51 protein-coding genes (1 of these 51 running past the window's edge) are annotated in these 57,671 nt (G+C 56.7%); 42 read left to right on the top strand and 9 right to left on the bottom strand.

The window, feature by feature from the left end:
- The 3 genes in view from glgC to malQ are tightly spaced (at most 20 nt apart) and all read left to right on the top strand, a layout consistent with a single transcriptional unit that may run on beyond the window.
- Window positions 1–473, top strand: the final stretch of a protein-coding gene (glgC, locus tag BJL95_RS20630; RefSeq protein WP_064030704.1) for a glucose-1-phosphate adenylyltransferase. The gene continues 808 nt to the left of window position 1, outside the view; only the last 473 of its 1,281 coding nucleotides appear in the window; its start codon lies beyond the left edge, outside the window; its stop codon occupies window positions 471–473.
- On the top strand, window positions 463–2,154 hold the full coding sequence (locus BJL95_RS20625) for a glycoside hydrolase family 57 protein (RefSeq protein WP_071160552.1): 1,692 nt from the start codon (window positions 463–465) through the stop codon (window positions 2,152–2,154). Before glgC ends, BJL95_RS20625 begins: the two co-directional genes overlap by 11 nt.
- Window positions 2,155–2,174: 20 nt before the next feature.
- The gene (gene malQ, locus BJL95_RS20620; protein WP_071160575.1) at window positions 2,175–3,656 is read left to right on the top strand and encodes a 4-alpha-glucanotransferase; all 1,482 of its coding nucleotides are present in this window, start codon (window positions 2,175–2,177) and stop codon (window positions 3,654–3,656) included.
- On the opposite strand, the gene BJL95_RS20615 is transcribed toward malQ, so the two are convergent.
- From BJL95_RS20615 to msrA, 3 genes are all read right to left on the bottom strand, one after another.
- The gene (locus BJL95_RS20615; RefSeq protein WP_071160551.1) at window positions 3,653–4,501 is read right to left on the bottom strand and encodes a quinoprotein dehydrogenase-associated putative ABC transporter substrate-binding protein; all 849 of its coding nucleotides are present in this window, start codon (window positions 4,499–4,501) and stop codon (window positions 3,653–3,655) included. The two genes, malQ and BJL95_RS20615, sit on opposite strands and share 4 nt — an antisense overlap.
- 90 nt (window positions 4,502–4,591) lie before the next feature.
- On the bottom strand, window positions 4,592–6,445 hold the full coding sequence (locus BJL95_RS20610) for a methanol/ethanol family PQQ-dependent dehydrogenase (RefSeq protein ID WP_064030701.1): 1,854 nt from the start codon (window positions 6,443–6,445) through the stop codon (window positions 4,592–4,594).
- A 233-nt stretch (window positions 6,446–6,678) separates the two neighbouring features.
- Window positions 6,679–7,335 (bottom strand): peptide-methionine (S)-S-oxide reductase MsrA, encoded by a 657-nt coding sequence (gene msrA, locus BJL95_RS20605; protein ID WP_217631717.1) that lies wholly within the window; start codon window positions 7,333–7,335, stop codon window positions 6,679–6,681.
- A gap of 77 nt (window positions 7,336–7,412) precedes the next feature.
- Between msrA and hslO the strand changes: the two genes are divergently transcribed.
- Both hslO and BJL95_RS20595 read left to right on the top strand, forming a co-directional pair.
- Window positions 7,413–8,294 (top strand): Hsp33 family molecular chaperone HslO, encoded by an 882-nt coding sequence (gene hslO, locus BJL95_RS20600; protein ID WP_071160549.1) that lies wholly within the window; start codon window positions 7,413–7,415, stop codon window positions 8,292–8,294.
- A gap of 8 nt (window positions 8,295–8,302) precedes the next feature.
- Window positions 8,303–9,076 (top strand): hypothetical protein, encoded by a 774-nt coding sequence (locus BJL95_RS20595; RefSeq protein ID WP_064030698.1) that lies wholly within the window; start codon window positions 8,303–8,305, stop codon window positions 9,074–9,076.
- 56 nt (window positions 9,077–9,132) lie between these two features.
- Here BJL95_RS20595 and BJL95_RS20590 read toward each other — a convergent pair whose 3' ends face one another.
- Window positions 9,133–10,305 (bottom strand): phosphoglycerate kinase, encoded by a 1,173-nt coding sequence (locus BJL95_RS20590; protein ID WP_071160548.1) that lies wholly within the window; start codon window positions 10,303–10,305, stop codon window positions 9,133–9,135.
- Between the two features lie 129 nt (window positions 10,306–10,434).
- Here BJL95_RS20590 and BJL95_RS20585 point away from each other — a divergent pair, with 129 nt between their 5' ends.
- From BJL95_RS20585 to BJL95_RS20520, 14 genes are all read left to right on the top strand, one after another.
- Entirely contained in the window at window positions 10,435–12,207 is a 1,773-nt protein-coding gene (locus BJL95_RS20585; RefSeq protein WP_071160547.1) for a VWA domain-containing protein, read from the top strand.
- A complete protein-coding gene (locus BJL95_RS20580) occupies window positions 12,204–12,830 on the top strand; it encodes a hypothetical protein (protein ID WP_064030695.1) in 627 nt (208 codons plus the stop codon). Before BJL95_RS20585 ends, BJL95_RS20580 begins: the two co-directional genes overlap by 4 nt.
- Before the next feature lies 1 nt (window position 12,831).
- Window positions 12,832–13,323: a hypothetical protein gene (locus BJL95_RS20575; RefSeq protein WP_071160546.1), complete on the top strand. Its 492-nt coding sequence runs from the start codon at window positions 12,832–12,834 to the stop codon at window positions 13,321–13,323.
- Window positions 13,324–13,341: 18 nt separating this feature from the next.
- Window positions 13,342–14,412 (top strand): N-acetylneuraminate synthase, encoded by a 1,071-nt coding sequence (gene neuB, locus BJL95_RS20570; protein ID WP_071160545.1) that lies wholly within the window; start codon window positions 13,342–13,344, stop codon window positions 14,410–14,412.
- The gene (locus tag BJL95_RS20565) at window positions 14,409–15,053 is read left to right on the top strand and encodes an acetyltransferase (RefSeq protein WP_071160544.1); all 645 of its coding nucleotides are present in this window, start codon (window positions 14,409–14,411) and stop codon (window positions 15,051–15,053) included. The genes neuB and BJL95_RS20565 overlap by 4 nt, the downstream gene beginning before the upstream one ends.
- Window positions 15,050–16,102, top strand: coding sequence for a nucleotidyltransferase family protein (locus tag BJL95_RS20560; RefSeq protein ID WP_071160543.1), 1,053 nt, complete (start codon window positions 15,050–15,052; stop codon window positions 16,100–16,102). The genes BJL95_RS20565 and BJL95_RS20560 overlap by 4 nt, the downstream gene beginning before the upstream one ends.
- Before the next feature lie 133 nt (window positions 16,103–16,235).
- A complete protein-coding gene (locus tag BJL95_RS20555; protein ID WP_064030690.1) occupies window positions 16,236–17,084 on the top strand; it encodes a flagellin in 849 nt (282 codons plus the stop codon).
- Between the two features lie 69 nt (window positions 17,085–17,153).
- Window positions 17,154–17,591, top strand: coding sequence for a flagellar protein FlaG (locus BJL95_RS20550; protein ID WP_064030689.1), 438 nt, complete (start codon window positions 17,154–17,156; stop codon window positions 17,589–17,591).
- Between the two features lie 34 nt (window positions 17,592–17,625).
- The gene (gene fliD / locus BJL95_RS20545; protein ID WP_071160542.1) at window positions 17,626–19,029 is read left to right on the top strand and encodes a flagellar filament capping protein FliD; all 1,404 of its coding nucleotides are present in this window, start codon (window positions 17,626–17,628) and stop codon (window positions 19,027–19,029) included.
- 18 nt (window positions 19,030–19,047) lie between these two features.
- A complete protein-coding gene (gene fliS, locus BJL95_RS20540) occupies window positions 19,048–19,434 on the top strand; it encodes a flagellar export chaperone FliS (RefSeq protein WP_064030687.1) in 387 nt (128 codons plus the stop codon).
- The gene (fliT, locus tag BJL95_RS20535) at window positions 19,434–19,757 is read left to right on the top strand and encodes a flagellar protein FliT (RefSeq protein WP_071160541.1); all 324 of its coding nucleotides are present in this window, start codon (window positions 19,434–19,436) and stop codon (window positions 19,755–19,757) included. Before fliS ends, fliT begins: the two co-directional genes overlap by 1 nt.
- A 595-nt stretch (window positions 19,758–20,352) precedes the next feature.
- On the top strand, window positions 20,353–21,207 hold the full coding sequence (locus BJL95_RS20530) for a flagellin (protein WP_064030685.1): 855 nt from the start codon (window positions 20,353–20,355) through the stop codon (window positions 21,205–21,207).
- A gap of 67 nt (window positions 21,208–21,274) precedes the next feature.
- Entirely contained in the window at window positions 21,275–23,806 is a 2,532-nt protein-coding gene (locus tag BJL95_RS20525) for a 6-hydroxymethylpterin diphosphokinase MptE-like protein (protein WP_071160540.1), read from the top strand.
- A gap of 330 nt (window positions 23,807–24,136) precedes the next feature.
- Window positions 24,137–24,475, top strand: coding sequence for a hypothetical protein (locus BJL95_RS20520; RefSeq protein WP_071160539.1), 339 nt, complete (start codon window positions 24,137–24,139; stop codon window positions 24,473–24,475).
- A 32-nt stretch (window positions 24,476–24,507) separates the two neighbouring features.
- Here the strand turns inward: BJL95_RS20520 and BJL95_RS20515 are convergent, their stop codons facing one another.
- Both BJL95_RS20515 and BJL95_RS20510 read right to left on the bottom strand, forming a co-directional pair.
- Window positions 24,508–25,014 (bottom strand): YqiA/YcfP family alpha/beta fold hydrolase, encoded by a 507-nt coding sequence (locus tag BJL95_RS20515; RefSeq protein ID WP_064030682.1) that lies wholly within the window; start codon window positions 25,012–25,014, stop codon window positions 24,508–24,510.
- Window positions 25,015–25,028: 14 nt separating this feature from the next.
- Entirely contained in the window at window positions 25,029–25,241 is a 213-nt protein-coding gene (locus BJL95_RS20510; protein WP_064030738.1) for a DUF2905 family protein, read from the bottom strand.
- A 62-nt stretch (window positions 25,242–25,303) separates the two neighbouring features.
- Here BJL95_RS20510 and BJL95_RS20505 point away from each other — a divergent pair, with 62 nt between their 5' ends.
- Window positions 25,304–25,813: an O-acetyl-ADP-ribose deacetylase gene (locus tag BJL95_RS20505; RefSeq protein WP_071160538.1), complete on the top strand. Its 510-nt coding sequence runs from the start codon at window positions 25,304–25,306 to the stop codon at window positions 25,811–25,813.
- A gap of 2 nt (window positions 25,814–25,815) precedes the next feature.
- Here the strand turns inward: BJL95_RS20505 and BJL95_RS20500 are convergent, their stop codons facing one another.
- On the bottom strand, window positions 25,816–27,183 hold the full coding sequence (locus BJL95_RS20500) for a hypothetical protein (protein WP_254786859.1): 1,368 nt from the start codon (window positions 27,181–27,183) through the stop codon (window positions 25,816–25,818).
- Between the two features lie 213 nt (window positions 27,184–27,396).
- On the opposite strand from BJL95_RS20500, the gene BJL95_RS20495 reads away from it, so the two are divergent.
- The 22 genes from BJL95_RS20495 (at window position 27,397) to BJL95_RS20390 (ending at window position 54,170) form a co-directional block, all read left to right on the top strand.
- The gene (locus BJL95_RS20495) at window positions 27,397–27,765 is read left to right on the top strand and encodes a hypothetical protein (RefSeq protein WP_082885634.1); all 369 of its coding nucleotides are present in this window, start codon (window positions 27,397–27,399) and stop codon (window positions 27,763–27,765) included.
- 128 nt (window positions 27,766–27,893) lie between these two features.
- Complete coding sequence (locus BJL95_RS20490; RefSeq protein WP_313730741.1) at window positions 27,894–28,337, top strand: SRPBCC family protein; 444 nt, start codon at window positions 27,894–27,896, stop codon at window positions 28,335–28,337.
- Between the two features lie 60 nt (window positions 28,338–28,397).
- The gene (locus BJL95_RS20485) at window positions 28,398–28,928 is read left to right on the top strand and encodes a hypothetical protein (protein WP_071160536.1); all 531 of its coding nucleotides are present in this window, start codon (window positions 28,398–28,400) and stop codon (window positions 28,926–28,928) included.
- A 332-nt stretch (window positions 28,929–29,260) separates the two neighbouring features.
- Window positions 29,261–32,896, top strand: coding sequence for a pyruvate:ferredoxin (flavodoxin) oxidoreductase (gene nifJ, locus BJL95_RS20480; protein ID WP_071160535.1), 3,636 nt, complete (start codon window positions 29,261–29,263; stop codon window positions 32,894–32,896).
- A complete protein-coding gene (locus tag BJL95_RS20475; protein ID WP_064030677.1) occupies window positions 32,889–33,902 on the top strand; it encodes a dihydroorotate dehydrogenase-like protein in 1,014 nt (337 codons plus the stop codon). The genes nifJ and BJL95_RS20475 overlap by 8 nt, the downstream gene beginning before the upstream one ends.
- Before the next feature lie 7 nt (window positions 33,903–33,909).
- On the top strand, window positions 33,910–34,272 hold the full coding sequence (locus BJL95_RS20470; RefSeq protein WP_071160534.1) for a DUF4186 domain-containing protein: 363 nt from the start codon (window positions 33,910–33,912) through the stop codon (window positions 34,270–34,272).
- 111 nt (window positions 34,273–34,383) lie between these two features.
- On the top strand, window positions 34,384–38,475 hold the full coding sequence (locus BJL95_RS20465; RefSeq protein ID WP_071160533.1) for a response regulator: 4,092 nt from the start codon (window positions 34,384–34,386) through the stop codon (window positions 38,473–38,475).
- Between the two features lie 4 nt (window positions 38,476–38,479).
- Window positions 38,480–39,607, top strand: coding sequence for a two-component system response regulator (locus BJL95_RS20460; protein WP_071160532.1), 1,128 nt, complete (start codon window positions 38,480–38,482; stop codon window positions 39,605–39,607).
- A gap of 190 nt (window positions 39,608–39,797) precedes the next feature.
- Window positions 39,798–41,291 (top strand): nitrogenase cofactor biosynthesis protein NifB, encoded by a 1,494-nt coding sequence (gene nifB, locus BJL95_RS20455; protein ID WP_064030673.1) that lies wholly within the window; start codon window positions 39,798–39,800, stop codon window positions 41,289–41,291.
- Between the two features lie 91 nt (window positions 41,292–41,382).
- Window positions 41,383–41,667, top strand: coding sequence for a 4Fe-4S dicluster domain-containing protein (locus BJL95_RS20450; RefSeq protein ID WP_064030672.1), 285 nt, complete (start codon window positions 41,383–41,385; stop codon window positions 41,665–41,667).
- A 5-nt stretch (window positions 41,668–41,672) separates the two neighbouring features.
- A complete protein-coding gene (locus BJL95_RS20445; protein ID WP_071160531.1) occupies window positions 41,673–42,095 on the top strand; it encodes an ArsC/Spx/MgsR family protein in 423 nt (140 codons plus the stop codon).
- Window positions 42,092–43,372 carry an FprA family A-type flavoprotein gene (locus tag BJL95_RS20440; RefSeq protein ID WP_064030735.1) on the top strand — a complete coding sequence of 427 codons (1,281 nt, stop codon included), beginning with the start codon at window positions 42,092–42,094 and terminating at the stop codon, window positions 43,370–43,372. The genes BJL95_RS20445 and BJL95_RS20440 overlap by 4 nt, the downstream gene beginning before the upstream one ends.
- A gap of 259 nt (window positions 43,373–43,631) precedes the next feature.
- Complete coding sequence (locus tag BJL95_RS20435) at window positions 43,632–43,919, top strand: 2Fe-2S iron-sulfur cluster binding domain-containing protein (protein ID WP_064030670.1); 288 nt, start codon at window positions 43,632–43,634, stop codon at window positions 43,917–43,919.
- Between the two features lie 21 nt (window positions 43,920–43,940).
- Window positions 43,941–44,291: a 2Fe-2S iron-sulfur cluster binding domain-containing protein gene (locus BJL95_RS20430; RefSeq protein ID WP_064030669.1), complete on the top strand. Its 351-nt coding sequence runs from the start codon at window positions 43,941–43,943 to the stop codon at window positions 44,289–44,291.
- A gap of 29 nt (window positions 44,292–44,320) precedes the next feature.
- Entirely contained in the window at window positions 44,321–44,926 is a 606-nt protein-coding gene (locus BJL95_RS20425; protein WP_071160530.1) for a nitrogen fixation protein NifQ, read from the top strand.
- Between the two features lie 130 nt (window positions 44,927–45,056).
- Window positions 45,057–46,349 (top strand): hypothetical protein, encoded by a 1,293-nt coding sequence (locus BJL95_RS20420; protein ID WP_071160529.1) that lies wholly within the window; start codon window positions 45,057–45,059, stop codon window positions 46,347–46,349.
- 72 nt (window positions 46,350–46,421) lie between these two features.
- Window positions 46,422–47,543 (top strand): Gfo/Idh/MocA family protein, encoded by a 1,122-nt coding sequence (locus BJL95_RS20415; RefSeq protein ID WP_064030666.1) that lies wholly within the window; start codon window positions 46,422–46,424, stop codon window positions 47,541–47,543.
- 36 nt (window positions 47,544–47,579) lie between these two features.
- Window positions 47,580–49,388 carry an aminotransferase class I/II-fold pyridoxal phosphate-dependent enzyme gene (locus tag BJL95_RS24255; RefSeq protein ID WP_083386182.1) on the top strand — a complete coding sequence of 603 codons (1,809 nt, stop codon included), beginning with the start codon at window positions 47,580–47,582 and terminating at the stop codon, window positions 49,386–49,388.
- A 9-nt stretch (window positions 49,389–49,397) separates the two neighbouring features.
- Window positions 49,398–50,258: a glycosyltransferase family 2 protein gene (locus BJL95_RS20405; RefSeq protein WP_064030665.1), complete on the top strand. Its 861-nt coding sequence runs from the start codon at window positions 49,398–49,400 to the stop codon at window positions 50,256–50,258.
- A 3-nt stretch (window positions 50,259–50,261) separates the two neighbouring features.
- Window positions 50,262–51,455: a glycosyltransferase family 4 protein gene (locus tag BJL95_RS20400; RefSeq protein WP_071160528.1), complete on the top strand. Its 1,194-nt coding sequence runs from the start codon at window positions 50,262–50,264 to the stop codon at window positions 51,453–51,455.
- Complete coding sequence (locus BJL95_RS20395; RefSeq protein ID WP_168032623.1) at window positions 51,442–52,668, top strand: efflux RND transporter periplasmic adaptor subunit; 1,227 nt, start codon at window positions 51,442–51,444, stop codon at window positions 52,666–52,668. Before BJL95_RS20400 ends, BJL95_RS20395 begins: the two co-directional genes overlap by 14 nt.
- The gene (locus BJL95_RS20390) at window positions 52,668–54,170 is read left to right on the top strand and encodes a TolC family protein (protein ID WP_071160527.1); all 1,503 of its coding nucleotides are present in this window, start codon (window positions 52,668–52,670) and stop codon (window positions 54,168–54,170) included. Before BJL95_RS20395 ends, BJL95_RS20390 begins: the two co-directional genes overlap by 1 nt.
- 110 nt (window positions 54,171–54,280) lie before the next feature.
- Here the strand turns inward: BJL95_RS20390 and BJL95_RS20385 are convergent, their stop codons facing one another.
- Both BJL95_RS20385 and BJL95_RS20380 read right to left on the bottom strand, forming a co-directional pair.
- Window positions 54,281–55,675, bottom strand: coding sequence for an efflux transporter outer membrane subunit (locus BJL95_RS20385; protein WP_071160526.1), 1,395 nt, complete (start codon window positions 55,673–55,675; stop codon window positions 54,281–54,283).
- Complete coding sequence (locus tag BJL95_RS20380; protein ID WP_071160525.1) at window positions 55,672–57,609, bottom strand: MacB family efflux pump subunit; 1,938 nt, start codon at window positions 57,607–57,609, stop codon at window positions 55,672–55,674. Before BJL95_RS20380 ends, BJL95_RS20385 begins: the two co-directional genes overlap by 4 nt.
- Window positions 57,610–57,671 lie beyond the last annotated feature (62 nt).

Below are 57,671 nucleotides of genomic sequence, written 5' to 3'. Positions count from 1 at the left end.
GGCGCGACGTCGGAACCATAGACGCCTACTGGGCCGCCAATATGGAATTGATCGGCGTCAAGCCTGACTTGAACCTGTACGACAACACTTGGCCGATCTGGACCTATCAGGCGCAAACGCCGCCGGCCAAGTTCGTGTTCGACGACGACGATAGACGGGGCGCGGCGATCGATTCGATGGTGTCCGGCGGTTGCGTGATTTCCGGGGCAACGGTGCGTCATTCGCTGTTGTTTTCGCAGGTGCGCGTCAACTCGTATACGACCGTCAAGGATTCGGTGGTGCTACCGGAAGTCAACATCGGCCGGCATTGCCGGATCGACAAGGCAATTATCGAGAAGGGCTGCCAAGTGCCGGAAGGCACCGTGATCGGCGAGAACCGCGCCGACGACGAAAAGCGCTTTTATGTCAGCGAAGGCGGCGTGGTATTGGTGACGCCGGAGATGCTCGGTCAAAGACGGCATTATGTCCGGTAAAAAACTCAAGCTGGTGCTGTGCTGGCACATGCACCAGCCGGAGTACCGCGACACGCAGAGCGGCGAATTCAAATTGCCGTGGACTTATCTGCACGTCATCAAGGATTACGTCGATATGGTCGCCCATTTGGAGGCGGCTCCGTCGGCTAAGGCGGTCGTCAATTTCGCGCCGATTTTGTTGGAGCAAATCGAAGATTATTCCAACCAAGTGACCGGCTATCTGCACGATCGGATCGCTATGAAGGATCCGTTGTTGGCCGCGTTGGTCGAGCCGACGGCGTCGGCCGACCCGGACAAACGTCTGAAGCTGTTGCGCGATTGTAAAAAAGCTAACCGCGAACGCCAAATCGACCGCTATCCGGCCTTCCGCAAATTGATCGACATGGCCGATTGGATTCTCGGGCATCAGGACGCCATTAAATATGTCAACGCCCAATTCGTTTCCGATATCCTGGTTTGGTATCACTTGATCTGGATGGGCGAAACCGTCAAGTTGACGGACAACCGTATCAAACGCTTGATCGAAAAAGGCGCGGCGTTCACGTTGCACGACCGGATAGAAATCGTCGAGGTGATCGGCGATTTGTTGTCCAAAGTGATTTATCGCTATAAGGCATTGGCCCGTAAGGGCCGTATCGAATTATCGGTGACGCCATACGCGCATCCCATCATGCCGTTGATGTTGGATATCGCCAGTGCCCGAGAGGCGATGCCGGACGTGGCCTTGCCTAAATTGCCGAATTACCCCGGCGGTGAAGAGCGCGTATGCTGGCACTTGCGGAAGGGGATCAACACCTTTCGACACTTTTTCGGTTTCGAACCGCGCGGTTGTTGGCCATCCGAAGGTGGCGTCAGCGAGCGTACGCTGGCGATACTCGGCGAGTTCGGTTTTCACTGGGCCGCCAGCGGCGGTAATGTCTTGCACAATAGCTTGCGGGCCTCCGACCTGGCCGGTAAAACTAGCGTGCATCAAGCGTTCCGGTTGGCGTCGGCCAGCACGGTGTGCTTTTTTCGGGACGACGGTTTGTCCGATCTGATTGGCTTCGAATATTCCAAATGGCATGCCGACGATGCCGTGGCCGACCTGATTCAGCATCTGGAAAATATTGCGGATTACGAGGCTCGGCCGCCGTTGGTTTCGATTATCATGGATGGTGAAAATGCCTGGGAGTATTTTCCGGATAACGGCTATCATTTTTTGAGCGCTTTGTATCGCCGGCTCGGCGAACATCCACGGATAGAGTTGACGACGTTTTCGGAATACCTGCAAGGTGCCGAAGCTCAAGTACAGCCATTGCCGCGTCTGGTGGCAGGCAGTTGGGTTTACGGCACGTTCTCGACCTGGATCGGCGACGCCGATAAAAACTGCGGCTGGGATATGTTGGGGGACGTCAAGCAGGCGTTCGACAACGCGGTGCAGGATGGCCGCTTGTCCGATCAACAGCAGGAAAAGGCGCGAGTACAGTTGGCGGTGTGCGAAGGGTCCGATTGGTTTTGGTGGTTCGGTGACTACAATCCCGGCGAGGCGGTCAGCGATTTCGAAAAGCAGTACCGATTGAATTTAACCAATTTGTATCGGCTCTTGGGCGAGGAACCGCCCGGCTATTTAGCCTTATCCTTCACTCAAGGCAGCGGTAGTCCGGCGATGGGCGGCGCAATGCGGCGCGGTAATGAACTTTGAACGAATTCGAAAAACGGTTTTTGGGGGTTGGCTTGGATAGACGTCGCGCGGGTGTTTTGCTGCATATCACTTCGTTACCGGGGCATGGCGAGTGCGGCGACTTGGGATCGGAAGCGTTCAACTTCGTCAACTTTCTGCACGATGTCGGCGCCACGATCTGGCAAACCCTGCCGTTAGGCATGCCGCATGGCGACGGTTCTCCTTATCAATGTTTATCCGCTCATGCCGGAAACCCGGCCTTGATCAGTATTGACTGGTTGGTGGATAGAGGTTGGCTGCAACTGGCGGACCGCTGCAACGATTGCTCCGGTCATGGTGAATTGAGCAAAAGCTGTCTGGTGACTAAGGCGTTTTACGGCTTTCAAGTGCTGGCGGATGTATCGGCCCAGCAGGATTTCAAGCAGTTTTGCCAGGACAAGTCGAGTTGGCTGGACGACTTTGCGCTGTTCATAGCGCTACGCAACGTGTTCGGACACAAAAGTTGGAACGAATGGCCGGATGGCCTTAAGCAACGTAAGCCGGATGCCTTGAGCGAGTCCCGGCAGTTGTTGAAGGCGGTCATCGAAGGCATCAAGTTCGAGCAGTATGTGTTTTTCAAGCAATGGGACGAGCTAAAGGCTTATGCTTCCAGCAAAGGCGTGCTGATGTTCGGCGATATTCCGATTTTCGTGTCCTACGACAGTGCCGACGTCTGGGCCAACCGCGAAGCTTTCAAGTTGAACCCGTTGGGCGAAATGGATGTCGTGGCCGGCGTGCCGCCGGATTATTTTTCTGAGTTCGGGCAACGTTGGGGCAATCCGCATTACAACTGGGTCTACCTGAAAAAGACCGGCTTCAAATGGTGGCTGGATCGGATAGAAGCGCAGTATGAAATGTTCGATATTTTGCGGATCGATCATTTTCGGGGCTTGGAAGCGGCTTGGGAAATCCCGGCCAGCGAAGACACCGCGGTCAACGGTCGCTGGGTGACGGCGCCGGGTGGCGAGCTGTTGGCGGCGATTCAACAGCATTTTCCGGCGTTAACCTTGGTCGCCGAGGACTTGGGTATCATCACCCCCGAAGTAGAAGCCTTGCGCGACGATTTTAATTTGCCCGGTATGAAAATTTTGCAGTTCGCATTCGGCGACGACGCTCGCAATCCCTATTTGCCTTGCAATTACCGGCGTAACTGCGTGGTGTACACCGGTACGCACGACAACGACACCACCCAAGGCTGGTTCGACGCGCTTAACGATACCGACAAGCAGCGCATATACGACTATTTGGGCTGGTCCAGTCTGCCGATGCCTAGTGCCTTAATTCATGCCGCGTTGGGCTCGGTAGCCAACTTGGCTATTATCCCGATGCAGGATATCTTGAAACTTGGCTCCGCCGACCGGATGAATACGCCAGGTACCACCGAGGGTAACTGGCGCTGGCGTTTCGATTGGTCGCAATTAACCGGCGACAAAGCCGGTCATTTCGAACACTTGATACGCTTGTTCGGCCGAGGTCCGCATTAGTCGTCGTCTTGCTTAGCGGGAGCGCTGGGAATCGGCGATAACGGAATCCGGTAGCCGGCAATGATTTGCTGAATTTCATCGAAGTTCTTGGCAATCAGGTCGTTCAAAAGTTGTTTGCGCTTGCTGTCGCCTTGTCGCACGCCCATCGCGATTGAGAAATCGAAGCGCATGCCCGGCGTGGACTGCATCGGAATGGCGATATACTGGTTCTTCGGGTTTTTCGATTGAACGTAGCCGGCCATCGGTCCCCACAAAATCACCATATCGATCTTGCCGGTGCTCAGATCGGCTTCAATTTGCATCGCCGTATTGTGTTCGCCGTCGCCGGTCATGCTTTGATAAGGAACGCCGTATTCCAGCAAGCCGTTGCGTTGCAACCATTCGGTGCCGGGCCCACGATCGAACATCGCAATTTTCAGCTTTTCCTGCTTTTCCAACGGCAGTTGCGTTAGTTGCATGGGGTCGTGGATATCGTCCCAGCCTCGGCCTTTCGCGATCAACAACACATAAGTCGAATGAAAATAGGGTTTGGTGGTATCGGTCAAATCGAAACCCGCCGGCACGCCCATGATCACGTCGCATTTAAAACCCTGGCCGTTGTCGTTTTCGGCTTTCAAGGTGTTGCGGACAAAGCCCATCCGTTCCGGAAACCAAGTGAACTCCAATTCCTGACCCAGTTGTTTGGCGAACAGGGCCGCGATTTTATTTTCGTAGCCGCTAAGTTCCTTGGTGGAATAGGGCGGATTCAGCGGGTCGGCACACACCCGAAATTTATTCTCGTCGGCTTGGCCGGTAACGGCCGCGCAGCTCAGCGCTAGCGCGGCTAGGCATCGATTGTAAGTCATAGTCTTCTTCCTTCGTTTTCATGAAGCCACAAAAAAGCCTTGGCCGATTGCTCGGCCAAGGCTTGCTTAACGCGGATCTAAGGTTAGATCTTAGTTAGGCAGGGCGAACACAGTGAGTGTACCACCCAATTTGGTGTAGGAGCCTAAGCTTCTGTACGCACCCACCGCGCCCAAACCTTCCGAGTTGGTTGATGAGGAGCCGTCGTCCAGACCGGCCGCGATACCGATACCTGCCCAGCCGCCGATACCTGAAAGAACGCCAACATATTGTTTGCCTTCGAATTCCCAGGTATTAACGTTACCGATGATGCCGGATGGGGTTTTGAATTTGTACAATTCTTTACCGGTTTTGGCATCAACCGCTTTCAGGTAACCTTCCAGGGTGCCGTAGAATACGACCCCGCCCGCGGTAGCAACAGAGCCTGACCAAACAGAGAATTGCTCTTTGTTGGACCAAGCGATTTTGCCGGTTTTAGCATCCCAGGCAGTGAATTGGCCGAGGTTAGTGGTGCCGTCTTTTTTACCAGTCAGAACATCGGCGCCAGCCGGCATCATGTTCAGAGTTGCGCCGACGTAAGGTTGGCCGGCGGTGTAGCTAACTTCGAACGGTTCGTACTCCATGCACAAGTGGTTGCCTGAGATGTAGAACAGGCCGGTTTGTGGAGAGTAAGAAACCGGTTGTTGGTTTTTCGCACCCAAAGCTGCAGGGCAAGTGCCAACGGTGTTGACGTCTTCGCCGTTATGTTCGGTAGAGAATTCAGGTACCACTTGTGGGCGGCCTGATTTCATGTCGACATGGGTTAGCCAGTTGACGGATTTGTCGAAGGTTTCGGCAACCAACAATTCGCCGGTTTCGCGGTCCAGGGTATATCCCACGCCGTTACGGTCGAAGTGAACGATGGTTTTGTGCATTTTGCCTTTGACTTCTTGATCGACCAGAACGGTTTCGTTGATACCGTCGTAGTCCCATTCGTCGTGCGGGGTCATTTGATAAACCCATTTAACTTCACCGGTGTCGGCGTCACGCGCCCACAAAGACATGGACCATTTGTTGTCGCCCGGACGTTGTACAGGGTTCCAGGTAGATGGGTTGCCTGAACCGTAATAGACCAAGTTCAGTTTAGGATCGTAAGAGTACCAGCCCCAAGTGGTGCCGCCGCCGATTTTCCATTGGTCGCCTTTCCAGGTAGCCAAGCTGGACTCAGGTCCCAGTGGGGTGACTTTGCCGTCTTGCCAGGTGGTGGATTTGCCCGGTTTGATCAGAGTGTCCTTGTCGGGACCCATGCTGTAACCTTTCCACGCCAATTGGCCGGTTTTGATGTCGTAGGCCGCCAGAAAGCCGCGCACACCGAACTCGCCGCCGGAAATACCGGTCAGAACTTTGTCTTTAACAACGATAGGGGCGTTGGTGTTGGTCATGCCCAGTTTGGGATCGCCGTTTTGCACGCTCCAAATACGTTTGCCGGTTTTAGCATCCAGCGCGGTCAGTACGGTGTCCGATTGCTGCAGGAAGATTTTGCCGTCGCCGTAAGCCAAGCCGCGGTTAACGGTATCGCAGCACATCACGGGGATGGTGACGTCGGCATCCATGGTTGGGGTGAATTCCCAGATGACCGCTTTGGTTTTTTGGTCGATCGCGTAAACGGTGTTAGGGAACGGAGTGTGGATGTACAGAACGCCGTTAACAACCAGGGGACCGCCTTCGTGACCGCGCAGAACGCCGGTGGAGAAAGACCAAGCCGGTTGCAGATTTTTAACGTTTTGAGCGTTGATTTGCGACAGTTTGCTATAACGAGTGCCGGCGTAGTCGCCGCCCCAAGAAGCCCAGTTAGCAGGGTTTTGGGTTAATTTTTCTAAGTCGTCGTTAGCGGTAGAGACAGTTGGTGCAGCAAGAATAGTAGCTACAGTCGAAGCAAGCAGCCAGTTTGTTACAGGCTTCTTCATATGTTTCCTCCTGGTAATCTGCGGATGTACACAGAGTACGATTTTGTGTTGTTAAGACTAATATTAGTTTTAAAGCTCTGTTTGGATGACTGCCCGAAACGCCCGCTACCGGCCGCTCACAGCCTAGGCTAAGCCACGCCAAGCGCGTAAATTGAAGGATTTTTTCCTAAAAGTCAACCGGAAAAACTCTGGGAATCCCGGTTGGCGGGAATAATGTCAAGCCTGATAATGCCTTAGCTTTTTCGTACATCGAGCGGTTCCGCGAAGGAAATTCCGCATCCCCCCAAACCGCAATAACCGTCCGGGTTTTTGGCCAAGTACTGCTGGTGCTCTTCCTCGGCATAGTAGAAGGTCGGCGCCGGGGCGATTTCCGTCGTGATCGAGCCGAAGCCGGCCGCGCTAAGGCGTTGTTGGTATTGTTGTTGGCTGGCCAGCGCTTCGGCGAGTTGCTGTTCGGTGTAGCAGTAAATGGTCGAACGATATTGGGTGCCAACGTCGTTGCCCTGGCGCATACCTTGCGTTGGGTCATGCGATTCCCAGAAAACCTGGAGCAAGTGGCGGTAATCGAGTAGGGCCGGATCGAATACCACCAAAACGACTTCGGCGTGACCTGTCATCCCGGTACAGAGTTCCTGGTAGGTGGGGTTGGGGGTGAATCCGCCGGCATAGCCAACCGCCGTCGCATGTACGCCGGCCTGTTGCCAGAATTTTCGCTCGGCGCCCCAAAAACAGCCCAGACCGAAGACGGCTTGTTGCATGGATGCCGGAAACGGTGGGTGGTAGCCGTTGCCGCTGACGTGATGCTTACTGCCGCTGGCAATCGGATTGCGGCGGCCGGGTAAGGCTTGTTCAGGGCTGGGCATTGCGGATTTTTTAAACAGAATAGACATGGTGGACATCCCGTGGTCGAATCGAAGCATGGCGGGGATTATAATCCCGTCTCGATTTGGATAGGTTTCGGAACGATATGACACAACAAGATTGTTTAAGGCGGTTTCTATTTGAAGAAGCCGGTGCGCGCGGCGTATGGGTCAGGTTGCAACACAGCTTGCAAGATGCTAAGCAGCATCAGTCTTTGCCGAACGACGCGGTCGACGCTCAGTTTGGACAGGCACTGGCGGCGGTGGTGCTATTGTCGGCGACCATTAAGTTTAAGGGCGCGATGATTTTGCAGGTTCAGGGTGGCGGCGATCTGCGCGCGCTGGTCGCCCAATCCAGCAACGAGCGGCGGATTCGCGGGCTGGTGCGCAGTCAACCCGAGGTGAACGGTGAAACGTTGCGGGAAATGATCGGCAACGGCGGCCGACTAGTGTTAACCGTGGAGTCCGACAGCGGCGAACCCTACCAAGGCATCGTCGCGGTCACCGAAAACAGTTTGGCCGAGGTACTGACGACTTATTTTCGGCAGTCGGAGCAGCTCGATACCCGCTTGTGGTTGTTTGCGAGTAACACGCATGCCGCCGGCTTGCTTCTGCAAGCCTTGCCTGGGGAATCCGCCGACAAAGCGGATTGGGAACGTTTGGAAATCCTGGCCGGCACCGTCACCGCCGACGAATTGCTGGGCCTGGACTGCGAGGACATCTTGCATCGCTTATTTCACGAGGAACAGGTCAGACTATACGAAGCCGAGCCGGTGGCATTTCAATGCAGTTGCTCGCGGCAAAAAATTGCCGGCACTTTATCGGCGTTGGGACGGTCCGAGTTGGAGGCTATTTTGCGCGAACGCGACGACATCGAAGTCGATTGCCAGTTCTGTGGAGCCCAATACCGCTACGACAAAGTCGATGTCGAGCATTTACTGAACAATTCGGCGGTCGACAGCGGCCTGCCGTCGCCGACCAGACATTGAGGACGCGCATGAAAAAAGTCACCCGCATTTTTCGATTAGTGTTGGCCTTTGGCCTGCTCTCCACGTTGACCGGCTGCCTGCACTGGCTGCACGCCTATCAGACTTATCTGCAAATGGACGAATTCGACCGCTATTTCGCGGTGACGTCTAAAGACGATTTCACCGTGCATTTCAAGGAGCCGAGGTTGCTAAGCCAAGATTTCGTGTCGTTGGCCAAGTTGCACGCCAGCAGCGAGGAAAGAATCGGCGATGGCAAAAAATGGCGCTATTGGTTTCGCAAGATCGACAAGGACGGCAAGCCGATCAATCCGGAAATCAGTTTTTATCTGGATCTGGCCTTTAATAAAGAAGACAAAATCACCGACTGGACCTTTTCCAATCTGTTTTTACAGATTGCGCCGCCGGAGTTTTTGGAAGCTTCGTTCCGTTCGTTGGGCGGTGCCGAGATCAATGAAGAAAAACAGCAGTTGAAAGCCAAAGCGGACCAGATGGAAAAAATCGCCGCAAAACTGCCGAAAAAGGCTGTCGTGGTCAAACAATTGGGTGAACCGCTGGAAGTCGAGAATGAAGACAAACAGGAAATTTATAAATACCACTTCCGCTTGGATGCCCGCGAGATCGAGGAAGGTTACGAAGATCGGGCTTTGAGCGAAGTGCGCCTGACCTTCGATAAGGCCACGTCCGAGTTGGTCAAAATGTCCGGCCGCTTTGCCGGACTAAAAATATCGATCAACTATCGCAATTTCCAGGACGAAGACGAAAAAAAGGTGGCGGGCTTGTAGATAACCGATAAGTGGCGAGGCGGCCGGTTGGCCTCGCCTCGCCTAGCTTGCCGCGGTTACGCGCGGGTTTTCAGAATCGCCACGGCCGGCAATTCCTTGCCTTCCAGGAATTCCAGGAAGGCGCCGCCGCCGGTCGATGTGTAAGACACTTTGTCGGCGATAGCATATTTGTCGATGGCTGCCAGGGTGTCGCCGCCGCCGGCAATCGAAAACGCCGGGCTTTCGGCAATCGCCAGCGACAGCGATTGGGTGCCTTCGCCGAATTGATCGATTTCGAACACGCCGACCGGGCCGTTCCAAACGATGGTGCCGGCGGTTTTCAGAATGTCGGCATATTGCCGGGCGGTTTCCGGCCCGATGTCCAAGATCAGGTCGTCGTCGGCCACGTCGCTAACGGCTTTGACCGTTGCCGCGGCGGATTCCGAAAATTCCTTGGCGCAGACCACGTCAACCGGTACCGGGATGTCGGCGCCGCGTTGCTTGGCGGCCGCGATCAGTTTTTGAGCTTCCGCGATTAAATCGGCTTCGTACAACGATTTGCCGACGTTGTAGCCGGCCGCCGCGATGAAGGTATTGGCGATGCCGCCGCCGACGATCAATTGATCGACCTTGGTGGACAAGGATTCCAGCACGGTCAGCTTGGTGGACACCTTGGAGCCGCCGACGATGGCGACCAGCGGATGAGCCGGGGTTTCCAGCGCCTTGCCCAGCGCGTCCAGCTCCGCCGCCAGCAACGGGCCGGCACACGCGACGGGCGCGTATTCGGCGACGGCGTGGGTGGAGGCTTCGGCGCGATGGGCGGTACCGAAGGCGTCCATCACGAAGATGTCGCACAATTTGGCCATCTTTTGGCCCAGCTCGGCATTGTTTTTCTTCTCGCCTTTGTTAAAGCGGACGTTCTCGCACAGCACGACTTCGCCGGCCGCGACATCCACGCCATCCAGCCAATCTTTCACCAACCGCACCGGTTTGCCGAGCAATTGCGAAAAACGTTCGGCGACCGGTTTCAAGCTGGAAGCTTCGTCGTATTCGCCTTCGGTGGGACGGCCCAGATGCGACATCAAAATGACCGCCGCGCCTCCGGCCAAGGCCTTTTCCACGGTCGGTACGCTGGCTTGGATGCGCAAATCGCTGGTGACTTTGCCGTCCTTCACCGGCACGTTCAAATCCTGGCGGATCAACACGCGCTTGCCTGCCAGATCCAGATCGACCATTCGTTTGATAGACATAAGCTCTCCTTTGTGTGTAATAGTGTCGCCATTATAAAGTGTAACCGGCGCCGGCCGAATAAAAGTCGTCTTCCCGTGAGAGGCTTGAACTATATTTGCAATCTATTGCCCTCTTTCGCGGATAGATTCATGGCCAAAGCGTTAATTTTTGCGGTGATCGGCTGGTTGATCGCCTGGAGCGCATGTCTCCAGGCGCAAGTGCCGGCGACCGACGAGATTCAAGTGCTGATCGACGTGTCCGGCAGTATGAAGCAAAACGATCCGCATAATTTGCGGATTGAAGCCAGCCGTTTGCTGGTCAACTTATTACCGGATAATGCCAAGGCCGGTTTACGTTTGTTCGCTGAAAAAACCGAGGTCCTTTCCGCTAGCGACGCGGTTTCACCCGCTTGGAAACAGCAAGCCGGCAAGGCTACAGCGAATATTCACTCGCACGGACTCTATACCAATATCGAGGACGCGATAAAAAGCGTCTTGGAGGGTGGGTTTGCGGGAACGGGAAATAAACATCTGATTTTACTGACCGACGGTTTCGTCGATATTTCCAAGGACATTATGGAGAGTGCCGATTCGCGCGAGCGTATCCTTAGCGAATGGATACCGCGCTTGCAGCAAATGCGGGTCAAGGTCGAGACCATCGCGTTGTCCGCTCAAGCCGATAAGGAGTTGTTGCAACGCTTGGCGGGCGAGACCGGCGGATGGGCCGAAGTCGCCGAGTCGGCCGACCAGTTACAGCGGGTTTTCGTTAAGATGGCGCAAAAGGCCGCGCCCAAGGACAGTCTGCCGTTGGCGGGAAATCGCTTCGAGGTGGACGCCAGCATCAAGGAGTTTTCGGTGCTGGTGTTCAAGAAGCCCGGCGCGGCGCCGACTTTGTTGTGGACGCCGGACGGCGGAAAGCTTGGCAAGCAAAGCGCCTCCGGCAACGTGTCCTGGCTGGAGAGCGCCAATTACGATCTGATAACCGTCAGAGAGCCGCGCGCCGGCGAATGGCGCCTGGAAGCGGAGGTGGACCCGGATAACCGAGTCATGATCGTGACCGACTTGAAATTGCAACTGGGCGAATTGCCGAATTTCTTAACCGAAAAGCAGGGTTTGACCGTCAAAGCGCATTTTACCGATGGCGGCCAATTGATTGACAGGGCGGATTTTCTGGCGATGCTGAGCTTGCAGGTTACCGTGGACCAGCAGACGCCGACCAATATGGCGGCGACTGGCGAAGCGGGCTACTTTGGTTGGAATGCGCTGAATCCGGGGCTCGGTAAGCATCTGTTACGGGTCGTGGCCGACGGCAAGACTTTCCGGCGTGAAATCGTCCATGAGTTTGAAGTGGTGGCGGCACCGATTGCCATCGAAAAGCAGATCGATATTGCCGCGCGTCGGGTCACGCTGACCTTGGTTCCCGATACCGCTCTCCTGGACACGACCGGGATGTCCGTCAATGTCAGCATCGGCCGAGCGGGTCAAGCCGGCGAATCCAGAGCGTTGGCCGCGCACGACGGGCGCTGGGACTTGGTTTTGGCCGACATTCCGGTCGGCGGGACTACACAAGTCAGCTTTAGTGTTACCGCCCGCGGCAAGGACGGTAACACGTTGGAACCGTTGGTGCCGCCGGTCACGATAGACGATAGTTGGTTTGTCGCCGAGCCGACTGCCTCCGAGACACATCCGGCCGAACCGGATGTCGCGGCCGATGCGGAGCACGGCGCGACGCACGGCGATGCGGCCGCGGGAGAGAGCGAGGACGCTCATGGAGAGCCCGTGAGCGAGACCAATTGGTTGCAGGTTACCGGCATTGTGCTGGGGTTGAACCTGCTGATCGCCGGAACCGGTTATTTCGGTTACCGGGCCTTTAAGCAAGCGCAATTTCGCAAACAGCAAGCGTTATTGGAGAGGTTGGCATGATTCAGCTCGACTCGGTCGTCGTGGTGCTGATGGCGGAAGCCCTAGTCGTATTGGTACTGTTCATGGCAGTGTTGTTTTTCCTGTCTCGGAACCGGCGTGGCCGGGAAATGGCGGAAGTCGACCGCTTTATCGATCAAATGGACGAGCAAAGTTTGGTCAAACAACATCGGTTGGAACAATTTCTAGGCGAAGACTGCGGTTTGCCGGTCGAAACGGTCGAATCGGTGCTGGCGGCGGTACTCAAAGCCGAGAGGGCCCTGTTCCAGCAAATATTTAGGCTGTTTTTACAGCGGGATTTGGCGACACTGGCCGACATCGAGAGAAAAATCGACGAATTGGCCGAGCCGTACCAGAATCTATTGGTCGATCACCCCGAGCCGACAAGCGGCGCCGTTGGGCAGGTCGACAAGCTGGCGGCCATGGAGCGCATCAACCAACAACTGGTTCGACAGCTGGACACCGCGATGAAAACCATAGACGAAATTTCCGCCGAATATACCCGCGTGTTTAGCGGCAATCAGACGGCGCTGGAATTGGAAAACAGCAGTAAGAAAATGTTGCAAGTGTTCGCGGAAGCCGAACACAGCATCCGGATCAATGTCGCTGGCGAGGCAGAGGAGTAGTATGGACGAATCGCTGCTGGTCGTGGTGTTGGTCAATCTGCTGTTGGTGCTGTTGATCGCATTGGTTGCCTTGATGCTGGTCGCTTGGCGCAAGCGCAAACAGAGTCAGGCGGAGCTGGAGCATTTGTTGGACGATATCAAGGACCGGCAGGGCCAGCGCAGCGATCAAATGGCTGAGATGCTCGTCGGCAAATACCGGCTGGACGAGCAAAAGGCGCGGGAGTTATCCGAAAGTCTGATTTTGGCCGAAAAACAGTTTTTGCACGGTTTTTTCGAGCAGCAAATGCAACAGCAGGCGGTTAGCGGCTTTTACGACGGTTTGTGCCGCTTGCTGAACAGTTATCTCAGTTCGATGCCGGGTTCCGAGGCGGCCGAAGTAGCCGGCGAAGAGTCGCCGGACGACAACAGCGTGCAAGAGACCGAGCCTTCCGACGAAAAAGAGAAGTCCGCCGCCGGCAACCCGCCGCCGGATTGGGGCGACGTGTTCGATTGAGTTTTTGAGAACGACAGGATGACGAGTATCTATATCATCGCCGAAGCCGGCGTGAATCATAACGGTGACCTGGACACCGCAATCGCGTTGATAGACGCTGCGGTGGCGGCGGGCGCCGATGCGGTCAAATTTCAAACCTTTAAAGCCGACAAACTGGTGACCGGTAAGGCCGGCAAGGCGGCCTATCAGCGAGAAACCACCGATGCCGGCGAGAGCCAACTGGCGATGCTGCGGAAACTGGAGCTGAAATACGAATTCCACGTGCGATTGCGCGACTACTGCGCCGAGCACGGTATCGAGTTTTTATCGACCGCGTTCGATTTCGACAGCTTGGCATTCTTGACCGGCGAAATCGGCGTTAGGCAACTGAAAGTACCTTCCGGTGAAATTACCAACGGTCCATTTTTGCTGGCTCACGCCGCGACCGGAAAAGAGCTTGTGTTGTCCACCGGCATGGCGACTTTGGGTGAGGTGGAGACCGCGCTGGGGGTGTTGGCCTTCGGCTTCTTAGGTTGGCAGCGGCCGAGTTTGGCGCGGTTTCGGCAAGCTTACGGCTGCGACGCCGGCCAGGCGGCACTGCGAGAAAAAGTCACGTTGCTGCATTGCACCAGCGAGTATCCGACGCCGCTGGAACACGTTCAACTGCGGGCGATGGATACGCTGGCGCAAGCGTTCGGCTTGCGGGTGGGATATTCCGATCATACCGAGGGGTTGGCGGTGCCGATTGCCGCGGCGGCACGCGGCGCGGTGTTGATCGAAAAACATTTTACGTTGGATAGAGGCTTGCAGGGGCCGGATCATCGGGTTTCGCTGGAACCGGCGGAACTGACGCAAATGGTAGCGGCTATTCGCTCAGTCGAGTTGGCTTTGGGAGGTGCAGGCAAAATCCCGCAACCGATCGAGTTGCAAAATCGCGATGTGGTACGCAAAAGTCTGGTGGCAGCCGCGGATATTGCGATTGGCGAGCCGTTCAGCGTCGAAAATTTGGCGGCCAAACGGCCGGGCACAGGCTTGAGCCCGATGGAATATTGGCGGATGTTGGGACAAACCAGCTCGCGCGCCTATCAAGTAGACGACTTGATTTCATGAAGTTGCCGGTGATTATGCTCGGTAGCGGGGGGCACGCCAAGGTGTTGTTGGATATTTTGCGGCGCCTGGAGGTCGATATTCTGGGGGTCGCCGACCCGGTCAAGCGACAAGGTGATAGTTGGCTCGACCTACCTGTATTGGGCGGGGATGAGATCGTTGCCGATTACGGCTCAGAAGACATTGCGCTGATAAACGGGCTTGGCTCGCTGCCCCGTGACGCCGGCACGCGGTCTCGACTTTTCGAGACATTCGCCGAGCGCGGTTACCGCTTCGGTCATGTCGTCGATCCGACGTGTTTTTTGGCGGGGAGCGTGGAATTGGCGGCTGGCGTGCAAATCATGGCGGGCGCCATAATTCAGGCAGGCACGCATATTGCTGAGAACACCATCGTAAACAGCGGTGCCATCGTCGAGCACGACTGCGTAATCGGCCGCCACGTGCATGTCGCACCGGGCGCGGTGTTAAGCGGAGGTGTCGAAATTGGCGATAGGACACATGTCGGTGCCGGCGCGGTCGTAATCCAAGGAATTCGCGTGGGCGCGGGTAGCGTGATAGGTGCCGGCAGTGTCGTGACGCGCGACGTTGCGGTTCGGCAAATTGTCTATCCGGCCCGATCGCAGCTCAAGAATATAGAATCATGAAACAGCATTGGCAGCAGGTAGTGATAAGTCCGGAAGCAACGTTACGGACCACGATAGAGGTGATCGACCGCGGCGCGCTGCAAATCGCGTTGGTAGTGGATGAAGACGGGCGCTTGGTTGGGGTGGTTACCGATGGCGACATTCGCCGAGCCTTGATTCGGGGCCTGGCGCTGGAGCATCCGGTCGGCGAAGTGATGAACAAGCGGCCTAAGGTGGCCAGCGAGACCGACAGTAAGACCCAATTGATCGCGGTGATGGAGGGGCATCATTTGTATCAGTTGCCGGTGGTGGACGAGCGTGGCCGAGTGGTGCGCTTGGAATCGCTGCAGGCTTTATACAAGCAGCCGGCTTTTCCGAATCCGGTGTTTTTGATGGCGGGGGGATTCGGCAAACGGCTGCGGCCTTATACCGACGATAGGCCGAAACCATTACTAGAAATCGGCGGAAAGCCGATTCTGGAAACCATCATCGAAAATTTCGTGAAATCGGGTTTCCGCCAATTCTTTATCGCGGTGCATTACCGGGCCGACCAGATCAAGGATTACTTCGGAGAGGGCGATCGCTGGGGGATAAGCATTCGGTATATCGACGAGGTCGAGCCGATGGGGACGGCCGGTGCGATCGGGTTACTGCCTGATAGCTTGCCGGACGTGCCGTTGATCGTCATGAATGGCGATATCTTGACCCAGATCGACTTTTCGCGACTGTTGGCTTACCACAACGAACAGCAAGCGATCGCGACGATGTGCGTCCGCCAGTACGAGTATCAGATTCCTTACGGCGTCGTGATGTTGGAACAGCAACGGATCGTCGGTATCGAGGAAAAGCCGTTGCAGAGCTGCTTGGCCAACGCCGGAATCTATGTGCTCGATCACAGTTTGATTGCAGGGATCACCGGCCAGAAAAGCCTGGATATGCCGACGCTGTTTAACCAGCAAATCGCGCTAGGCGAGACGGTGTCTATGTTTCCGGTGAACGACTATTGGCTGGATATTGGTCGGGAAGCCGATTTTCTGCGCGCGCAGGGCGAATTCGCCAAATATTTTTGATGACGAGGGTTAAAGGATTTCAAATCGGGGCCGATACATCCAGCGAGTTTGAAAACAAACCTTTTTTTCGTAAATCAACCAAAACAAATAATTCCGGCGGCGGCTCAGTTTTCGGATTTTGGAGGGTAACATCATGGCAATGGTAATCAACACAAACGTAGCTTCGTTGAACAGTCAAAGGTTTTTGAGCAATACCAACATGTCTTTGCAGACTTCGATGGAGCGCTTATCTTCCGGTTTGCGGGTGAATTCCGCGAAAGACGACGCGGCCGGTTTAGCGATTAGCGACAAGATGACATCGCAAATCCGGGGTATGACGGTGGCGGTGCGTAACGCGAACGACGGCATTTCGATGGCGCAAACGGCCGAGTCCGGCATGGGCGCTCTTACCGATACCTTGCAACGGATGCGCGATTTGTCCGTACAGGCGGCCAACAGGGCGGCGGTCGGTTCTTCCGACCGCGAGAAATTACAAACCGAATTCAAGCAATTGGGTTTGGAGATGAAACGTATCATTCAGAATACCGAATTCAACGGTAAGAAAATTTTGAACGGTTCGTTGAAAAACGCTAACTTTCAAGTGGGTGCCAATACCGCCACGGATAACCAGGTTTCCGTGAATATTTCCGATTTAACCGCGGTCAACAGCTTGAGCGCCTTGTTCGGTACCAAATTGTCGATTGGGTCGATGGCGACCTCTGGAAACGTCAGATCGGCAATGACAGCGATTGATACCGCGATCAAAAAGATAGATACTTTTAGATCTACATTGGGTGCGATTCAAAACCGGTTTACAACGACAATTGCCAACTTGAACTCGTCGATCGAGAATCAAAGCGCGGCAAGATCCCGGATCCTGGATGCGGACTTCGCGACAGAGACATCGAACTTGAGTAGACAGCAAATTCTGCAACAAGCGGGTACCGCAATGTTGGCGCAAGCGAATCAGTCTACGCAAAACGTCTTGAGTTTGCTCCGGTAGTTTGGATAGGAAGATTGCGCCGTCATGGCGCAATCTTTCCTTTAACACTGACAACATAGGGTGAGCATCATGAATAGTGAAATTTCAAATGTGCTGAAGCTAGCCCCCTTGACTGTTGTGAAAACCGATAAGCAAACGGATGAAAAGTCGTTTTCCAGCACTAGAACCGAGGCGAATCAAGCCAGTTCGGCGGTGTCTGCGTTGCAAAGCGATTCAACGGCGTCTTCTTTGAATTCGAAACAGGACGAGGACAAGCAGAACGACGCTAAAGTGACATTGGATACGGTAAAGCAAGCGGCCGATCAAGGCAATTCGCTGTTGCAGGCCGTAACCCGCAATCTGCAATTTAAAGTGGACGATTCAACGCAAGAATTGGTCGTCAAGATTGTCGATAGCGAAACCGGCGATGTGGTAAGGCAAATTCCGTCGGAGGAAATGTTGGCGTTTATCAGGCGAATGCAAGAGTTAGACGGGCATCAAGGTTCGGTTATTCAGGATCGGGCTTAGCGTGGGATAGCGGCGGTTCGTTGAGGAGGGTGTCATGAGCATAGTTTCCACGACAGGTATCGGTAGCGGTATCGACATTAATTCGCTGGTCTCTCAATTGGTAACCGCTGAGGGCCAGCCGGCCTTCAACGCGATTCAGCGTCAGGAGGACGCCGCCAACGCCCGGTTGAGCGGCTTGGGTACGTTGAAGAGCGGACTGTCAGACTTTCAGACGGCGCTCGCTTCGTTGAAAGACGGTAGTGTTTTTAAGACCCACACCGCTTCCTCCTCCGACGAATCTATTTTGAAGGCAACCGCCGGAGCCTCGGCGGTTGCCGGTTCATATTCGCTGGAAGTGACCCAGCTGGCCAAGGCTCAAAAGTCGATCGCCAAAGCCGAGTTTTCCGATATTACGACTACGACGGTCGGTACCGGTACTTTATCGTTTACCGCGACTTCGGGTTCGACATTCAGCCTGACCGTGGACAGTAGTAACAATACGCTGGAGAAAATGCGTGATGCGATCAATAGCGCGTCGGGCAATAGTTTCGTCAGCGCCAGCATCGTTAATGTCGACAATGCCGCCGGAACCGGCACGGTATCTAAACTGGTGTTGACAGCCAAAAACAGCGGCACGACGAATGCGTTTACTGTCAGTGGTAGCGATAGCGACGGCAACGATACGGATACTTCCGGGCTGTCTCAGTTGTTTTCGACGAATTTCGATAATCCATCGGTTGCCCAAGACGCGATTATTAAGGTGGACGGACAGACTGCAACGCGTAGCAGCAATACTATCACCGATGTCTTACCGGGAGTGACGCTCAATTTACAGTCCCAAGAGCCTGGTACTTCGGTAAACATAGACATCGGTGTGGATAAGGCCGCGATTACCAAGTCTATCAACAGTTTCGTTACCGCTTACAACAAACTGCACACCACCACCAAAGACCTTGGCAAATACGGCGGCAGTACCGATGGCAGCGGCGACGGTAACGGCGCGTTAATTGGCGATGCCACCTTACGTTATGTCACCAGCCAAGTGCGGACAAATACGACCTCGGTGGTTTCGTCGGCGACAGGCAATTACAACTCCTTAGCGTTAATTGGCGTCAAAATCGATAAAGATGGCGTGATGTCCTTGGACAGTACCCAGCTGGATACCGCCTTGGCGGCCGATTTCGATTCGGTCGGCGATGTGTTTTCTTCAAGCGACGGTGTTGCCACCCGTCTGGACTCGACGTTAACGGGCTTGTTGCAGTCCGGCGGTAACTTGGATACTCAGCAAAGCTCGTTGAAAAAGCAATTAACCACATTGGAAGATAGGCGGACCGACGTGCAGGTTAGGATGGATAACTTTCAGAAATCCTTGCAAAAGCAATTTACCGCGATGGATGTGCTGGTCGGGCAATTTAATTCGACTGGTTCATTTTTGACAAGTTGGATCAATAATTTATAAACCGGAAGGGGGATTCCCATGTATGTAGATGCCCATAAGAGAGGTGCTAGGCAATATGCCGATGTGCACACTTCCAGCGGTCTCGGAGAGGATTCTCCGCATCGTTTGATTCAGATGTTGATGGAGGGTTTCTTGGCTAGAGTCAACTCCGCGAAGGGCGCGATAGCCCATCATGACATGGAGGCCAAAAGCATCTACATCTCCAAGGCGATCGGCATCGTTGGCGGCTTGAACGAAGCAGTGGATTTGGAACGTGGCGGCGAAATCGCGGCCAATCTGCGCCAACTATACGACTATATGAATATCCGGCTATTGGAAGCCAGTCGCGAAAACAGCGAAGACAAGCTTAACGAAGTCGCGACATTGATGCGCGACATTAAGGAAGCTTGGGATGCGATTGCGTGATGGCAACCGGTCCTCGCGTTGATTTCCTGGCCTGGCAAGAGCGTCTGGAGCAATTTAACGCAGCCATAAAAGGCCACATAACCCAGGAGGACTGGGAAAATTTGTCGGTTTTATTGAACGATAGGCAGGCTTGGCTGGAGGCGTTAGCGACGATGCCGCTAGCCGAATCGGAAAAACCTCAGGCGAAGCAGTTCGCGCGGAACGTGGCCGAACTGGATAACGCGTTTCTGGCGCAGATCCAACAACTTCAAGCTCAAGCCAAGACCAATCAATTGGCTTTCGAAAAAGGCAAGCGGGCGTTGCGGGCATATCGCGCTGGTTAAGTTCAATCGCCAGTTTAGAAAACTGCTCAAGATCGGCTTCCGCGAGATTGGTTCAATCTTCTGCTAAGGGGGCTTGAGCTTTTCTTGCATCAACTCCAAGTAGAAGTAAACTCATTCTTTATCCTATCGAAATGCCAAATCAGCTTCCTCGCTGATCCCCTCTTCCGGAATTCTTCGGATCTCGAAAATAGCTATCAATCTGAACGTGTCGTAAAAATGGCAGGGCCGGAAATGTTAGGTCGCCGGTTTTAGTGTTCAACGGTCATTTGCGAGGCCAATCTTTTACGGCAGTAAAGCTTCGGCAAAATCCCGTCGAGACTTGTCTCAGTCTGCTTTTAGCGGCGAGGGAAGACTATTAGGCGCGTCCGATAATTGTACGGCGGCGTGTCGTCAAAAAATTGTCGCCGGCCGGCGTTGGCGGCAAGCGGAGCGGCAAAATCCCGTTGCCGCTACGAATAGATAGGGGATGTTTCACGAAGCAAAATTTTATAATTTATTGAAAATAAAGTAATTTTATTTGTTGGCATGGAAAGTGATTGACTCTGGATGGCGGCAAACATGCCTACTTCATTCAGGATAAACCGGGAGAACGATCATGCCATCATCAATGGTCATTAATACGAACATCGCTTCGTTGAACAGCCAAAAGTTTTTAAGCAGGACGAACGACAGTTTGCAAACGTCGATGGAGCGTCTGTCCTCTGGTTTGCGAGTCAACAGCGCCAAGGACGATGCGGCCGGCTTGGCGATAGCCGATAGAATGACGTCGCAAATTCGCGGCATGACGGTCGCGATGCGCAACGCCAACGACGGCATTTCGATGGCGCAAACCGCTGAGGCGGGGATGGGAACCATCACAGAGACTTTGCAGCGCATGCGCGACCTTGCCGTGCAAGCGGCCAACCGGGCGGCGGTGAGTACCGAAGACCGACAAAAATTGCAGACGGAATTCAAGCAATTGGGTGCCGAGGTCAAGCGTATCATTCAAAATACCGAATTCAACGGCAAGAAAATTTTGAACGGTTCGTTAAAAAATGCCAATTTTCAGATCGGTGCCAACACCGCGACCGACAACCAAATTTCGGTGACAGTCTCGGATTTGGCGACCGTTAATAGCTTAAGCGCCTTGTTTGGCACTAAATTGTCGATCGGTTCCGACGCGACCTCAAACAACGTTCGGTCGGCGATTAACGCAATCGATACCGCGATTCGAAAAGTCGACGTGTTCCGTTCCAATTTGGGTGCGATTCAGAACCGGTTTATGACGACGATCTCCAACTTGCAATCGTCTATTGAAAATCAAAGTTCGGCGCGTTCGCGGATTATGGATGCCGATTTTGCTTCGGAAACTTCGAACTTGAGTCGCGGCCAAATCTTGCAACAGGCTGGAACCGCGATGCTGGCGCAGGCCAACAAAGTAACGCAAGGCGTCTTGCAGTTGTTGCAATAACGCCGGCTTGAGTTTAGCCGTGCAAACGGGATAATGGTCGAGATGCCGACTAACCGGGGTTCCAAACATGACACAGTGCGAACAGGGTTCGGAAGAACAACGCTTGGGGCCATTGTGCGTTAACGATTTCGGGGAACGGTACTATTACAACCTGAATCGGCACGGCTTCGATAAGGTTAGCGCCGAGGTGCTATTCGATACGAAGTTCGGCAAGGCTTTGTTCGAAGAAGACGCGTTAAACGTCATAATCGGCACCGATTCCGGTTTACTGCTTCGTTATTTGCAAGCGAGGCCGCTACCTAACGGAACCCGCTATCTGTTTATCGAACCGGAGTCGGTACTAGCGGCGCTCGACGCTAACGGTTTATTGACGGGTATGGACGAGCGTATGGCCTGTATCGCGATGAGCGATTGGGCGGACGCTATCGGTCGCTTTAAGATTACCGACTATTTCTATATCGATGCGGTCCGGTCATACAATGCAATCTGCGCCCAGGACGACTATATAGAGGAATATGCCGAGCTGAGTTGGCATGTTACCGAACTATTGTCGCAACTGCATTGGCAGACCAGCGTCGAATTAGGCGCGGAGGCATTCATTGCCCGGCAAATCCATAACATTGCCGACAACAAATTGCCCGCCAAATTGTTGGCGGGGGCCTTCGCCGGTAAAACTGTGGTTCTGTTGGCCGGCGGCCCGTCCTTGGATAGCGCGCTGCCTTGGGTCAGGACCCATCGCGACCGTTTGGTCGTTTTTGCCGTTTCCAGGATCGCCCGACAATTGTTGCAAGCCGATCTATATCCCGACTTCATTTTTTCGGTCGATCCGACCGAACTCAGCTTCGATATTAGCAAGGAAATGCTGGAGTTCGACGAGCGCACCGTTTTCGTCTGTTCCCATCACACCGTGCCTACCCTGTTAAATCAATGGCGAGGCCTGGCCTTGTATTTAGGCGATCGCTTGCCCTGGACCAGCGATCTGAATTGCCCCAACCTGGAAAGCGTTGGACCGACCGTGACGAACACAGCACTGCAGGTGGCTTATCGTTTTGGCTTCCGGCGAATCGTACTGGCCGGTGTTGATTTATGTTTTACCCGCGACGGCTTTACCCATGCCAAAGGCAGTAACGAAGCGCTGGCCGGGCCGCGCTTCAATTTGACGTCCCTGCAAGTGCAGACAAACGCTGGCGGCATGGCGCCGACCAGTTGCGACTTTGCCCAAGCGATACACTCGCTAGCGTTGCAAGCCCGTCATCTATCCGCCGCCGGTTGCGACATCGTCAATGTGTCCGAGCATGCCGCCAAAGTCGACGGCATACGCTATCTAGCGCTTGCAGAACTCGATTTGCCGCAAACAGCGGTTGATGTAGCCGACATTGTTCAATCACGCCTGGCGGGTTCCGACGAGGAAGCCGCGTATTACGTCAAGGCCTTGACGGATTTGCGTAGAGCGCGATTTCAGATTCGCTCCATCGCCAAACTGGTGGAAGACGCCCGACGTATCAACGACGCGATGTACAACGAACACGGCGTGATTGGTGAGTACAAGGACAAGCAGAAGCTCGATAAAATCGAGAAAAAGCTCAAGCGCGAACACCGCCACTACAGCCGCTTGGTTAAGAAGTTCGGCATACGCCGTTTTATCAAGCTGGCGAAACCGTTTAACGACCAGGATTGGACCGCCGAAGAGGCAAAACAGCTTGGTAACGTATTTTACGATGCCTATCGCGACGGCGCGGCTAAGCTGCTGCAGTTGATCGAAGCCTCGATCGACAGAGTATTGGCCAGGCAACAGGAGCTGGCCTTGCATCCGGATTTTAGCGTATTGATTGCTCAAGCCCGTAAGGATCGAAGTTTCGGTCGCGTCCGTTTATGGCGCCGGCGTTTCGCGGCGGAATTAATCCCGGCGGCGCTGCAACACGAGCTGGCCGAATTGGATAGCGCCTATCTACGGGTACTGCACGATAGGGAAACCCGGCATTTTGTTCAAGCCAAAGGCCAAAGCAGCTTGCAAAACCTGAGGCAACGGTCGGGGATGCTATTCAAACATCAAAAAGTCGAAGAATTGGCGGACTTGCGAAATAGTCTGCGAAAACACCCTGAACCGGAAAATGTCGCGCCGTATCAAGCACTGATAACCGGTTATTTGGCTGAGTTGGCACGCGATCACGATGCGGCGCTGGATGCGTATCGCCAGATTGTCGACGGTGGGGACTCGTTGTTGGAAGAAGCGCTGGCGCGTATCGTCGTGATCGCGGTCGAGCGCGATGACGTGTATTACGCCAATCTGGCACTGGAATGCCTGTCGCGGTTGAATCCGCTTTACCAGCCTTGGTATGCCGAGATTCAGCGCTTACACGGCGACATTCTGGTGGCGATCGACACTTACAATGCCTACATTCGCAGGTTTCCGGACGATAGCGCCGCTCAGTTGAAATTGGCGCGTTTATATCTGGATCAGGGTATTTACGAAGCGGCTGAATTGATGCTCGATCACTTGTTGACGAACAAGCCGGGATTGGAGGCGGCCTTGGCGATGCGCTTGCAATTAGCCAAAATCAGAGCCGACTCGGCGGTTGGTTCGGCGGATGTCGGTTGAGAAAACTACAGCGTCGCCGATAAGGTCGCCTATTCCGACGGCGAATTGAAGGATCGTTTTAGTCACGGGGAAGCCGCGCACCAACCATCTACTCAAGGAAGTCGGCAATGGACGTTTTGTGGTCCAAACTAACTGTGACGCGCACGATTAACAACGACTGGCGATTACCTTGCTGGCGGAGTAAGGCATTCGACTTGTGCCTGCCCAGCCCGGCAATCGAGATGGCGTAAGTTCTATTATCTGTTTAGTCGCCCGAGGTTCGATTTTAAGTCAACATTAAGTGTCGCGGCGCATGCTCTGGTCCAAGCACCCAGGAAAAGGAGCTATGCGATGAACACTTTGAAATTCATGATTGTTGGCTTGATATTTTCGTCGGCGGTTAGCGCCGACGGTCACGGTTGGCATCACGGCCACCACCATGGGCACGGCCCGATAATTCGGGAGCGGATCATCTACATGCCGCCTAGAGTTGTCGAGTACGTACCGGTACCTCGCTATTATGCACCGCCGCCACCGCCGGTCTATTACCGTTACGAACAGCGTTCACCGACAGGACTATTGGGTGGCGTGGTCGGCGGGGCGATGGGTTATCAGTTCGGTGGCGGCGATCCGTTGGCGGCCGGCGTTGGCGCGGCGGCGGGTGCTTGGTTGGGTAACGGGCGTTACTAGTCGGTCGGTTTCCTATGTGCTTGTGCTATGGATTAGTCGACGCTTAACGCCGCGAGAAAACGGTCGAAAGCTAAGCCCATCGCCGGCAGAATGCTGAGCAAGCGATGATCGGCGTCGTACAGATGCAAACGGGCGCCGTGTTCCCGACAAAATCGCCAGGCATGCTCCGGCGGGACCACGTCGTCCCGCCAGCCGTGAAAGACTTCGATATTCGTAGTCCCCGGTGCGAAACGGTCGCGGGCGTACCCCGGCAGATAGAAGGCGGGCGCGATCAGGAACAAACCGTGCGGATTCAGTGTTTCGGCGGCGACCGTGGCGACGTAGGCACCCATGCTCGAACCGACCAAGACCAGCTTATCGTAGGTAGGCAAATTTTCGGCCAGCAGTCGGGAAACCCGCCAGTCCGGATCGTTGTTGGGCCGATAATCGATGCTTTTGAAATGAAACCCGCGCCGCTCGGCGACGTCGGCCAGTGCCAAGGCCTTCTCGCCCCAGGGAATACTGTCCATGCCGTGGTTGTAGATGACTAAGTGTTTCATAGAGACGGGTAACGTTATTTCCGCAAAATCAGATGGCTTAGCAAGCTCAGCAACAGGCTGACGACCAGCATCGACGTGATCGGAATGAAGACTCGACTGTTTTCGGTTTGAATCGAAATATCGCCGGGTAGTTTGCCGAACCAATTCAACAGCCAAGGCGCATGGCTTATTGCCAAGCCGAGCAATAACAGACCGGCGCCGGCAATCGTCAAAATTTTGCCTACCATTAGATTATCCTCCGCCTTTTCAGGCGGACTGCGTTTCAGGCCCAAATCGGCCGGGAGTTTTAATGCGGACTATGCAGGCCTTGCAAGCGGATATTACCACGTTGGCGGTGGATACCGTCGTCAATGCCGCGAACGCCTCGCTGCAGGGTGGCGGCGGGGTTGACGGTGCGGTACACCGGGCCGCCGGTCCGGCGTTGTTGGCCGCCTGTCGCCGCTTGGACGGCTGTCAGGTTGGGCAGGCGAAACTTACCGAAGGGTTCGGCTTACCGGCCAAATTCGTCATTCATACGGTCGGTCCGGTCTGGCGAGGCGGTTCTCATCGAGAAGCCGAGCTACTGGCCGCGTGTTACCACAATTCGTTGACGTTGGCCGGCGAGCACGCTTTGTCGTCTATCGCCTTTCCCTGCATCAGTACCGGCGCTTACGGTTTTCCGATACTAGCCGCCGCCGAAATAGCGGTAGCGGAGGTTAGCGAGTCTCTTAAGCTAACGCGTTACGAGGTCGACGTGATTTTTTGCTGTTTCGGCGCGGCCGAACTGGCGATATATCGGCATTTGCTGGAGCGGGTTTGATCTCATTCGGCAATCGCCACGACTTGCGCGAAGCCGCCGCCGGGCGTCCGGAAGTTGGTGGTTTGGCCTTGATAGAGCCGGGCACAGACCAATTGAGTTTCGCCCCGATACACGTAGTGGCGCAAATCCAGTTTCAAATCGCCGCTGTCCAGGCGGCGTTCGCTGGGTAGGACGATCGATTGGGCAACGTAATCGTTTTGCAGAATGTCCTCGAACACCCGTTTGGTCAGTTTATCCCCCCGATATGCCGCTTTGCTACCGTAGCCGCGGGCGGGCTTGAAGAATAGCCGTTTGCGTTCCGCCCACAAGGCAGCGGCGTTTTCCGATGCGACGGCTATGGTTTTGGCGACGCCTTCGCGCAATACCGCCCGGGTTTGACTATCCACGCCCAGGGTTCGTAAATAATCGTCGTCGCTCAGCAAGATCAGATTGCGCTTGTCGGCGTATAAGGCGTGGTTTCTCGGGTGAGGTGTGACCACGGCGGCGCCGGCCAGGTATGTCGCGCGTAATGCCGCATGTTGGGGTTCGTCCAGGCCGAAATCGGTCAAGCGGTTGTAGATCAGGTCGATTCGTGTTTGCTGGTGCCAGACGCCGCCGTCCCGATATTCCAGAGCACTGGGGTCGAGAATCCAGGCTTGCAAACCGTGCGCTTCGAACAGTTGTTTGAACAGCAAAAACTCCGGATACAAGTATTGTTGTTCGGGTTGCTCGTCGACGATGGCGATGGTCCGCAGCGCTTGAATCCCGCGTTCCGCGCGCCACTCGCTGAGAAACATCTCGACGAAGGCCGCTTCCGGCGCGGGCGGAGTTATGGGCGGGTGGCCCGGTTGCCGATGGTCGGCGACTTCGCAGCAAGTGTCCTGGGCGCGGATCAGCTGGGCATTGATCAGCGCACCGCCGGCGTTGCTATTGATCTCGATCAAACGTGGGCCATCGGTGCCTAGATGGAAGTCGTAACCCAGAAATACACCGGTAGCTTGGGTTTGGTGAGCGGCACTAAGCGGCGCGCGGCTCAATACCTGTTCCCGAAACGCCGGTAATGCGATTACCCGTTCCAGTGCGGCAATGATTTCAGCTTGCCGATCCAGATCCGATTGACTGACGAATACCGGTACGTCGGCGCACAAATGCGGCCGCTCCTCGGTCAGCATGCGGTACAGTGCATCGCCGTTCATCGAGTCCGCTAGCGATTTGCGCAAGGCCTTACGGTTTAACGAAGCGCAGCGGCAGGAGCCGTTCAATTGTTCGGCGCGAAAGGGAATAGTGGCGATAGGCGAAAGCGGCATGGGCATCGGTATTCCGTGGTGGAAGGCGGTTTCGGATTCTGGAAGTTCGGCGTTTTCCGCCGGCATTTCGCTTGGACTGTTCATTGACGGATTATTTCCGCGGGCGCAAAGTTCGAGCCGCGATGATAGCGCGGGTCGAGCCGAACCGAACGCCGGTTAAGGAAATTTGACCGGCCGCCAAAAGTCGCGGAAGATTAGAGAATAGCGATATGTCGGTCAAGCAGCATTTGCGTTTTCAGGCATGCCTTCTGTTGGGGCGTTAGGACGGTTTCGATCAATTTGTACTGGAGTCGCGGGATGAAACAGAAAAAACCACTGGAAGCAGGCGCGGAAATGCCGCAAAAGAAAATCCGTAAACCTAAGTCGGCGAGGATGGCGCCGCCGACCAACGGCGAAATACTGGTTAAAGGTGTGGTGATGGGCATTGTGATTTCCGGCATCAGCCATGCCAGTCGGAGTATCGCCAAAGCTTTTGTCAGGCGCCCGCTGGGCTTGTTCGTGGCAGGCATTGCCAGCGGCTATTTCGCGCACAAATACCGCAAGGAATTACTGACCGTCAGTGGCCGCACCGCCGTGGAGAGTAGAAATTTCATTTTGCGACAAAAAGAGAATTTGGGCGATCTGATTGCTGAAATTCGCGATCCGGACCGCGACGGCGACCGTTAAAGCGATACTTGCGCCGGTTTATACTGGCGTTTGACCTTTTTCGCGGTAGATTGGCGTTTAGTCCAACCGGATATAGAACTCACTACGTCATGGTTATTCATCGCCTTCACCGATCTCAGCATCTGAATGTGGCTCCCGAACAGGCTTGGCGTTTTTTCTCGTCGCCTCAGCATCTCAACGCGATTACCCCGGATTTTTTTCACGTCGATATTGCCTCGCCGGTGCCCGAGGAAATTTATCCTGGTTTACTGATTGCATACCGAATGCGCGCGGTTTTCGGATGGCCGATGGCTTGGTTGTCCGAAGTGTGCTATTGCGAACCGCCGCGACGTTTTGTCTATCAGCAGCGCGTCGGTCCTTTCGCTTTCTTTAGCCACGAAGTAGTCGTGACGCCTTGCCGAAGCGGAGTAGAAGTGGCGGACATCGTGTTTTACTCGATGCGCTGGGGCTGGATGGGTGAATTGTTGCATTACTGCCTGATCGGAATGCGATTACAGCGGATTTTCCAGTGGCGGGCCGAGGTGTTGCAAGCGCGTTGGCCGTTGCCGGCCGTTACTCTTTCAGAAGATTGACTTTTTCCCGCGACAAGCATTAAATCGAACCCTCTCGAATTCATTGCGGAGGCGAGCGACATGGTTGAATCAGACAGTTATCCGTTACAGGCCGGCAATCGAGTCGCCGGTATAGTCGAGCATCTGGACCGCGACGTCGAACGCGGCGAGGATCTGGTGATGTTGGGATATGGTCTCGTGCTGCTGGCGCCGATATTCGCGCCGTTGCTACCGCCGAAAATTCTGTTACCGTTGATGGCCCTGGTGTTTGCGGTGTCGGCAACGGTTGCGCGATGGCATTTTGCCAAAATGGCTAAAAAACTGGCGGTTTCCTCGGCCGGACTGGAGCAACGCGAACTGTGTCAATTGCAGCCGATTGCCGAGGTGTTTGCCGAGCACCCCAGGCAAACCTTGGCGGTGGCGTTCAATCCGTTACGGAATCTGTCGAGGACCGCTAAAAGCGTGCTCGGCGGCATGCTGATCAACCCGTTCTGGGGACCGATTTTCTACATGTTGGGCTTGCAGTTTGTCGAGGACCGGCATTTTTATCTACTTAACCGTGCCGTTCTCGGCATAGAGCAGAAATTGGGGCGGATACCGATTCGCGATTGAATTCCTTATGGCCGCCACTTTCAGGCTATTGTCCTAAAGTACGGTTATGCACAAAAGCTGTGGATAAGTTTGTGATTAAGCGGTTGCCAATCGCCGCCATTCGCCGTTGCCATTAGGCTGTCATCAAATTGACCAAATTTTGCGCAAGCATTTTTTGACTATGCTTAGTAGGGTTAATCACGGCGTCGAAAACTTTACCGGTCGGAGAGCCTCGCGCAGCCGCTAAAGTTTGCTACGCCCGACCCAGTCCGCCGGCGAATCGGAGAGGGACGCCAGCGAATTCAGAGGCTGCCGCCGGGCGGCGCCATTCACCTTAGCATCAAGGTTGTGTCATGGAAAATCCTCGAACGCTTACGATAGACGGAAATCAGGCCGCGGCGACTATCGCCCACAAACTCAACGAAGTCATCGCCATATATCCGATTACGCCGTCCTCGGCGATGGGCGAATGGGCCGACGAGTGGTCGGCGCGCGGTCAGGTCAATTTATGGGGTACCGTGCCGCGCGTCATCGAGATGCAGAGCGAGGCCGGCGCCGCCGGCGCGATACACGGCGCTTTGCAGGCCGGCACGCTGGCGACGACGTTTACCGCGTCGCAAGGCCTGTTGCTGATGCTGCCGAACATGTACAAGATCGCCGGCGAACTGAGTCCGGCGGTGTTTCACATCGCCGCCCGCTCGTTGGCTTGCCAGGGCTTGTCGATCTTCGGCGATCACAGCGACGTGATGTCGGCGCGGATGACCGGTTTCGCGATGCTGTGCTCCAATTCGCCCCAGGAAGTCCAGGATTTGGCGCTGATCGCTCACGCGGTCTCGTTGGAAAGCCGAATTCCGTTCATGCATTTCTTCGACGGTTTCCGCACGTCGCACGAGGTGGCGAAGATCGTCGAAGTCGGCGACGACGTGATTCGGGCGATGATAGACGACGCCTGGGTTGCCGCGCATCGTAACCGGGCGCTGACGCCGGATCGGCCGGTACTGCGCGGCACCGCGCAAAATCCCGACGTGTATTTTCAAGGCCGCGAATCGGTCAATCCGTTTTACGCGGCGCTACCGGACATCGCCCAGCGGGCGATGGATCGGTTCGCCGGTTTGACTGGCCGCCAATACCGCTTGTTCGATTACGTCGGCTCGGCGGAAGCCGAGCGGGTGATCGTGCTGCTGGGTTCCGGGGCCGAGGCGGCCGAGGAAACCCTGGATTTTCTGAACCGGCAAGGCGAACAGGTCGGCTTGCTGAAAGTGCGCCTGTACCGGCCGTTTGCCGCCGATAGGCTGATCGCAGCCTTACCGGCCAGTTGCCGCAGAATCGCGGTGCTGGATCGGACCAAGGAGCCGGGCAGCGACGGCGAGCCCTTGTACAAAGACGTGCTGGCGGCGCTGGTTCAGGATTTTGCCGCCGGCGGCAAATTCGCCGCTTTGCCGCGAGTGGTCGGCGGCCGTTACGGCTTGTCCTCCAAGGAATTCACGCCGGGCATGGTCAAGGCGGTCTACGACGAACTCAAGCGCGAAAGGCCCAAGCATCAATTTACCATCGGCATACTCGACGACGTCGGCCATACCAGTTTGGACTGGGACGCCGATTTTCGTACCGACGCCCATGCCGATACCTTTCAGGCGATGTTTTACGGCCTGGGTAGCGACGGCACGGTCAGCGCCAACAAAAATACGATCAAGATCATCGGCGAGGAAACCGATTGGCACGCCCAGGGTTATTTCGTGTACGACTCGAAAAAATCCGGCGCGATCACCGTGTCGCATTTGCGCTTCGGGCCCAAGCAAATTCGCTCGACGTATCTGATCGGCCGGGGCGACGCTCGCTTCATCGGTTGCCATCAAACCATCTTCCTGGAACGTTACGATATGTTGGCTAACGCCGCCGACAACGCGGTGTTTCTGTTGAATAGCGCCGAGCCAGCCGATCGCATCTGGCACAGCCTGCCGGCGACGATGCAGCGCCAGATGTTGGAAAAACGCATCCGCTTTTATGTGATCGACGCCTATGCGGTCGCCGAACAATGCGGCATGGGCAAGCGCATCAATACCATCATGCAAACCTGCTTTTTTGCGATTTCCGGGGTCTTGCCGCAACAGCAGGCGATCGCGGCGGTCAAGCATGCGGTCGAAAAAACCTACGGTAAAAAGGGCCAACGCATCGTCGAACTGAATTTCAAGGCCATCGACGAAACCCTGTCCGGGCTGCATCAGGTCATGTTACCAGGCCGGGCCGATAGCACATTCGATCTACAGGCGCCGGTCGCCGCCAACGCGCCGGACTTCGTGCGCCGAGTCACCGGCGAAATCATCGCCGGCCGCGGCGATGCGTTGCCGGTCAGTGCGATGCCGGCCGACGGTACCTTCCCGACCGGTACCGCCGCCTACGAAAAACGCAATCTGGCGCTGGCGATCCCGGTCTGGGAAACCGATTTATGTACCCAGTGCGGCAAGTGCCCGATGGTTTGCCCGCACGCGGCAATCCGCAGCAAAATCTTTCCGACCCCTGCGGTGGCCGACGCGCCGGCCACCTTCAAGCATGCGGCGATGCTGGGCAAGGACTTTCCGGCCGGCTTGTCGATCAGCTACCAAGTGGCGCCCGAGGATTGCACCGGTTGCGGCTTGTGCGTGGATATTTGCCCGATACGCGACAAATCCAACGCCAGCCGCAAGGCGCTGAACATGGCGCCGCAGGCCCCGCTGCGCGAGCCGGAAAGCCAAAACTGGGATTATTTTTTGGGTCTGCCGGAATACGACCGGCGCTTGATCAAGACCAGCACGATCAAGGGAGCGATGGTGCTGCAACCCTTGTTCGAATTTTCCGGTGCTTGCGTCGGTTGCGGCGAAACCCCTTATGTCAAATTGGCCTCGCAACTGTTCGGCGATCGGATGATCGTCGCCAATGCCACCGGTTGTTCGTCGATTTACGGCGGCAATCTGCCGACCACGCCTTGGACCAAAAACGCAGACGGCCGCGGTCCGGCCTGGAGCAACTCGCTGTTCGAGGATAACGCCGAGTTCGGCCTGGGAATGCGGGTGGCGATCGACAAGCAGGCCGAACAGGCCGCCGAGTTGTTGCTGAGTCTGCGCGAAGTGCTGGGCGGCGAATTGGTGGACGGACTGCTGCACGCCGACCAGTCCGACGAAGTCGGTGTCTACGAGCAGCGCCAGCGCATCGGCGAATTGAAGCAGCATTTGCCGTCCTTGAACCAACCGGCCGCCCGAGCCTTGCTGCCGCTGGCCGACTATTTATGCAAAAAAAGCGTGTGGATCATCGGCGGCGACGGCTGGGCCTACGACATCGGTTACGGCGGCTTGGATCACGTGCTGGCCAGCGGGCGCGACGTCAATATTTTGGTGCTGGATACCGAAGTCTATTCCAACACTGGCGGCCAGACGTCCAAGGCCACGCCGCTCGGCGCGGTCGCCAAGTTTTCGGCCGGCGGCAAGGCTACCGCGAAGAAAGACCTGGCGCTGTTGGCGATGGATTACGGCAACGTCTACGTCGCCCATGTGGCCTACGCCGGCAAGGATACCCAGACCATCAGCGCGTTTCTGGAGGCCGAGGCCCACGACGGGCCGTCCATCATCATCGCCTATGCGCCGTGTATCGCCCACGGTGTGGATATGTCCAACAACCACCGCCAGCAAAATCTGGCGGTCAAGAGCGGGCATTGGCCGCTGTTCCGCTTCGACCCGGCCAAGATCAAGCAAGGCAAGAATCCGATGCATCTGGATTCGGCCGAGCCTTCGATTCCGTATCGCGACTTCGTGATGAGCGAAACCCGCTTCAGCATGCTTTGGCAAACCCATCCCGACGATGCGGAAGCCTTCTTGCAACAGGCACAACAGGACGTGAAAAACCGCTACCGCTATTACCAACAACTGGCGGCGCTGGATTGGAGTCAGGCCGCCAGCGTGGCCGCCGCCAAGGCCCAGATCAAAGCCGACATTGCCCCGGAGAGCCAACATGGTTGATTTGACGACTGAATACCTGGGCCTGAAGCTGGCTCACCCGCTGGTGCCGTCGGCATCGCCGCTGGCCAAGGATCTGGACGGCGCCCGCCGCTTGCAGGATGCCGGCGCGTCGGCCATCGTGATGCCGTCGTTGTTCGAGGAAAAAATCGAAGCCGAGCAATTGCAGATGGAACGGTTTTACTACGGCCAAGCCCTAGGATATGGCGAAGCCGACAGCTTTCATCCGGTGCCGGATCAGATCAAAACCTATCAAGAGCGCTATCTAGAGCACTTGCATAAGTTGAAAGGCGAGTTAAGCATCCCGGTCATTGCCAGCCTGAACGGTACTTCGCTGGGCGGTTGGCTGGAATACGGGGTGGCGTTGCAACAGGCCGGGGCCGACGCGCTGGAACTGAATATCTACCATCTGGCGGCCAATGCCGAGGATGACAGCGAAGCCGTCGAGGAGCGTTATCTGCATATACTGCGGGAGCTGAAAAGCCAGATCGACATTCCGTTGACGCTGAAGCTATCGCCGCAATTCAGTTCGCCGCTGCATTTCGTGCGGCGGTTGGCGACGGCGGGCGCGGACGGCGTTGCGCTGTTCAACCGGTTTTACCAGTCGGATATCGATCTGGATACGCTGCAAGTCGTGCCGAAACTGGAATTGTCCACGCCGGCCGAAGCCTTGCTGCGGATACGCTGGACCGCGTTGATGTACGGGCGAGTCAATTTGTCGCTGGCGGTAACGGGCGGCTTTCATCGCGGCGAGGATGTCGTCAAGGCCTTGCTGGCCGGCGCCGACGTCGTGCATTTGTGCAGCGTGTTGCTGGAGCACGGTGCCGACCGGCTGACCGATTTGCTTGACGAATTGCTGATTTGGCTGCGCGAGCACGAATATACCTCGGTCGCGCAAATGAAGGGTAGCGTCAGTCAACAACATGCCATCGACCCAAGTGCCTACGAGCGCGCCAACTATGTGCAGGTGCTGGACAGTTATACGCCGGCCGTCGGCGTGCTGCGCTAGTTTTTGCGTGAGGGACCTGGACGAGTTGTTCGCGGCCTTGTCGAGGGCCGGATTCCGCGCCCAATTTCGCTTGCCGGACAAGGATTTGAAATACCTGCGCGACAAGGGCCTGGACACGGTGTTACGGCATGCCGACGATTTCGTCGCCAAGCGTCTGGCCGCCGCCGAACCGGTCAACGACGGCAAGCAAACCCCTTATCGGGGCCACCCGGTTTTCGTCGCTCAGCACGCCACCGCCTGTTGTTGCCGAACATGCCTGGAAAAATGGTATCGCATTCCGCGCGGCAGAGTTTTGACCGAGCTTGAACGCGCCTATATTCGTGAGGTGCTGGGCCGCTGGTTGTCGGGATATCTGTCCGGTCCGTTTTAAGCGGGGGCGAACCGCTAGCCATCCGCTGAAACCGCGCGTTATCGACTAAACTGACGGGGTGTGGCCGGCCGGCCTACTTTGAACGGCGGAGGGCATTGGCCCGGAGACGCGATGCTCGAACATTTCTTCCTGGAACCCAGCGACTTATCTTACGGCTTGATGCATGGGCACTTAGATCTTGCGATGGTCGCGTGTTCGGTGCTGATCGCGGTGTTCGCGTCGTTTTGCGCATTGGAAACCATGGCGCGCCAGTCTCACGGTCGGCGTCGAATTTGGTTATTGGCCGGAGCGTTGATGTTGGGTGGTGGCGTCTGGGCCATGCACTTTATCGGGATGTTGGCGTTTCGTTTGGAAGTGCCTGTCGGCTACGATCCCTGGTTGACCTTGCTTTCGTTAGTGCCTGGGATCGTCGCGGCGGGGGCGGCGTTGCGCACGTTGGCGGGCAGTGGTGATTCGGCGACCGGAAAAATCTTTGGCGGCGCGATCTTGGCGGCCGGGATCGGCGTGATGCACTTCACCGGCATGGCGGCCGTCCGATTGGATGGCGCCTTGCGCTACGACCGTAGCTTGTTCGTGGCCTCGTTGCTGGTCGCCGTGTTGCTGGCGATTACCGCGATGTTGTTAAAGCCCTGGCTGAGCCGGCAGCGCCGGGCGGGGTCGCGCGCGAATTGGCTGCCGTCCCTGCTAGGCGGAGTCTGCCTGGGCGGCGCGATTTCCGGTATGCATTACGTGGCGATGGCCGCGGCCAATTTCGTCCGGCGGCCGGCGCAAACCTTGGCGGAATCGGCTGTGACGGTGGACTCGGCCGGCATGGCGATTGGGGTTGCGGTCGTTGTCACGCTCTTGATCGTCGGCGGCGCGACCGTGACTTTTCTGATCGGGCGAATTACCTCGGAACGCTGTCGAATTCAGGCAATTTTGGCATCGACCAGCCAGGGCTTGTTGATGCTGGATCGGGCTGGGGTCGTCACCGGCACCAATCCGGCTATGTTGAGCATGCTTGGTCTCACCGACCCCGAGGTCGTGGGTCGTTCGTTTCGGGATTGGATTGCTTCAGGCGACGCCGACGTGCTACGCGGCGGTTACCGGGGCGAGGTCGGCTTGCGGCGCGCCGATGGTTCAATATTGCCTTGTCTGGCATACGGCAACGATGTCATCGATGAACGCGGCGGCTTGTGGTACCGGTTTGTGTTATTCAGCGATATTTCCGAGCGTAAGCGGCACGAAGCCGATATTCGCGCCAATCAGCAGCGCTTGCTGGACATTCTGGATTTCAGCCCGATCGCAGTGCGGATCGCGACTCGACAGGGTCGGGAAGTGGTGTTTTACAACCAGCGCTACGGGGAGGTTATCGACAATGTCGACGCGACCGGCGACGATCCCGGTCGCTACTACACCCGCCCGGAGGAGTACCGGGAAATCTTGGCGGAATTGGCCGAAGGCCGGTGCGTGATGGACAGGCAGGTCGAAATCCGTACCCGCAATGGCCGCACCTTGTGGATGTTGGCGTCTTATATGCCGATCGTGTATCGGGACGAAGAGGCCGTGCTGGGCTGGTTCTACGACATTACCGAGCGCATCGAAGCACAGTGCCAGTTGACCCGGCAGTTGCAAGTGCAACGCGAAATCGAAGAGTCGTTGCGAATTGCCAACGCCGAACAGCGGGCGATTTTCGACTCGGCGTCGTCCGGCATTGCGCTGCTGCGCGTCGAGATCGTTTTGCGCTGCAATCGGCAACTGGAAAGCATCTTCGGCTACTCGCCGGGCGAATTGGACGGCCGCTCGACCCATTTGTGGTATGCCGACGACGAGTCTGACCGGATCGGCGGCGAGGCGGCCGACCGAGACATGCTGAACGGCGGCAGCTATAGGCGCGAGCAACAACTGCTGCGCCGCGACGGCAGTCTGTTCTGGGCGCGGGTGACGGCGCGGGCGCTGGACGGCGTCGATCCCGCCAACGGCGTTGTCGCTTTGGTGGATGACATCGGCATCGAACGCGAAGCGGCGGAGGCCTTGCGCAAGGCCAAGGAGCTGGCTGAAGACGGGGCCAAAATGAAGGCGGATTTCTTGGCGAATATGAGCCACGAAATTCGCACGCCGATGAATGCGATCATCGGTTTGAGTCATTTGGCCTTGAAAACCGAACTTAGCAGCCAACAACGCGACTACTTACAGCGCATCCAGGCATCCAGCCACCATTTGCTCGGCATCATCAACGACATCCTGGATTTCTCTAAGATCGAGGCCGGCAAATTAGCGGTCGAAAATATCGAGTTCGATCTGGAGAGGATGCTGGACACCGTGACCGGCCTGGTGCGGGGTAAGGCCGACGAGAAAGGCTTGGAGCTGATCTGCGACGTGGCGGAAGATGTGCCGATGGTGTTGATCGGCGATCCGCTACGCTTGGGGCAGGTGTTGATCAATTTCGGTTCCAATGCGGTGAAATTTACCGAACACGGCGAAGTATCCGTCGTGATACGCAAGGACCGGGATAGCGGGCGGGAAGTCAAGTTGCGCTTCGCGGTGCGGGATACCGGTATTGGTTTATCAGGTGAGCAAATTCACGCGCTGTTTCAACCGTTTCGGCAAGGCGATAGTTCGACGACGCGCAAATACGGCGGTACCGGCCTAGGATTGGCGATCTGTAAAAAACTGATCGAATTGATGGGCGGCGAAGTCGGCGTGGACTCGGAGCCGGGCCGAGGCGCGGAATTCTGGTTTACGGTGTGGTTGGGCAAGGGCAAGGAGCGATCCAAGCCGCTGGCCAGGCCGGATTTGCGCGGGAAGCGTTTGCTGGTCGTGGACGACAACGAAAACGCCCGCTCGGTGCTGGTGTCGTTGCTGACCGGCATGTTATTTTCGGCGGATCAGGCCGATTCGGCGGAAACCGCTGTCGCCGCGATCCGCGAGGCGATCAAGGTCGACCGACCGTATGAACTGATTTTCGTGGATTGGCAGATGCCGAAGACCGACGGCATCGCGTTAGCCGGTAACATTCTCGGCATGGGCCTGACTCCGCGCCCCAAGTTGATCCTGGTGACGGCCTACGATCGTCAGGAAGTGTTGGCGGGGGCGAGCGTGGCCGGCATCGACGAAGTACTGATCAAGCCGGTCAACGCTTCATCCCTGTTCGACAGCGTGATTCGAGCGCTGGCTGGCGGTCCCGCGCCGCAATTGGTTTCCGAGTCGATGCCGTTGCCGACTGCGGATTGCGCGGGGCGACTGTTGCTGGTCGAAGACAACGAAATGAATCAGCAGATTGCCCGCGAGTTGTTGCAGAGCTGGGGCTACCGGGTGGATGTGGCCGGCGACGGAGCGGAAGCGCTGACCAAATTGCGCGGCGACAGTTACGACGCGGTGCTGATGGACATGCAAATGCCGATCATGAACGGCGTCGAGGCCACTCGCGAGATTCGCAAAATCCCGGAATTGGTGGATTTGCCGGTGTTGGCGATGACCGCCAACGCGATGTCGCAAGACCGCGAGGAGTGCCTGGCGGCGGGGATGAACGACCACATTGCCAAACCGATCGAGCCGGACGATTTACTGGCCTTGTTAAAACGTTGGCTGGTGCGGCCGCCGAGACGGCCGCCCGAGCCGACGGCGCGCTCGCCGGTGCCGGAAAACGTGCCTGGCTTGGACAGCGCGGCCGGCTTGCGGCGCATGTTGGGCGAAACCGACTTCTATTTGGCCATGCTGAAAAAATTCGTCGAAGGTCAGGCCGACGCCGCGGAGGCGATCGGCGCGGCCTTGACCGGCGGCGATCGCGAGACCGCGCGGCGCCGGGCGCATACGTTAAAAGGCTTGGCCGGCAACATCGGCGCATTGCCGGTCGCGGAACTGGCGGAGCAATTGGAATCCCGTTTGCGCGGCGGCGAGGCGCTGGACGCATTCGCTCCGCTGTTGGCCGCTATCGGCGATCAACTCCAGGTGCTGTCGGCGGGTTTGCAACCCTGGTTGCCGGAAGAGGCGGCGGTGGAGGCGCCGCCGCCCGCCGCGGGCGAATTTCAGACTGCGTTAAACCGGCTGAAGGCGCTGCTCGGCGACGACGATGCCGAGTCCGGCGACTATCTGGCGGCAAATGCCCAGCTGTTTGCCGGCGCGTTTCCGCATCGGTTTGCCGAACTGCGCAAAGCTGTCGACAACTTCGAGTTTGCCAAAGCCTTGGCACTATTGAACGAAACCGACGCGGAAACGGAGTAGCGCCATGCGATCCAACGAACGATTGATACGCCCAACCGTGCTGGTAGTCGACGATACGCCGGACAATCTGGTGTTGATCAGTGGCTTGTTAAAGCCTTATTACCGGGTCAAGGTGGCGGGTAGCGGTCCGCACGGTTTAAGGATCGCCGCCGGCGACGGGCCGCCCGACCTGATCTTGCTGGACGTAATGATGCCGGAAATGGACGGATATGAAGTGTGCCGGCTGTTGAAGGCCGACGTTCGCACCGCCCAAATTCCGGTGATCTTTCTTACCGCAAAGACCGAGCAAGAAGCCGAACGATACGGCTTGGAACTGGGCGCGGTCGATTACATCGCCAAGCCGGTCAGCCCGCCTATCGTGTTGGCCAGGGTCAAGAACCATTTGGCTCTGAAGGCGGCCGCCGATTTTCTGCGCGATCAAAACGCCTTTCTGGAGAACGAAATACGGCGGCGTATCGCTGAAGTACTGGCCATTCAGGATGCCACGATACACGTCGTTACCGCGTTGGCGGAAACCCGCGATCCGGAAACCGGCAATCATATTCGGCGCACCCAGTTTTATGTGAAGGCGCTGGCCGAGGCACTGCTCAGCCAGCCGCGTTTTGCCGGGCGCTTGAACGAAGCCGATGTGGCGATTTTTTGCAAATCGGCGCCGCTGCACGACATCGGCAAGGTCGGCATTCCGGATCGGATTTTGCTGAAGCGCGGCCGGCTAACCCCGGATGAGTTCGAGATCATGAAAACCCATCCGGCGCTGGGTCGCGAGGCCATCGAACGCGCCGAACGACAATTGGGTATGCGGGTCGGCTTTTTGGACGCGGCCAAACAGATCGCCTACGGTCATCACGAAAAATGGGACGGTTCCGGTTATCCCCACGGCTTGTCCGGCGACGCCATTCCGATACCGGCTCGGATGATGGCCATCGCCGATGTTTACGACGCGTTAATCAGCCGGCGCGTCTACAAACCGCCGATGTCCCACGAATCGGCGTTGGCGACGATGCGCGAGCAGCATGTCGGTCATTTCGATCCGGACATGCTGGCCGAGTTTTTTCGGATAGAAGCCCAAATTCGGGAGATCGCCGAATGCTATGCGGACACCGATCGAGGTCCAGCCACAAATCCCCTTTGAAAATCAATGTAAAAATTCTTACAAATGGATTCCGGGGTTTGTGTCGTTGCAAACATTGCGCCGACCCTTTCCAACGGTAAATCGGGATTGTCGAAAAAAAGTTATTTAAAGTCATATGCTTATGGATATTTTAGAACTGGCATAGCCTGTGCTACCTCACTTCGTAACCCATCCAAGCGAGGTACTCATCATGGAATTGCCAGTATTAAACGAAACTCCCGCAGCCAGCGCAGGCGGCTGTTCTTCCCACTCTTGCGGTACGTCCGATGACCAATTAGGGCATTTGTCGGACGAGATTCGCTCCAAGGTGGAAAACCATCCGTGTTACTCGGAAGACGCTCACCACTACTTTGCCCGCATGCACGTGGCGGTGGCGCCGGCCTGTAACATCCAGTGCCATTACTGCAACCGCAAATACGATTGCTCTAACGAATCCCGTCCCGGCGTGGTTTCGGAATTGCTGACCCCGGAACAGGCGGTGAAGAAAACCATGGCGGTCGCGGCCAATATTCCGCAAATGACCGTGCTGGGCATCGCCGGCCCCGGCGACCCGCTGGCCAATCCGGAACGGACTTTCGAAACCTTCCGCCGCCTCAGCGCCGAAGCGCCGGATATCAAACTGTGCGTTTCGACCAACGGTTTGGCCTTGCCGGAATCGGTCGAGGAATTGTCCAAACACAATATCGACCACGTCACGATCACGATCAACTGCGTGGATCCGGAAATCGGCGCGCAAATCTATCCGTGGATTTTCTGGGAAAACAAACGGATCAAAGGCGTGAAAGGCGCGAAGATTTTGATCGAGCAGCAACAAAAAGGCCTGGAAATGCTGACCGCTAGAGGCATTCTGGTCAAGGTCAACTCGGTAATGATTCCAGGCGTCAACGACAAGCATTTGGCTGAAGTCAGCAAAATCGTCAAAGCCAAGGGCGCTTTCCTGCACAACGTGATGCCGCTGATCGCCGAAGCCGAGCACGGCACCTTCTACGGCGTGATGGGCCAACGCGGTCCGACCCAAGACGAACTGATGGATCTGCAGGATTCTTGCTCCGGCGACATGAATATGATGCGCCACTGCCGGCAATGCCGCGCCGATGCGGTCGGTCTGTTGGGCGAAGACCGCGGCGACGAGTTCACGATGGACAAAATCGAGGCGATGGAAATCGATTACCAGTCCGCGATGGAAAAACGCAAGGTCATCCACGAAGCGATTGCCGAGGAAATGCACAGCAAGCGTGCCGCCAAAGCTGAAAAAGCCGCCAGCCATGCCGACGAGCCCAAGCTGAACACCCGCCCGGTACTGATGGCCATCGCCACCAGCGGCCAAGGCGTGATCAACCAGCATTTCGGCCATGCTAAAGAGTTCTTGATCTACGAAGCTTCTCCTGACGGCGTGCGTTTCATGAGCCACCGCAAAACCGATCTGTATTGCAGCGGTGACGAGACTTGCGGCGACGGCGAAAGCGTATTGCAGCGCACGATCCGGGCGCTGGAAGGTTGCGAAGTGGTGCTGTGTTCGAAAATCGGCTACGAGCCTTGGGACATGCTGGAGCAAGCCGGCATCGTACCTAACGGCGAGCACGCGATGGAGCCGATCGAAGACGCGGTAATGGCGGTGTACAAGGAATTGGCCGCCGCCGGCAAGTTGGACGAGGTGAAAGACGACCAACGCGCAACCGCGTAACTACGGACCGGATTTACGCCGCGTACGCAAGCAAGGCTTGCGTACGCGGGTAACCCGCCCATTCAGCACACATTCGCCAAGAGGTGACGTCATGGCATTGAAAATTATTGAAACCTGCGTGAACTGCTACGCCTGCGAGCCTTTGTGCCCCAGCAAGGCAATTTATATGTCGGAATCGGCCGGGCATTTTAAAATCAACCCGCGCAAATGCACCGAGTGCGAGGGCGATTACAAAGATACCCAGTGCGCCAGCATTTGCCCGATCGAAGGCGCGATACTCGACGCGCAAGGCATCGCAATCAACCCACCCGGTTCGCTGACCGGTATCCCGCCGGAGCGCATGGCGGAAGCGATGGCGGAACTGCAAGCCCATTGACGGCGATGGCCATCGTCCATTTCTACGAGAAACCGGGTTGTTTGAACAACACCCGGCAGAAGCAGTTGCTTAACGCGGCCGGCCACGTGTTGGTCGTGCATGATTTGTTGCAGCATCCATGGGCCAAACAACCCGACCTGTTGAGGGCGTTTTTTGGCGAAATGCCGGTTGCCGAATGGTTTAACCGTAGTGCGCCGGCCGTCAAGCAAGGCTTGATCGATCCGGATAGTTTGGATGAAGGACAGGCGATCGCGTTGATGGTTGGGCAGCCTTTGCTGATCCGCCGGCCGCTGATGGAAGTCGACGGCACTCGGGTATGCGGCTTCGACGAAGCCCAGGTCGATCGCTGGCTAGGTTTGAAAATACCGTCCGGCAAGGATTTGGAGACGTGTCCTAGGCAGGCCCACGCCGAGGCGTGCAAGCCATGAACACCCTAAAGTTGGAAAACGATGACGGCGTTCCGGTAGCGGTGTCGTTATCGGAGCGGGTGCATTGGATAGGCGCTTTCGATCCCAATCTGCGTACCTTCGACATCATTCTGAAGACGGCCAACGGCACCAGTTACAACGCCTACATCATTCGCGGCAGCGAAGGTGTCGCGGTCATCGATACCGTGAAGGAAGGTTTTGCCGGCGATTTTTTCGCTCGACTGGAAAGCGTGGCCGATTATTCGGAAATCAAGGTCATCGTTCTGAATCATCTGGAACCGGATCACACCGGCGCTCTGCCGGAATTGATGCGGCGGGCGCCGCAAGCGCAGTTGTTCATCTCGCAAAAAGCGCAATCGATGTTGAAGGGGTTGCTGAAACAGAACGAGTTGAGCTTTACGCCGGTGTTGACCGGCGATTCGGTCTCGCTCGGCGACCGTAGTCTGGAGTTTTTGCACACACCTTACCTGCACTGGCCGGATACTCAGTGCACCTACGCCCCCGAGGAAGCTATCTTGTTTTCCGGCGACGTATTCGGTTGCCATTTTTGCGACAAGCGTTTGTACAACGATTGCGTCGGCGATTTTCGGTTCTCGTTCGAGTATTACTACGCGCACATCATGCGGCCGTTCAAGGAATACGTGGTACGCGCGCTGGAGCTGATCGAGCCGTTGCCGCTGACGCTGATCGCTCCCACGCACGGCCCGATTTTGCGCGACCGGCCGCAGCATTACATCCAGCGCTACCGGCAGTTGTCCAGCCCGGCCCTACATAACGAGCTCAGCCCCAATCAGAAGACTCTGCTGATTTTCTACATCAGTTCCTATGGGAATACCCGGCGCATGGCGGAAGCGATTTACCAAGGCGCGATGCAGGTCGAGGACGTGCGGGTATCGCTGTACGACCTGGAGGGCGGAGAAGTGGCGCCTTTCGTCGATTTGATCGAAGAAGCCGACGGCTTGGTGCTGGGTACGCCGACGATCAACGGCGACGCGGTCAAGCCGATTTGGGATTTGTTGTCCTCGCTGACCGTGGTCAATCTAAAAAACAAGTTGGGCGGGGTGTTTGGCTCCTACGGCTGGACCGGCGAAGGCGTGCGTCTGGTCGAGGACCGTCTGCGCGGCTTGAAATTGCGGGTGCCGATTCCCGGTTTGCGGGTGAAACTGATCCCGACCGACGACGAAATTTTGGAATGCAAAGCCTTTGGCTTGGAACTGGCGCAGGAATTGACCGGCGCCCGAGCCAACCGCACCGTGAATTTCGCCGATTTGGCCTGAAACAACATCGACGCGCGCCGCGTGGACAGGACCGTGTGAGTCTTGCCACCGATTGTCCCGCTTGTTGAGCAGCACAAGCGGTTTACCGAGTATTCGGCCGGAGCCCCTGGGTTTCGGCCGGGCCGATGCAAGGACGCATCGGTGGATCCACCGTCGAAAGGCGGTGGAAATCGGGGGGCCTTATCGGGCCTCCACAACGAAGATTCGTCAGATTAGGCGGTTTTCGGGATTATTTTCAATACCTTAAGGAGTTTTAGCAATGGCCAAAGCGACCATTACGTTCGAAGATATCAATGTCACTGTCACGGTTCCGGCCGGCACTCGAGTCATCGAAGTGTCTGAAAAAGTCGGGTCTGGGATTACCTACGGCTGCCGAGAAGGTGATTGCGGCACCTGCATCATGAAGGTGACTTCGGGCTGGAATCATTTGACCGAGCCATCGGTGCTGGAAGATAAGGTGCTGCGGGAAAACATGGCCGGCAAACACAATCGTCTGGCTTGTCAGGCGCAAGTGTTGGGCGGTCAAATCTCCGTCAAACCGGTGTAACCCACTTCACAGGAGGCAGACATGGCTTTAGTGACCTTTACCAGTCCCGAATATCGGGATAAAACCGTTTACGCGGTAGCCGGCAGTCACACTCAGACGGTGCTGAAACTGGCTTTGGAAAACAAGATTCCGATTAACTTCGAATGCGAAGACGGAGAGTGCGGTACTTGTTTAGTGCGGGTAACCAGTATCGACAAAAAAAATCAACGCATGGGCGGTCCGCTGACCGAGAAGGAAAAAACCGTGTTGAAAGAAGTCGGTAAGGTAACCGCCGAGGAGTTGGAAAAAATGATCGTCGACGATTTGCCATGCGAGTGGCGTCTGGCCTGCCAGATGATAGTCAGAGACGAAGACATCCGGGTCGAATACTAACTCGGTTAACCCCGGCCGGAGGAAAGTCGATGAGTTGCATACCCGTCCTAGCGTCGCCGGCGGAAGCCGATTTGGCGGCAAAAAACCAGTCCAGGCAGGCGATCCGCGACGATCTTTTGGCCCGTGCCAGCCCGACGCCCAATCGCGTCTGGCTGGCGCAAATTATCGCCAGTTGGGCGGTCGGAGACGGCGTGTTGCCGGACCGAATGGGCTTGGAGCCCGACGATTTCAAGCAGTTGCTGGCGCGGCATTTTTCCGGATATTCGTTAGCGGAAACGGCAGTGTCCGGTAGCGTGCTGGATTACGGTAGGATGCTGGAAAAACAGGATTTGGAAGTGTTGTTGCGGCAATTTGCCGTCGAAGCCGACGATCGGGAAATTTTGATCTCGTTGATCGTTTCGGCTTGCTTGGGCAGCGATCATCTTTGGCAAGATCTCGGCTTATGGTCGCGCAAGGACTTGTCCGATATGTTACGGCGGAATTTTCCGGAATTGGTGGCGCGCAACAGCAAGGATATGAAGTGGAAAAAGTTTTTATATAAGCAGCTTTGCGAGGCCGAAGGATTGTATGTCTGTCGGGCGCCCTCCTGCGAGGTTTGTCACGACTACCCACAGTGCTTTGGGCCGGAAGATTAACCGCTCTCGACGAGAAGAGTCGCTCTATTAAGATTTCGTTAAAATACTGGTTTTACCGGAATTATCACATTTTTAACTTATACTTGTGCTTTTTGCTTGGACGCCGGAGTTTTTCCGGAGGAATGGACAAATGCATTGGTATCGTTGGGCGCTTGTGGCGTTGCTTGGCATTGCGACGCTCGGGCATGCCGAAGAGTTGGACAAGCGGGCTTTGCGCGACCGCTATGACGAACTCAAGCAGCATTACGAAGGGTTAAAACGGCGCGGGTTCGATTTGCGAGTCACCGACGCTCAGGTGCAAGCCATCGAGCAAGCTCGCCAACACAACGATTTGCGCGGATTAGCCGCTGCTCTCTCCGAGCTGGACTCGACGTTTCAAACCCTCGAACAGCCCAAGCCCACCCAAAGCGACGCAGGCGCGCCAAGCGCTGCAATCCAGTCGCCGGTAGCGACCTCTCCGTTATCCACCAGTCCCGTCAAGGCGCAACGTGCCGTCATCAGAACGCTGGCGTCGAACGCCACGTTTCGCCAACTTCTAGCCTATAAGGGCAATCCCCGCCGTATCGATGCCAGCGGGGCGGCCGGGCGGAATATCGACGAGTTTTCCGATGTCGCGGCTCAGCGCGATGCCGGCTGGGTATTGGCGCTGGCTTTGGTGGAAGCAAATCCCGAATTGTTTGAAAAAGCGGCGCGGGCCGCGGAATTTGCGTTCGGCAAGCAAGATCCGAGCGGATATTTTCATAATGGCCAGGGTGCATCGCCGCGCACGGCGATCAATGCCGACACTTTTTTTCTGCAAGCTTACGGGCAAATGCTGTGGATACTGAAAGAGGATAACAGCCAGCCGGCCTATACAGCGCGCTTGGAAGCTTTGTTGCCTAAGGTCCGCCAGGCGATGGCTTGGCTTAGACAAAATACCGATGAAATGCTGCGCCAAGATGGTCACACCGCCAACCGGCTGGTGTTTGATGCGCTGGCATTTCAGTTGAACGGCAAATTGTTGGACGATCCTAGTTTGGTTGCGATCGGTAACGGATTTTTGCGCGACGTGGTGGCGGCTCAACGCGGCGATGGCGTATTCGTCGAAAAGGGCGGTCACGATAGTAGCTACCAGGCTGTCACATTGATGAATCTGCAAATTGCCTGGTCCTATTCCGACGATGCTCGTTTGCGCCAGCAGTTGTTCGACGCGGTGCGCTTGGGTATGGCTTGGTTGAAACCGCGTATTCTGACTAGCGGCGAAGTGTCGGCCGAAGGCAATACGCGTACCGGGCTGGGCCAGGAAAGTTTCTTCGGCAAGGTCAAGGAAATCAATTATGGCGAAGTTGCCTATTGCCTTTACTACTGGTCGGTGATCGCGGACGATGCCGAGGCGGGCCGTCTGGCCGACAGCGTGATGGCATTTGCGCTTAAGCACGGTTGATCTAAAGTTTTAGGGTGCGGAATCGGCAATTCCGCGTTTATGTTCTGTGGGGATGAGTTATTCGGGAAGAAAATGGAAAATACACTGAATTTTGCGTTATTGGGTTGCGGTCGGATTGCCTCTCGGCATGCGGAGGTACTGTCGGGACCCGTGGAAGGCGCTAGATTGGTGGCGGTTTGCGACGTCACCGAGGAACGGGCGGAATTGTTCGGCAGCAAATACGGCGTGCCGCACTTCACCGACCTGCACGAAATGATGGCGGCGATGGGCGACAAGATTGATGTGATCAACGTGCTGACGCCGACCGGTTGCCATGCTCAGCACGTGTTGGAAGTTGTTGAATACAAAAAACACGTAGTCGTCGAAAAACCGATGGCGTTAACGTTGGACGATGCCGAGGCAATGATCGAGGCTTGCGATCGTGCCCAAGTCAAACTGTTCGTCGTCAAGCAAAATCGATACAACGTGCCGGTGCAGAAGCTGCATCAAGCGATGAAGGCCGGGCGTTTCGGCAAGATTGCGATGGCCACCGCGCGAGTGCGCTGGATGCGCAATCAGGCCTATTACGATCAGGACGGCTGGCGCGGCACTTGGTTGTGGGACGGCGGCGTGTTTTCCAATCAAGCCAGTCACCACGTGGATTTACTGACCTGGCTGTGCGGCGACGTCGATTCGGTGTTCGCATACACCGCGCGTAGTCTGGTGGATATCGAAGTCGAGGATACCGGCGTCGCGGTGCTACGCTTCCGTAACGGCGCGCTGGGCGTCATCGAAGCCACCACGGCGGCCCGGCCGAAAGATTTGGAGGCGTCGATCAACATCCTTGGCGAACACGGTACTGTCGAGATCGGCGGTTTCGCCGTTAACCAGATGAAGACGTGGTTGTTCGAAGAGCCGACGCCCGACGACGAGCTGGTGTTGCAAGAGTTCAACCAGAATCCGCCCAACGTCTATGGCTTCGGCCATTTGGAATATTTGCGCAACGTGGTGCACGTGATCAATCACGGCGGCGGTGCGATGGTGGATGGTCTCGAAGGCTTGAAGTCGTTGCGCTTGATCAGCGCGATTTACGAGTCCGCCGCGACCAGTCGCGAAGTCTGGTTGCGCTTTCAGCCGACGCATAGTCGACTGGGCCGGGCGGAAATGCGCAGACGGAGCGACACGGCCGAGGATCTTCGTAAACCGCGCAAGTAACCCCTTCAGTTTTTCGACCCACGAGATTTTTAATTCATGTCCAATTCAGAAAATTCGCAGTCGTCGGCCAGCGTGGCGCCGACTGCCATCGTCCACCCCAACGTCAAGCTCGGCAAGAACGTCGTCATCGAGGATTTTTGCATCATCGGTTATCCGCCCAAGGGCTATCAGCCCGGCGAACTGGAGACCGTGATCGGCGACGATACCCATATTCGTTCGAACACGATCATTTACGCCGGCGCGGCTCTGGGTAGCCATTGCCATGTCAGTCATTACGTGTTCATTCGCGAGAATACCAACCTCGGCGATCATTGTTCGGTCGGCGTTAACGTCGTCATCGAGCACCACTGCCAGATCGGCAACAACGTGCGTCTGCAGGCCCAAGCCGGTTTGTGCGAATACACCGTGCTGGAGGACGATGTCTGGCTGGGGCCTAGAGTCATCACCACTAACGTGCCGCATCCGACTTGCGACAAAGCCAAGGAATGTCTGAACGGACCGGTGATCCGCCGCGGCGCGATTTTGGGCGCGGCCGTGACGGTCAGCCCGAATCTCGAAATCGGCGAACGGGTATTGGTTGGGGCCGGCAGTGTGATCACCAAATCGACCGAGGACGGCGCGATTTTGTTCGGCGTGCCGGCCAAGAAAATCGGCGAGGTCGAGGGCGTTAAATGCCAGTACGAGTTGATGCCGCAAAGTCCGTACAAAACCGACGGAGCCGCGCCGACCGATGCGCCCGCCCGTCGCGTGCCGTTTGCCGATCTCGGTGCCCAGTATCAGCGCCACAAACAGGAATTCCGTCTGGCGATGGATCGGGTGATTTTGAACAATCGCTTTATCAACGGTCAGGAAGTCGCCGAATTCGAGCAAAGTTTTGCCAGCTATTGCAAAACCGCTTACGCGATCGGCGTCGGCAGCGGTACCGATGCGCTGGAACTGGCCTTGATGGGCTTGGGCATAGGCCAAGGCGACGAGGTCATCACGACGCCGCACACCTTTATCGCGACCGCCGAAGCGATCGCCTTGTCCGGTGCCACCCCGGTATTTGCCGACATCGATCCGCTGACTTATCAAATCGATCCGGCCGCGTTGGAAAGCAAAATCACCGCCAAGACCAAGGCGATCATTCCGGTGCATCTGTATGGGCATCCGGCGCCGATGCCGGAAATTCTGGCGATTGCCAAAAAACACGGATTACGGGTTATAGAAGACGTGGCGCAGGCGCACGGCGCGACGATCAACGGCCAGACCGTCGGCGGTATCGGCGATGTCGGTTGTTTCTCGTTCTATCCCGGTAAAAACTTGGGGGCCTACGGCGATGCCGGCGCGGTGACCACCAACGATTCCGAATTGGCGGCCAGAATCGCCAAACTGCGCGATCACGGCCGTTCGACTAAATATTTGCATCAAATCATTGGCCGCAATAGTCGTTTGGATACCTTGCAAGCAGCGTTGCTCAACGTCAAACTCAAGCATTTGCCGAAATGGACCGCCAGTCGGCAGGCAGCCGCCGCCCATTATCAAGAAAAGCTGGCCGGTTTACCGTTAACGTTGCCGGCCGTCGCGGAAGGCTGCGAGCCGGTTTACCACTTGTACGTGGTGCGTTGCCAGGATAGGGACGGATTGTCCGCCTTTCTGAAAGCCAACGGCATCGACAGCGGCGTGCATTATCCGACGCCGTTGCATTTGCAGCCGGCGCTGGCTTACCTGGGCTACTCGGCCGGCGATTTTCCGCGTACCGAAGAGGCCGCCGCCAACATTTTGTCGTTGCCGATGTTCCCGGAAATCACCCGCGATCAGATCGATTACGTCGCGGCCACGATACAGCGTTTTTTCCAGGCATAAGGCGGCGACATGGCGGCTCCGGAATTATCCATTGTCACCTCGGCGTATAACGAGGTCGGTAACGTCGAACGCTTTCTGAGCGGGGCGTTGCAAGCTGTCGAAAATCTGGGCGTGTCGGCCGAGATCGTGTTTTTCGACGACGGCAGCACCGACGGTACCGGCGCGGCGGTGGCGGCCTTTGCCGGCCGCTCCGGCGACGTTCCGATCAAATTGGTCAGCCGGCCGCACAAGATGGGGATTACCGCGACGATTGTCGATACCTATCCCAACACCGCCGGCCGCTACGTGTGTCTGGTGCCGTCCGATCTGGAGTCCTTGCCGGAAGACGACATCCCGGTGCTGTACGGCGCGATGGACGACGAGACCGACGTGGTGGTCGGCTGGCGGAAGGACAGAGGCGACGGCAAATTGTTGGCTTCGAAAATCTACAATTGGATCAACTGGTACTTGTTTGGGGTGCGCTTGCACGACATGAACTGGATCAAGTTGATTCGCCGCGAAAAGCTGAGCGATTTGCGGCTGCGTTCCGATTGGCACCGGTTTTTGGTGCCTATCCTGGCGCAGAAACGCGGCTGCCGGTTCAAGGAAGTGGTTACTCAGTGGCATCAACGCCGTTACGGCCGATCCAATTTTGGACTCAAGCGTTTTTCGATCGCTATCGCCGATCTGGTGACGGTTAAATTATTGCTGGCTTACGGCGATCGGCCCTTGCTGTTTTTCGGTTATTGCGCGGTAGCGGCGCTGGCGATTGCCTTGCTCGGTCAGGGTGTGCTCGGCGGTGTCGCGGCGACCGGATTGGCGTTGACCAGCGTGTTATTGCTGGCCATTGGCGCCGCCGTCGAATTCATTTTAAAAACCGGAGATCGCTAAACCATGAAAGTGTGCATGATGACTTCGGTGTATGCGCTCGGCGAAGACGACCGTAACGGTTCGTTTTTGGTCGAGTGCAACCGATACATGACCGAGCGCGGTTACCGGGTCGAGGTGTTCGCGCCCAGCTACGAAGGCCGGGAAAACCATAGCGTGCAAGGCGTGCCGGTTTACCGCTTCCGTTATTTTTTCAAGCGCTTCGAAAATTTGACCCATTTTCAGGGCGCGCCCAACCGGATTCGCAATCCGCTGTATTTGTTCGTGGCCGGGTTTTATATTCTGTCCGGTCTGGTCCAGGCGATCGGATTTTGCCGGCGCGGCAATTACGATGTTATTCACGTCCATTGGCCGTTCCCGCATGGGATCTGGGGCTATTTCGCGGCGATGGCGCATCGCACGCCCATCGTGCTGACGTTTCACGGCGCCGAACTGCTGCTATCCAAGAAGTTTCCGTTCGTCGCCTATTTCATTCGCCATGCGGTCAGGCACGCCCAGGCCTTGATCTGCAATTCCAACTATACCGCCGGACAGCTCGCGGCACTGACCGGGGTTCCGGTGGCATCGATACACGTGATTCCGTTCGGCGCCACTGTCGAGATCAAACCCGTCGAGAAAAACCGCGCCAAGCCGGTCAAGGACGTGTTGTATGTCGGCCGTCTAATCGAGCGCAAAGGTGTCGGCTATTTGCTGAATGCGTGGCCGGACATCGTCAAGCACACCCAAGCGCGCTTGCATATCGTCGGCGACGGCGACAAGGCGGCCGAGTGGAAGGCCTTGGCCCAAACGCTTGGTATCGAAGCCAGCGTCAGCTTCCACGGCGTCGTGACCAACGAGCAATTGGAACAATTGTATCGCGAGGCCGACGTGTTCGTGTTGCCGTCCATTGTCGATAGCCGGGGCGACACCGAGGGTCTCGGCATTGTGTTGGTCGAGGCCTTGGCTTACTTGACGCCGGTGGTGGCTTGCGATGTCGGCGGCATCTCCGACGTGATTCGCGATGGCGAAACCGGCTTGCTGGTGCCGCAACGCGACGCCAAGGCGCTGACGGATGCGGTATTGAAAGTACTCGAAAACCCCGAATTGGCCGAGCGTTTGGTCAATGCCGGAGCGGCCCACGCGAGGACATATTTCGATTGGCGGCGTATCATAGACGCCTTGTCTAACGTATATGGTTCGGTTACTCGTGAAAAGTCCTAAACCACTATCGATACTATCCGGCGTTTCCGGTTGGTTTTGGCTTTACGTCGGCCTAATTCTGCTGGGCGCATATTTGTTGTACGCGGCGATCGTGCCAACCTATAAATCGCCCAATTCCCGCTTGTGGAGCTCGGCGATGGGTTATCCGGCCATGTTGCGCAAAATGAACGCGGAGATTCCAGTCGAAACCGCGTTGCCGAGCCAGCGGGAAATGGTTAAGACCGTGTCGGCGGCCGGTGAAATCGGCTTTTTGCACGAGGTGCCGATCAATATCGAAGTCGCCAGTATCGTGACCGATGTGTATGTGGAGAGCGGCGCGAAAATCAAGGTCGGCGATCTGTTGCTACGTCTGGATAACGGCGGCAGTCCGACCCGTTTAGCTCGTTTGGATGTCGAGGACAAACGCAATGCCTACGAAAAGGCCCGTCGCGATTATTTGCGGGAAAAAGAGGCCTTCAAAAGCGGCATCATCGCCCAAACCGATTTGGCTCAGTACGAAGCAGACATGAATCAGGCCCGAATCGAATTGAATAAGGCGCAGGAAAGTTTGAGCCAATCGTTCGAGTCGCGCAGCAAGAACATCTTCGGCGACGCCAAGCAAAGCAGTCGCGGCGCCAAGACCGACATCCTGTCGCCGATCGACGGCGAAGTCGTCCAGGTGGCGACCTATGCGGGCGAGAACATCCTCGGTCCGAAGAACGGCTTGATGTCGCTGGGCGACACCTTGATGTTCAAGGCTTCGGTCGATCAGCGCTATTTTTCGACGATACAAGCCGGCAATCGGGCGGAAGTTTATTTGCAGGCCTATCCCGATAAGCCGTTCGCCGCCAAGGTGATTAAAATCGACAACTTCATCGCGGTCGCCGGCAAGGCCGACGCGACAGTCCCCTATACGTTCAACGTTTGGTTGGAATTGGAGGGGGTGCCGACCGAATCGATACCGCTGGCGCGTGGTATGAACGGCTATTGCCGCTTCGATTATCCGTTTCAGGCCCTAGCGATACCGGAAAAAGCCTTGCTGAATTATTCCGGACAGCGCGGCGTCGTCATGACGGTCAATGCCGAGCGGCGTTTGGAATTGAAGCAGGTCACCTACAGCGCCAGCATGGATGGCATGGTAGCGATTTCGTCCGGGCTCGGCGAGCGGGAGCGCGTGGTATTGAGCGGACAAGTTGGTTTGCAATCCGGCGATAAAGTCAAATTTGAAGAATGATGAATAGAAAATCGGCGAAGATGAGTGTCGAAGCCTCGAACGAGGCGGAGATCGGCGATAGACGTCTAGACAAAACCGGAGCCAGAAGCCGCGACTGGATTCGGGCTTGGCTGATCGGTGCGGCGATGACCTGCGCCGGTATGTCCTCGGCTCAGGCGTGGCCCTATGGCGACGATGCGGAAGCCGACAGCGGCGAAGTCGCCGCGCCGGCATTTTGCGAAGGCATACCGCGCCAGTCGGTCGGTCGCTTGAGCTTGCCGGGCGCGATCAAAATGGCGTTGTGCCACAACCCTTCGGTCGTTAAAGCGCGTCGCGACGTGCGGTCGGCGCGTTTGAACTACGACGCCGAGGACGCCAAATACGCGTCCGAGGTCGAATTCACCGTCAATGAAAGTTACCAGTTCGGCGATACCAGCCAGATCGAAAATGTGGTCAACGTCGACCCGGCCAATCCGACCTCGATCCGTTCCAATTCGGAACGCACCTATATGAGTCTACGCTGGACCGCGCCCTGGTGGTACAAATCCGAATTCAAGTACGAGGCAGCCAAGAGCCGCTTGGGTATACAGTTAGCCGAGGCGCGTTTGAACCGTACCGAACAGGATGTGATGTTCTCGGTTTATAAGGCCTATCTGGCGGCGCTGGTGCAGAAACATAAGCTGGATATCGAGACTCGCAAACTCGAGGCGATCAGCGACCAGAGCAAAACCCAACAACGCAATTTCGAATTGGGGCGCGCTTCCGAAGTCGGCGTCGTGATCGAGGAAGGCAATTTGCTGAATCAGCAATTGACCGCCGGCGACACCCGCGAGGCGATGGATACCAAAATGAACGAGTTGCTGGGCTGGCTGGATATCAAGAATGCCACCGGCGTGGAATTGGACGACTATCCGCTGGAGCCGGGCAAGAGCGATGTTCACGCCTACGATATCGACCGGGCCTTGCAGTTCCAAACCCAGGAAGTCAATATCCAGATAGTTCAACAAGCGGTCGAAATCGACAAGCACGAAGATGTCTGGAAACCCACCGTCTCGACCTGGGCCGGTTACAGTCCCTACATCAAGTCGGTCGGTACTTCGCAATCCAGGGAAATCAACGACTTGGTGACCGTGGGCGTGGAAGTGCAAGTCGAGTTGCCCAATTTCGAGGCTCGCGATGCCGCCGTTAAGGTGGCCTCTCACGACAAGACCATGTTGGACGAGCAATTGCGCGGCGCGATCGACGATACCCGCAGCCAATCCAGGCAATTTCAAAATAAATTAACCAAATTGACCGAGCAGATCGAACTGCTGGACAAATTGCGCAAGGTTCAGGAACGCCGACTGGAAGCCGGCCGGAAAAGTGTGGAGCTTGGCACGATGAACCCGATGGAATACCGGAATCTGGAAAGTAATCTGGATGCGACCCAAACCCAGCGCTTGGATAAATTGTTCGATTATCTGGTGGCGGAAGCCGAGTTGAAACATCTGCACGGCATCGACGTGCTCGCTAACATTCGTTGACAACGACAATACCGGAGGATTCGCGGTCGACAGATGTTGGCGTGGCCGACGCGCTGAGAAAAGCAGCGCCGCCGCGCGCCCCGACTTGCGTGATTGCGTTTTCTTGTTAGCTAGGGCGACAAGACTTGCGCCGTCGGATCGGTGTTTTGCTCGACCAGCGACCAACCACCCCCTAAAGCTTTATACATTTGTATTTGAGCGGTCAACACATCCAATCTTGCTTGGACGCGGTTGTTTTCGGTGCTCAGGTAACTGCTCTGCGCATTCAACAATGCTTGGAAATCCACCGCGCCCAAACGGTAACGGTCCTCGGAAATCCGGTAAGCCAACTTGGCCTGCTCCGCGGCGCTTTGTAGGGCTTGCAGACGGCGGCGGCTGTTGGCGAAGGTCGCGGCGGCGTCCTCGACTTCCTTGAAGGCGGTCAACACGGTTTGTCGGTAGTTTTCGATCAACTCGGCATTCGCGGCTAATGCGTAGTCCAGAGCGGCTTCCAAGCGCCCGCCTTGGAACAGCGGCTGGGAAAGTCCGGCCGCCAGACTCGCCGCCACGCCGGCCGGTTGCGGGTTGGCAAGCACGCTGCTTAGGCTTAACTGCAACTTCGGATAAAACGCGGCGCGCGCCACGGCGATATCGGCATTGGCGGCCACCAGCTCCATTTCCAATTGACCGATGTCCGGTCTTCGCTGTAATAGGTCGGCGGGCTGCGAGGCGGGAATGCTCGGTGTCGCCAGATCGGCGAATCGCGCCGGCGCCAAGTGTAAATGTTGCGGCGGGTGGCCGAGTAAAATCGCCAAACTGTTTTCCGCCAGCGCTTGTTGCTGGATCAGCTGGTCTAGGCTGGCGCGGGCATTGGCATGGGCCGTGCGTTGCTGGGCCACTTCCAGTTCGTAGGCGGCGCCGGCTCGTTGGCGAGCTTCGACGATAGTCAAGATCGCATCGACCGTTTCCAGGAAATCGGCCGCGATTTGCCGGCGTTCTTGGAGGGCCAGCAGGTTGAAATAGGTCAGGCCGATGTCGGCCATTACGACCAGCCGTAGCGCGTCGCGGGCGAACAGCTGGCTCAGCACGCGAGCGCCGCCGGCGTCGCGCTTGGCCCGATTGGCGCCCCACAAATCCACCTCGTAAGCGATGTCGATTTGGCCGCTGGTTTTCTGGCTGTCGCTCAGTTCGTTGCGGCTGTCGCTGAAGTTGCCGTCCAACGTCGCACTGGGCCAGAGGTCGGCACCGGCGATTCTGGCTTGAGCGCGCGCTTGCGCTATCCGTTGAACGGCCGCGGCCAAATCCTTGTTGGCGGCCAAGGCTTCGCCGATCAAATGGTTGAGTTGCTCGCTGGAGAAAGCTCGCCACCATTGCTCATCGATATCGGCCGGATCGACCGCGCGCGCTTCCCGCCAATGCGTCGGCGTTTCGGCGCTGGGACGTCGGTAGTCGGACAACAGGTTGCAGCCGGCGTTCAGGCTTAGTAACGCAAGTAGGAGCGCTGGATGTCGGGCTTTCTTGGTCATTCCGCCGCCAAGGCCACGACCGGATCCAGAAAGGCGGCCTTGCGGGCCGGTAGGTAGCCGAATAACACGCCGGTACCGAAGGCGCAGGAAAAAGCGAGGATCGCCGGCAGCGGCGAAAACAGCACCGCCATCTCGAAGTACTTCAAAACGTAACCGGCGGCAAATCCCAGCAACACGCCCATAAATCCGCCCAAGGTACAGACCACCGCGGCTTCGGTGTTGAATTGCAACAAAATATCGCGGCGGCGGGCGCCGGTGGCAATACGGATACCAATTTCGCGGGTGCGTTCGGTGACGCTGACCAACATGATGTTCATGACGCCTATGCCGCCGACCAGCAAGGAAATAGCGGCGACAATGCCTAGCATCAAGGTAAAGGTATTCTGGGTTTCGGTGGCCGATTCGATAATCGAGGCCATGTTGCGTATCCGGAAATCCTCGGTCTGGTGACGGGCGATCAGCAAATCGGTGATCGCTTGTTGGGTGGCGTCGATCTTAACGACGTCCTCGACCCGCACCGTGACGCCCCCCAGATACTTCTGGCCGAACAAACGGGTCAGGCCGGTCGTAATCGGCACGAACACCGCGTCGTCGCGGTCGCTGCCTTGGGCGTCGGCACCCTTGGTTGCCATTACCCCGATCACTTCGAACGGAATATTGCCTATCATCACGAAACGGCCCAGCGGGTCTTCGCCTTCGGCGAACAACAGTTTGCGTACCGTTTCGCCCAATACCACCACCGGTGCGTAGCGCCGCTGGTCGCGCTCGTCGAAAAAATCGCCAAGCGCGATCGGCCAGTCGCGTACCCACGGCATGCTGGACGCGACGCCTTGCACGCTGGTCGCGTAATCGACGCTAGCGTAACGCACGGTCATCCGGCCGTTGCGTTCCGGCGCGGCCGATGCGACGTTGGCCAGTTCCGCGATCGCGTCGGTATCGGCGAGTGTCAAGGTGGCCACGTCGCCGCCACCGCGAAAGCCCGGTAGGCCGGGGCGGATCGATAGGATGTCGGTGCCCATCGCCCGCATTTGCTCCAGCACTTTTTCCTGGCTGCCTTGGCCGACCGCCAACATGGTCACGACGGCGGCGACGCCGATGACGATGCCCAGCAAGGTTAGCGCGGTGCGAAACAGGTTGACGCGTAGCGAGCGTAGCGCGGTCTTGGCTGCTTCGCCCAGTTCCGCCGCCAGCCCTGCGCCGCCGATGCCGGGGTGCGCCGGCGGCGGCACGGCCGAACCGCCGATATGAGCTTCCCCGTCGCCGACGATCTTGCCGTCGGCGATATGAATCACGCGTTGCGCATGGGCCGCGATTTTTTCGTCGTGCGTGATCAACAATACCGTGCGGCCTTCGGCGTGCAGATTGCCGAGCAGACTCATCACCTCCATGCCGCTGTGACTGTCCAGCGCGCCGGTCGGTTCGTCGGCCAGAATCACCGGCGGGTCGTTTATCAAGGCACGGGCGATTGCGACCCGTTGCTGCTGGCCGCCGGAAAGTTGCATCGGTCGGTGCTCGCCACGCTCGGCCAGACCCAGTTTGCTTAACAGCTGCAAGGCGCGTCGTCGGCGTTCGAGCTTCGGTAGGCCGGCGTAGAGGGCAGGTATCTCGACGTTTTCGGTGGCGGTGGCGGTATTCAGCAAATTGTAGCGTTGGAATACGAAACCGAAGCTATCCCGCCGTAGCGCGGCCAGTTGGTCGGGGTCCAGGTCGGCCACGTCGCGACCGAGCACCCGGTAAGCGCCGGCGTCGGCGCGGTCCAGGCAGCCGATCAAATTCATCAGCGTCGACTTGCCCGACCCGGACTGGCCGACGATCGCGACGAATTCGCCGGGCCAAATCGTCAGCGAGACGCCGTCCAGCGCTCGAACCGTGGCGTCGCCGTTCGGATAGACGCGCTGAATGTCGGTCAGTTGCAGCAATGGCGTCTGATTCATAGGCGCGGTACTCCGGGCGCCGCGTTCGGACCGAGCGGTCCGGGGTCCTTACGGCGGTTTTT

Source organism: Methylomonas sp. LWB (assembly GCF_001856095.1).
Taxonomy (GTDB): Bacteria; Pseudomonadota; Gammaproteobacteria; order Methylococcales; family Methylomonadaceae; genus Methylomonas; species Methylomonas koyamae_A.
Note: the sequence above shows the minus strand (reverse complement) of the source record. Positions and strands in the feature narration are given on the sequence as shown.

Bases quoted from the DNA above. Each gene is read 5' to 3' on its own strand.
- nifB (WP_064030673.1), top strand. From the start codon at position 39,798: ATGGAATTGCCAGTATTAAACGAAACTCCCGCAGCCAGCGCAGGCGGC.
- BJL95_RS20465 (WP_071160533.1), top strand. From the start codon at position 34,384: ATGCTCGAACATTTCTTCCTGGAACCCAGCGACTTATCTTACGGCTTG.
- BJL95_RS20445 (WP_071160531.1), top strand. From the start codon at position 41,673: ATGGCCATCGTCCATTTCTACGAGAAACCGGGTTGTTTGAACAACACC.
- BJL95_RS20585 (WP_071160547.1), top strand. From the start codon at position 10,435: ATGGCCAAAGCGTTAATTTTTGCGGTGATCGGCTGGTTGATCGCCTGG.
- BJL95_RS24255 (WP_083386182.1), top strand. From the start codon at position 47,580: ATGTCCAATTCAGAAAATTCGCAGTCGTCGGCCAGCGTGGCGCCGACT.
- BJL95_RS20415 (WP_064030666.1), top strand. From the start codon at position 46,422: ATGGAAAATACACTGAATTTTGCGTTATTGGGTTGCGGTCGGATTGCC.
- BJL95_RS20610 (WP_064030701.1), bottom strand. From the start codon at position 6,445: ATGAAGAAGCCTGTAACAAACTGGCTGCTTGCTTCGACTGTAGCTACT.
- BJL95_RS20505 (WP_071160538.1), top strand. From the start codon at position 25,304: ATGCGGACTATGCAGGCCTTGCAAGCGGATATTACCACGTTGGCGGTG.
- BJL95_RS20485 (WP_071160536.1), top strand. From the start codon at position 28,398: ATGGTTGAATCAGACAGTTATCCGTTACAGGCCGGCAATCGAGTCGCC.
- neuB (WP_071160545.1), top strand. From the start codon at position 13,342: ATGACGAGTATCTATATCATCGCCGAAGCCGGCGTGAATCATAACGGT.
- msrA (WP_217631717.1), bottom strand. From the start codon at position 7,335: ATGTCTATTCTGTTTAAAAAATCCGCAATGCCCAGCCCTGAACAAGCC.
- BJL95_RS20420 (WP_071160529.1), top strand. From the start codon at position 45,057: ATGCATTGGTATCGTTGGGCGCTTGTGGCGTTGCTTGGCATTGCGACG.
- hslO (WP_071160549.1), top strand. From the start codon at position 7,413: ATGACACAACAAGATTGTTTAAGGCGGTTTCTATTTGAAGAAGCCGGT.
- BJL95_RS20405 (WP_064030665.1), top strand. From the start codon at position 49,398: ATGGCGGCTCCGGAATTATCCATTGTCACCTCGGCGTATAACGAGGTC.
- BJL95_RS20425 (WP_071160530.1), top strand. From the start codon at position 44,321: ATGAGTTGCATACCCGTCCTAGCGTCGCCGGCGGAAGCCGATTTGGCG.
- BJL95_RS20385 (WP_071160526.1), bottom strand. From the start codon at position 55,675: ATGACCAAGAAAGCCCGACATCCAGCGCTCCTACTTGCGTTACTAAGC.
- BJL95_RS20450 (WP_064030672.1), top strand. From the start codon at position 41,383: ATGGCATTGAAAATTATTGAAACCTGCGTGAACTGCTACGCCTGCGAG.
- nifJ (WP_071160535.1), top strand. From the start codon at position 29,261: ATGGAAAATCCTCGAACGCTTACGATAGACGGAAATCAGGCCGCGGCG.
- BJL95_RS20495 (WP_082885634.1), top strand. From the start codon at position 27,397: ATGAAACAGAAAAAACCACTGGAAGCAGGCGCGGAAATGCCGCAAAAG.
- BJL95_RS20435 (WP_064030670.1), top strand. From the start codon at position 43,632: ATGGCCAAAGCGACCATTACGTTCGAAGATATCAATGTCACTGTCACG.
- BJL95_RS20625 (WP_071160552.1), top strand. From the start codon at position 463: ATGTCCGGTAAAAAACTCAAGCTGGTGCTGTGCTGGCACATGCACCAG.
- BJL95_RS20580 (WP_064030695.1), top strand. From the start codon at position 12,204: ATGATTCAGCTCGACTCGGTCGTCGTGGTGCTGATGGCGGAAGCCCTA.
- BJL95_RS20595 (WP_064030698.1), top strand. From the start codon at position 8,303: ATGAAAAAAGTCACCCGCATTTTTCGATTAGTGTTGGCCTTTGGCCTG.
- BJL95_RS20520 (WP_071160539.1), top strand. From the start codon at position 24,137: ATGAACACTTTGAAATTCATGATTGTTGGCTTGATATTTTCGTCGGCG.
- BJL95_RS20555 (WP_064030690.1), top strand. From the start codon at position 16,236: ATGGCAATGGTAATCAACACAAACGTAGCTTCGTTGAACAGTCAAAGG.
- BJL95_RS20575 (WP_071160546.1), top strand. From the start codon at position 12,832: ATGGACGAATCGCTGCTGGTCGTGGTGTTGGTCAATCTGCTGTTGGTG.
- BJL95_RS20530 (WP_064030685.1), top strand. From the start codon at position 20,353: ATGCCATCATCAATGGTCATTAATACGAACATCGCTTCGTTGAACAGC.
- BJL95_RS20390 (WP_071160527.1), top strand. From the start codon at position 52,668: ATGAATAGAAAATCGGCGAAGATGAGTGTCGAAGCCTCGAACGAGGCG.
- BJL95_RS20475 (WP_064030677.1), top strand. From the start codon at position 32,889: ATGGTTGATTTGACGACTGAATACCTGGGCCTGAAGCTGGCTCACCCG.
- BJL95_RS20460 (WP_071160532.1), top strand. From the start codon at position 38,480: ATGCGATCCAACGAACGATTGATACGCCCAACCGTGCTGGTAGTCGAC.
- BJL95_RS20500 (WP_254786859.1), bottom strand. From the start codon at position 27,183: ATGAACAGTCCAAGCGAAATGCCGGCGGAAAACGCCGAACTTCCAGAA.
- BJL95_RS20440 (WP_064030735.1), top strand. From the start codon at position 42,092: ATGAACACCCTAAAGTTGGAAAACGATGACGGCGTTCCGGTAGCGGTG.
- BJL95_RS20400 (WP_071160528.1), top strand. From the start codon at position 50,262: ATGAAAGTGTGCATGATGACTTCGGTGTATGCGCTCGGCGAAGACGAC.
- fliT (WP_071160541.1), top strand. From the start codon at position 19,434: ATGGCAACCGGTCCTCGCGTTGATTTCCTGGCCTGGCAAGAGCGTCTG.
- BJL95_RS20380 (WP_071160525.1), bottom strand. From the start codon at position 57,609: ATGAATCAGACGCCATTGCTGCAACTGACCGACATTCAGCGCGTCTAT.
- BJL95_RS20590 (WP_071160548.1), bottom strand. From the start codon at position 10,305: ATGTCTATCAAACGAATGGTCGATCTGGATCTGGCAGGCAAGCGCGTG.
- fliS (WP_064030687.1), top strand. From the start codon at position 19,048: ATGTATGTAGATGCCCATAAGAGAGGTGCTAGGCAATATGCCGATGTG.
- fliD (WP_071160542.1), top strand. From the start codon at position 17,626: ATGAGCATAGTTTCCACGACAGGTATCGGTAGCGGTATCGACATTAAT.
- BJL95_RS20615 (WP_071160551.1), bottom strand. From the start codon at position 4,501: ATGACTTACAATCGATGCCTAGCCGCGCTAGCGCTGAGCTGCGCGGCC.
- BJL95_RS20560 (WP_071160543.1), top strand. From the start codon at position 15,050: ATGAAACAGCATTGGCAGCAGGTAGTGATAAGTCCGGAAGCAACGTTA.
- BJL95_RS20510 (WP_064030738.1), bottom strand. From the start codon at position 25,241: ATGGTAGGCAAAATTTTGACGATTGCCGGCGCCGGTCTGTTATTGCTC.
- BJL95_RS20525 (WP_071160540.1), top strand. From the start codon at position 21,275: ATGACACAGTGCGAACAGGGTTCGGAAGAACAACGCTTGGGGCCATTG.
- BJL95_RS20430 (WP_064030669.1), top strand. From the start codon at position 43,941: ATGGCTTTAGTGACCTTTACCAGTCCCGAATATCGGGATAAAACCGTT.
- BJL95_RS20515 (WP_064030682.1), bottom strand. From the start codon at position 25,014: ATGAAACACTTAGTCATCTACAACCACGGCATGGACAGTATTCCCTGG.
- BJL95_RS20550 (WP_064030689.1), top strand. From the start codon at position 17,154: ATGAATAGTGAAATTTCAAATGTGCTGAAGCTAGCCCCCTTGACTGTT.
- BJL95_RS20565 (WP_071160544.1), top strand. From the start codon at position 14,409: ATGAAGTTGCCGGTGATTATGCTCGGTAGCGGGGGGCACGCCAAGGTG.